Consider the following 55661-nt stretch of genomic DNA (forward strand, 5'->3'; position numbering starts at 1 on the left):
CTGACCGCAGTGCCGAAGCGCCTGGGCGTGATCGGCGCCGGCGTGATCGGCCTGGAAATGGGCTCGGTGTGGAAGCGCCTGGGCGCGGAAGTGACCATTCTGGAAGCCGCGCCGACCTTCCTGGCCGCCGCCGACCAGCAGATCGCCAAGGAAGCGTTCAAGACGCTGACCAAGGATACCGGCCTGGACATCAAGCTGGGCGTCAAGATCGGCGAAGTGAAGGCCGGCAAGAAGAGCGTCTCCGTCAGCTACGAACTGAACGGCGAAGCGGTGAAGGCCGAATTCGACAAGCTGATCGTCTCCATCGGCCGCGTGCCGAACACCCAGGGTCTGGGCGCCGAGACGGTCGGCCTGCAACTGGATGAGCGCGGCTTCGTCGCCGTGGACGACCACTGCCGCACCAATCTGCCCAATGTCTGGGCGATCGGCGACGTGGTGCGCGGCCCGATGCTGGCGCACAAGGCGTCGGAAGAGGGCGTGGCGGTGGCCGAGCGCATCGCCGGCCAGAAGCCGCACGTCGATTTCGGCGTGATCCCGTGGGTGATCTACACTTCTCCGGAGATCGCCTGGGTCGGCAAGACCGAAGAGCAGCTGAAGGCCGAGGGCGTCGAGTACAAGAAGGGCACGTCGGGCTTCGGCGCCAACGGCCGCGCGCTGGGCCTGGGCCAGGCGCAGGGCACGGTGAAGATTTTGGCCGACGCCAAGACCGACCGCATCCTGGGCCTGCACATGATCGGCCCGATGGTGTCCGAGCTGGTCAGCGAAGGCGTGGTGTCGATGGAATTCAAGGCCGCCAGCGAAGACCTGGCGCGCATCGTCCACGCCCACCCGTCGTTGTCGGAAGTGATCCACGAAGCCGCCCTCGCCGCCGACAAGCGCGCGTTGCACGGCTAAGTTGAGCGGGAACGCGGCATGGCCCTGGCAATGTATTTGGTCATTATCGTGATATTGGCGATGGTGGGTTCGCTGGTATGGGTGATTAAAATCGCCTTTGACGAAGCGGGCGTGCTGGATGGCTTGCGCGGGGTTTTGCTGCTCATCGCAGCCCTTAGTTTTCCTTGCTCGGTATTTATCTGCTCAGCAAGGGCTAGGGGGCGATTGCCAGTGCCACTGGGGGTGGCATTTCTCGGAACAGTCTTGTTATGGGGACTGGCAAGATGATAAAACGTGTTCCCGCGAAGAAATGGCTGCCGCTTTGAGCGGCAGAGGCAGATTAGGATGGGGCGAGTACCTGTCTGATTTCCAATAAAGGAAACCATAGATGAACCTGCATGAATACCAAGCGAAAGAGCTGCTGAGCCGTTACGGCCTGCCGGTGCAACAAGGCATTCTGGCCAAGTCGCCGGAAGAAGCGGCTGCCGCTTACGACAAGCTGGGCGGCAAATTCGCCGTCGTCAAGGCCCAGGTGCACGCCGGCGGCCGCGGCAAGGCCGGTGGCGTGAAAGTGGTGAAGAGCCGCGAAGAAGCCGCCGAAGTCGCCAAGACCCTGATCGGCACCAACCTGGTGACCTACCAGACCGACGCCGCCGGCCAGCCGGTGAACAGCGTGCTGGTTTGCGAAGACATGTACCCGGTGCAGCGCGAACTGTACCTGGGAGCGGTGGTGGACCGCGGCAGCCAGCGCGTCGTATTCATGGTTTCCACCGAAGGCGGCGTGGAAATCGAGAAGGTGGCTGAAGAGACCCCGGAAAAGATCATCAAGATCGAAGTGGACCCGCTGGTCGGCATGCAGCCGTTCCAGGCGCGCGACGCCGCTTTCGCGCTGGGCCTGTCCGGCGCGCAGATCGCCGCGTTCAGCAAGCTGATGCTGGGCTCCTACCAGGCCTTCGTCGAGAATGACTTCGCCCTGTTCGAAGTGAACCCGCTGGCGCTGCGCGAAAACGGCGAGCTGGCCTGCGTGGACGGCAAGATCAATCTGGACTCCAACGCCCTGTACCGCCATCCGGAACTGCTGGCCCAGCGCGACAAGAGCCAGGAGAACGAGCGCGAAGTGAAGGCTTCCGAGTTCGACCTGAACTACGTGGCCCTGGAAGGCAATATCGGCTGCATGGTGAACGGCGCCGGCCTGGCGATGGCCACCATGGACATCATCAAGCTGAAGGGCGGCCAGCCGGCCAACTTCCTGGACGTGGGCGGCGGCGCCACCAAAGAGCGCGTGATCGAAGCGTTCAAGCTGATCCTGGCCGACACCTCGGTGCAAGGCGTGCTGATCAACATCTTCGGCGGCATCGTCCGCTGCGACATGATCGCCGAAGCCATCATCGCCGCCGTGAAGGAAGTGAACGTGACCGTGCCGGTCGTGGTTCGTCTGGAAGGCAACAACGCCGAGCTGGGCGCCAAGATCCTGGACGAATCCGGCCTGAAACTGACTTCCGCCCAGGGTCTGAACGACGCTGCCGAGAAGATCGTCGCCGCCGTCAAGGCCGTGGCCTGAGACCCGCACTGAGCTGAGGAATACAAAATGAGCGTATTGGTAAATAAAGACACCAAAGTGCTGGTGCAAGGCTTCACCGGCAAGAACGGCACTTTCCACGCCGAGCAGGCGCTGAAGGTCGGCACCAAGGTCGTAGGCGGCGTCACCCCGGGCAAGGGCGGTTCCGAGCACCTGGGCCTGCCGGTGTTCAACACCATGAAGGACGCCGTGCGTCAGACCCAGGCCGACGCCTCGGTGATCTACGTGCCCGCAGCCTTCGCCAAGGATTCCATCCTGGAAGCCATCGACAGCGGCGTGAAGCTGATCGTCTGCATCACTGAAGGCGTGCCCACCCTGGACATGCTGTACGTGAAGAAGGCTGTCGATGAAGCCGGCATCCGCCTGATCGGCCCGAACTGCCCCGGCATCATCACCCCGGGCGAGTGCAAGATCGGCATCATGCCGTGGCACATCCACAATCCGGGCCGCATCGGCATCGTGTCGCGTTCCGGCACCCTGACCTACGAAGCCGTGGCGCAGACCACCGCGCTGGGCCTGGGCCAGTCCACCTGCATCGGCATCGGCGGCGACCCGATCCCGGGCACCAGCCACATCGACGCCTTGCGCCTGTTCCAGGATGATCCGGACACCGACGCCATCGTGATGATCGGCGAAATCGGCGGCTCCGCCGAAGAGGAAGCGGCCGAGTTCGCCAAGTCCTACGTGACCAAGCCGGTAGTCGGCTACATCGCCGGCGTCACCGCGCCGAAGGGCAAGCGCATGGGCCACGCCGGCGCCATCATCTCCGGCGGCAAGGGCACGGCTGAAGAGAAGTTCAAGGCCTTCGAGAAGGCCGGCATCGCCTACACCCGCAGCCCGGCCGAAATCGGCAAGACCATGTTCGACCTGCTGAAAAGCAAAGGCATGATCTAAGTCCGGATCCCCGGTCTGAACGAAAACACCCCGCGATTGCTCGCGGGGTGTTTTGTTTCATGGCGGCGGTTCGGAGAGGACCGCGTCGGCGTCAGGCGAAGCGCGCGCAGGCGCGTTCGAACGGCGACTGGAAGCGCGGGCTGACGTAGGGCGCCAGCAGGAACATCAGGCTGCGGCAGCCGGACTGGATCAGTTTTTCCAGTTCCGCCGCGTTGGCGTTTTGCTTGATGGTGCTGACCCAGCCGGTCTGCACCATCTGGAAATGCTGCACTAGGTGGGACAGCTGCTGGTCGTCCACCAGGATCATGCCTTGCTCGCGCAGCCGGGTGAACAGCTGGCCCAGCTTGCCGTTGAGCTGGCCGCGCGACAATTGCTGATGTTCCTCTTCCAGCTTGGGGTTGACGCAGAACAGGCTGGGCAGGCTCTTGGGCAGGAAACGGAAGCTCCAGATGTGGCGCAGCGTCTTTTCCATCGCCATCACCATCGCCTCGATCGAGTTGCTGTGGTTCAGCGCCGAGGACAGCTGTTCGGCCATGCCCTTCACGTAACGCTGGTACAGCTCGTTGATGATCTCTTCCTTGTTGCGGAAGTGATAGTAGAGCTTGCCGGTGCTGATGTTCATCCGCTCGGCGATGTGGTTGGTGGTGATCACCCGCTCGCCCTCCTGGTTGAACAGGTGCAGGCTGGCTTCAATGATTTTGTCGAAGGTCGGCGATCGGCTGCCGCTTTTACTCATGGCGTTTCTTCCCGGGGAAACAAGGTCGAAGGGGCGGGCCGTGGCGCGCGCCAGGCCGGCAAGGCTGAAGTATCGCTCAAAATGGGCTTGAATTGTCTGAATTGGCTCAAATTATCGGCAATCTGTGGCGTATGTACAGATTGTAACGGCAACGGGCGGGATAGGAGAGAGGAAGTGGACAGTTCCGCGGAAGGCAGTTTTGAGGTTGTTTGATTAAAAGATAGCAAGATTATTTAAATATAATGTTATTTTTAACAATGCGCCGCAGCTGATATGACGGATAATAAAGCTTTTATCAGCATCGGCTTATCATCTCATGCGCTCCATCCGACACAAGCTCATCTTGTTGACGGCGGTGTCCATCCTGGTCGCCACGATCAGCGTGACAGTCATCGCCTGCCTCAATATCCGCAATCACGCCTACGACGAAGCCAAGCGCGAGGTCACGCAGGTTCTGCAGCTGCAAGGCGGCCTGGTGTCGGAATGGCTGACCGTGCGCAAGAACCTGATCACCGCCAGCCTGTCCCGCGCCGGCGATCCGCAAGCCAGCTATTACTTGCAGCAGATCGCCAAGGGCGGCGGCTTCAACATCATCTATGCCGGCCATGGCGACAGCGGCGAAATGTATTATTCGGTGCCGGGCCGTCCCAAGCCCAGCGCCGACTACCAGCCGGCGCAGCGCCCATGGTATCAGCAAGCCAAGTCGCAAGGCGGCGTGATCGTCACCGACCCGTACAAGGACTCCGAGCCTGAGACCAAGGACAAACTGGTGATCACCATCGCCGACAAGACGCCGGGCCAGGAGATCGTGGTCGGCGGCGACATCCTGATCGACAAGCTGGTGAAGTCGGTGCTGGACATCAAGCTGGCCGGCGACGGCCACGCCTTCCTGATGACCCGCCAGGGCAAGGTGATCGCCTATCCCAAGCCGGGCCAGGAACTGCGCCCGATCAACGAGCTGATCCCGGGTCTGGACGACAGCCGCTTCCAGCAATTGGTAGGCAGCGGCGACGTCGCCCCGCTGGACATCGATGGCCGCACTTTCCTGGTGACGTTGAAACCGGTGGCGAACACGGACTGGGTGATGGGCGTGGCCGCCGATGAAGAGGCGGTGCTGGCGCCGGTGACCCAGCTGATCTGGCTGATCGCCGGCGGCGTGGCGATCGTGCTGCTGGTGCTGGTGGCCTTGAGCTCCGGCTACCTGACCCGCTTGCTGCGCGGCCTGATCCAGGTGCGCGACGCGATGCATGAAATCTCGCAAGGCGAGGGCGATCTGACCCGCCGCATCGAGATCCACGGCGAAGATGAAGTGGCGCAGACCGCCGAGGCGTTCAACCAGTTCGTCGGCCGTCTGAACGGCATGTTCCGCGAGCTCCGCGGCGAGGCTGAAGACCTGGCTCACGGCGTGATCGAAGTGGGCGGCGCGGTGAAGCAAGTGGCCGCCGACTCCCATCGTCTGGCCGATATTTCCAGCTCCAACGCGGCGGCGATCGAGGAAGTGACCGTCAGCATCTCGCACATCGCCGAGGCGACGCGCGAAACCGACGCGCTGGCGCGCAACACCGGCGAGCATTCGCGGGAGAGCGCCGGCGACATGCAGCGCATCAGCGACGAGATGGGCCAGACCAGCCGCTCGGTGGGCGAGTTGTCCGAATTGCTGGCTTCGCTGGAGCAGCGTTCGCAGGAAATCTCCAAGATCACCAACGTGATCAGCGACATCGCCGACCAGACCAATCTGCTGGCCTTGAACGCGGCCATCGAGGCGGCGCGAGCCGGCGAGCAGGGCCGCGGCTTCGCCGTGGTGGCCGACGAAGTGCGCAAGCTGGCCGAGCGCACCGGCAAGGCGACGGTGGAAATCAGCGAGATGGTGGAAAACATCCTGGGCGAAACCGGCAAGGCGGTGGGCAATATGCAGAGCACCGTCAGCGCGGTGGATACCAGCGTGGAGCTGACCAGCCAGGCGCGCGGCCGCCTGATGGCCATCAGCGACGCGATGCAGCAGGTGATAGACAAGATCGGCGACGTGGCGCTATCCACCAGCGAGCAGCATAACGCCACCACGGCGATGGCGCAGAGCACCGAGTCCATCAATAACCAGATCCTGGATTCCGACGCCGCGCTGCAGGGCGCGATGCAGACGCTGGAGTCGCTGAAGCAGCTGGCGCACAATATGCAGAGCGCTTTCGGCCGCTTCAAATTGTAAATAAAGCGTGTTTTTCTATTGCCGCGCCAGCCTACGGGCTGGCGTTTTCGTTGCGTAGACGAGAAAATGTGGCAACATTTTCCATTAGAAAAGGCATGTGATGAAGAAGTTGTGCTTGTCGCTGCTGGCGCTGAGCCTGGCAGGCTGCTCCATGTTCCCCACTCAGCAGGGTTACGCGCAGAAGGTCTATCGCTGGCAGGGCCGCGACGTCAACGAGCTGCTGGCGCAGTGGGGCGCGCCGAACAAGACCATGCAGATGCCGAACGGCAACAGCCTGTACACTTATGTCAAGGAAAGCACCGAGCAGCAGCCGCTGCGCGAGAACACCCGCTTCGAGCCGGGCACCAAGGTGACGATGCAGGACAAGGACGGGCAGTCGCGCGTGATCGAAACGCCGGGCCGCTGGGTCAGCGGCGGCGTCACCGGCGGCGGCACCGTCCATTACGAATGCACCACCAATTTCGTCATCGACAAGAAGACCAAGGAAGTGCTGAGCGTCAGCTTCGACGGCAACAACTGCCTGGCGGTGGAGCAGCAGTAATCAGCGTTTGGGCAGCTGCCACTCGCCCTTGCTGTCGAAAGGCAGATCGGCGACGCCGCTCAGGTCGTGCAGCTTGCCGCGTATCTCGTAGTTCAGCTTGCCGCCCGGCAGCTGCTGCCAGTTGCCCAGTTGCCGTATCCAGGCGGCAAGCGAGGTATGCACCTGCAGCGTGACCGTTCCCTCGCCGCGGGAGGGGATGGCGACCGGCTGATTGCTGCTGCCCGCGCCCAGCTTCTCGCCTCCCAGCAGCAGTTCGAAATCCACGCCGCTGGCGTTCAGCGGGACCGGGTTGGGATTGGCGACGCGCAGCGTCACCGCGAAGTTCTGCTCGAATAGCGTGCTGCTGCCCGGTTCGATATTGCTGAGGCTGACTTCCGGCTTTTTCAGGCCGATCGTGCCGCAGCCGGCGAGGGCCAACAACAGCAGGGCGGTGGCGATCCGTTTCATGATGGGCTTTCCGATGGAGATGGCCGTATTCTACCGGCGCGCCATGTGTCCTTGTGTAAACCTAGTGTGCGGAATTGTTGGCAGGCGAGAGCCCAAAAGCGACAGGCCATCGGATGATGGCCTGTTGCGTTTGGGGACTTGCCGTTGAAAAACGCCTCGTCGGCGTCTTGGCCGCGGCGCGCGGCGGCGCGTTGTCGGTCGCGCTCTTCGCGCCAGTCGTCCACTTCTTCCCATAATGAGTGTTTCTGGGATTGGCGCAGGCCGGATCGGCTGCGTGCGTGGGCGCCTCCCTTTTTCAGGATGGCTGCGCAAGCCAGCGGATTGCGCGGTTTGATGGTGTGCATGATGCTTTCTCGAAAAATGCGCCGGATGGCGCGAGCGGCGATTGTCCATCCCGCCGCGGCTCGCGTCAACCGGGCAAGCAAAAAGCCGCCCGGGGGCGGCTTGGGTCTGCGGGCGACGGCGCTCACACCATCAGGCTGGCGACCTTGGTGGTGATGATGTCGACCGCCGGGTCGTTGGCGCCATGGGGCAGGATCACGTCGGCGAAGCGCTTGGTCGGCTCGATGAACTGGTTGTGCATCGGGCGAACGGTGGTCAGGTACTGCTCGATCACGTTTCCCATGGTGCGGCCGCGCTCGGCGATGTCGCGCTTCAGGCGACGGATGAAGCGCACGTCGGAGTCGGTGTCGACGAAGATCTTCAGCGACATCATTTCGCGCAGCGCCGCGTCGTACAGCGGGAACAGGCCTTCGATCACGATCACCGGCGCCGGCTGCACGGTGACGGTCTGGTCGGAGCGGGTGTGGTTGGCGAAGTCGTACACCGGCATCTCGATGGCGCGGCCGTTGCGCAGGTCGTCGATGTGGGAGATCAACAGCGGCCAGTCGAAGGCCTGCGGGTGGTCGTAGTTGGTGCCCAGCCGCTGCTCGAAGGTCAGGTGGCTCTGGTCGCGATAGTAGTAGTCCTGGATGATCACCGCCGCCATATCGGAACCAATGGTTTCCAGCACCTTGTTGGTTACCGTGGTTTTACCGCTGCCGCTGCCGCCGGCAACGCCAATGATGAACGGGGTGCTCATGTGAAATCCTTGACGTAATGAAAATGTAAAAAACGCGCCATTCTAATGACTTATGGCGCGCAGTTCCACCCGTTTTGCGACATGCTCTGACAGGAACCCAAAGCGAAGCCGCCGGCATGCCGGGCGGCGGCGATTAGGCAGTCCGCATGGCCGGCCTAGAATGGGCGCGGCCGCTCCGCCGCCGCCGCCGCGTACCATTCCCGCATCGCGGGCAAGGCCAGCATGTGGTCGACGTAGGCCTGCGATCGCGGCGGCAATTTGACGTTGTAGGTCAGAAAGCAGGTGCAGATCGGCGCGAGGCAGGCGTCGGCGAGGCTGAAGCGGCCGAACAGGAAGCCGCCGTCGGCGGCGTGGCGTTCGCGCAGCTCCTCCAGGATGGCGACCGCCCGGGCGATGTCCGACTCCAGCGCCGGCGAGCTTTCGTAATCCACCTGGCGCAGCGTGATGTTCATCGGCAGGCTTTCCCGCAGCGCGGCGAAGCCGGAGTGTATCTCCGCCGCGATGGAGCGGGCCACGGCGCGGCGCGCGGGGTCGTCCGGCCACAGCTGGGCGGCGGGGAAGCATTCGGCCAGGTATTCGCAAATGGCCAGCGAGTCCCAGACCCGCAGCCGGTCGTCCACCAGCACCGGCACCTTGCCGGCGGGGTTGGCGGCCAGGATGCGGGCCTTGCTGTCGGAGAGGTAAAGGTCGATCTGCTGCTCGCGGAAGGGTTCGTTCAGCATTTTCAGCGCCAGCCAGGGGCGCAGCGACCAGGGGGAGTAATTCTTGTTGCCGATGATCAGGGTGAACATGGCGGCTCCGTGACGGGGACGCGGCGAAGGCCGCCGCGCGTGCCTCGATGATAAACCGGCCGGCCGTGATTTTCACGCGCCGGCGTGGCCGCATGACAAAGGCCCCGCTTGGGGGCCTTTGTCGGGGACGGCATCATTCCGTTTCGTCTATCCAGGCTTGCTGGATGGCTTCCAGCACGCGCTCGCCGCCGCGGCTGTGGTCGTCGTCGAAGCCGGGCAGATCCACCACCCAGTTGTGCAGGTCGACGAAGCGCACGGTTTTCGGGTCCACGTCCGGGTGGGCGTCGGCCAGTTCGATGGCGATGTCGTTGACGTCGGTCCATTTCATAGATGTCTCCTGGAGAGATTCCGTCTATCGGACGGCGATGCCGCGAAGCCGAGCCGAAGACAGTGCACATGGCACGGCGAGGCGAGAGCGACAAAGGCAGCGCTGCCCGAGAGGCGGAATCAATGATGTTCGCGGGCGTGGTTGATCGTGTACTTCGGAATCTCGATCACCAGATCCTCGTCGGCGACGATGGCCTGGCAGGACAGGCGCGATTGCGCCTCCAGGCCCCAGGCTTTGTCCAGCAGGTCTTCTTCCAGTTCGTCGGCCTCGTTCAGCGAGTTGCCGCCTTCGCGGACGATGCAGTGGCAGGTGGTGCAGGCGCAGGACATCTCACAGGCATGCTCGATTTCGATGTCGTGGGCGAGCAGGGCGTCGCAGATGCTCTGGCCGGTTTCGGCGTTGTCTATCACGGCGCCTTCCGGACACAGGTCCGGATGGGGCAAAACGATGATGCGCGGCATGGCGTATCCTTACAGATCGGTAATCTTGTGGCCCTTCAGCGCGCGCTGGATATTGCGGTCCATGCGGCGAGAGGCGAAGGTTTCAGTGGCGTGGTTCAGCGCGGCGCTGGCCTCGTTGACGCGGCGGGTGGCGTTCTCTGCGATGGCGGCCTCCACCGCGGCGACGGCGGCCTCCACCTCGACGCGCTCGGCATCGTTCAGCAGGTCGCCGTCTTGCGACAGCGCGTTGCGGGTGGCTTCCGCCAGGCTTTCGGCGTCGACGATGGCCTCGCGCAGCTTGCGCGCCTCGATGTCTTCCTGAACGTTGGCCATGGAATCGGTCAGCATGCGGCTGATCTCGTCGTCGGACAGGCCGTAGGACGGCTTGACCTCGATGCTGGCCTCCACGCCGGACGTCTGCTCGCGTGCGGTGACCGACAGCAGGCCGTCGGCGTCCACCTGGAAGGTGATGCGGATGCGCGCGGCGCCGGCCACCATCGGCGGGATGCCGGTCAGCGTGAACTTGGCCAGGCTGCGGCAATCGGACACCAGTTCGCGCTCGCCCTGCAGCACGTGGATGGCCATGGCGGTCTGGCCGTCCTTGAAGGTGGTGAAGTCCTGCGCGCGCGCCACCGGAATGGTGCTGTTGCGCGGGATGATCTTCTCGGTCAGTCCGCCCATGGTCTCGATGCCCAGCGACAGCGGCAGCACGTCCAAGAGCAGCCACTCGTCGGCCTGCTTGTTGCCGGCCAGCACATTGGCCTGGATGGCGGCGCCCAGCGCCACCACCTTGTCCGGGTCCAGATTGGTCAGCGGAGCGCGGCCGAAGAAGTCGGCGACGGCTTTTTGCACGTGCGGCATGCGGGTGGCGCCGCCGACCATCACGACGCCCTGAATGTCATCGGGCGAAATCTTGGCGTCGCGCAGCGCCTTGCGCACCGGCGTCAGCGTCTTGTCCACCAGCGTTTTGGTGATGGCGCGCAACGTGGCCTGGTCCAGCTCCAGATCCAGCGACTGGCCGTCGGACAGGATGGCGGTGACGCGGGTGCTGGCGTGGTCGGTCAGCGCTTCCTTGGCCTCGCGGGCGCGGGTGTGCAACAGGCGCATGTCGTGGGCGGACGGCGCGGTGACGCCGGCCTGCTCCAGCAGCCAGCAGAACACGCGGTGGTCGAAGTCGTCGCCGCCCAGCGCGGAGTCGCCGCTGGTGGCCAGCACCTCGAATACGCCGCGGGTGAGTTTCAGGATGGACACGTCCAGGGTGCCGCCGCCCAGGTCGTACACCACGTAGGTGCCTTCGCTGCTGTTGTCCAGGCCGTAGGCGATGGCGGCGGCTGTCGGCTCGTTCAACAGGCGCAGCACATTGAGGCCGGCCAGCTTGGCCGCATCCTTGGTGGCTTGGCGCTGGGCGTCGTCGAAGTAGGCGGGCACGGTGATCACCGCGCCGGTCAGCTCGCCGCCCAGACTGGCTTCGGCGCGGTCTTTCAGCGCGCGCAGGATGTCGGCGGACACTTCAACCGGGCTCTTGACGCCGGCGCGGGTGACCAACTGCACCATGCCCGGCGCGTCGACGAAGCGGTAGGGCAGGCTGCCGGCGTCCTTGATGTCGCTGACGCCGCGGCCCATGAAGCGCTTCACCGATACGATGGTGTTGTGCGGATCGCGGTTCTGTTCCTTCTGCGCGTCGTAGCCGACTGCCAGCGCGCCCTCGTCGCCGTAGCGCACCACGGACGGCAGCAAGCTGCGGCCATTCTCGTCGGGCAGCACGGCGGCGGAGCCGCTCTTGACGGTGGCCACCAGCGAGTTGGTGGTGCCCAGGTCTATGCCCACGGCCAGGCGGTGTTGGTGGGGAGCGGCGGAGAGGCCGGGTTCGGCGATTTGCAGTAAGGCCATGTCGTGATCTTTATGTCGTTGCTCAGGAGCGGGGCTCGGGCCGGCTTCAGTCCAGCAGGCTGTCGATGGCGTCGCCGATTTCCTGGTCCAGCTTTTCCATGAAGCGCAATTTTCTCACCAGAACGGCGGCGGCGTCCAAGTCGGCGCGCGCGTCCAGCGCGGACTCAAGGTCGGCCTGCATCGCCTTGACTTCGGCGCGCAGGCGTCCGGACAGCGCTTCCAGTTCGGCTATGCTTTGGCGGGCGTCGTCTATGCTCTCGCGCCATTCCATCTGCGCCATCAGGAAATCGCCCGGCATGCGGGTGTTGTTCTCTTCCTGGGTATCCACGCCGGCCAGCGACAGCAGGTAGCGGGCGCGGTTCAGCGGCGATTTCAGCGTCTGGTAGGCTTCGTTGACGCGGGTGGCCAGCATCAGCGCGCTGCGCTTTTCGGCGTCGGGGCTGGCGGCGTAGCGATCGGGGTGGACCTGGGCCGCGGCGGCGCGCCAGGCGGCGTCCAGTCGCGAGGCGTCCTGAGCGAAACGGCGCGGCAGGCCGAACAGGGCGAAGAAGTCCTGGTTGAAGTCGTGATTCATCGTGCTTCCGAGCTAAGGTGCCGTGAAAAACGCGGGGCGGAGCATGAGCGCTTGCGCGTCAACGCTCCGCCCCGGGGCGGTTGCGGTCAGACGTTGAAGCTCTCGCCGCAGCCGCACTCGTTCTTGACGTTGGGGTTGTTGAACTTGAACCCCTCGTTCAGGCCTTCCTTGACGTAGTCGAGCTCGGTGCCGTCCAGGTAGGCCAGGCTTTTGGCGTCGGTGTAGATGGCCACGCCGTAGCTTTCGAAACGGACGTCTTCCGTGTTTTCGACATCGACGAACTCCAGCTTGTAAGCCATGCCGGAGCAGCCGGAGGTCTTCACGCCCAGGCGCACGCCCAGGCCCTTGCCGCGTTTGGCGAGGAAGGCGGACACATGTTGGGCGGCGCGTTCGGAAAGAGTGAGTGCCATCTGTCGCCTCCGCTTACTTGCCGTGTTTCTGCTTGTAGTCTTCCACCGCGGCCTTGATCGCGTCTTCGGCCAGGATGGAGCAATGGATTTTCACCGGCGGCAGCGCCAGCTCTTCGGCGATGGCGGTGTTCTTGATCGACAGCGCCTCGTCGAGCGACTTGCCCTTCACCCACTCGGTGACCAGCGACGAGGAGGCGATGGCGGAGCCGCAGCCGTAGGTCTTGAACTTGGCGTCTTCGATCACGCCGTCAGCGCCCACCTTGATCTGCAGCTTCATCACGTCGCCACAGGCCGGCGCGCCGACCATGCCGGTGCCGATGCTGTCGTCGCCCTTGTCAAAGGAACCGACGTTGCGCGGGTTTTCGTAGTGATCCAATACTTTTTCGCTGTATGCCATGTCTATCTCCTGCGGGCCGCGAAGGTCAGGTCGCCGCGGCCGGTAATCTGTTTGCGGCTTAGTGGGCCGCCCATTGAACGCTGTTCAGGTCCACGCCGTCCTTGTACATCTCCCACAGCGGGGACAGCTCGCGCAGCTTGCCGATCTTGGACTTCAGCAGCTCGATGGCGAAGTCGATCTCTTCCTCGGTGGTAAAGCGGCCCAGGGTGAAGCGGATGGAGCTGTGGGCCATTTCGTCGTTGCGTCCCAGCGCGCGCAGCACGTAGGACGGCTCCAGCGAGGCGGAGGTGCAGGCGGAGCCGCTGGACACGGCCAGATCCTTGATGGCCATGATCAGGCTTTCGCCCTCGACGAAGTTGAAGCTGACGTTGAGGTTGTGCGGCACGCGCTGATCAACGTCGCCGTTGATGTACACCTCTTCCATGTCCTGGATGCCGTTCCACAGGCGGTCGCGCAGCATGCGGATGCGCTCGCACTCGCTGTCCATCTCCTCGCGGGCGATGCGGAAGGCTTCGCCCATGCCGACGATCTGATGGCTGGCCAGGGTGCCGGAGCGGAAGCCGCGCTCGTGGCCGCCGCCGTGCATCTGCGCTTCCAGCCGCACGCGCGGCTTGCGGCGCACGTACAGCGCGCCGATGCCCTTCGGGCCGTAGGCCTTGTGCGCGGACAGGCTCATCAGGTCCACCTTCAGGGTGCTCAGGTCGATCTTGACCTTGCCCGGCGCCTGGGTGGCGTCGACGTGGAAAATGATGCCCTTCTCGCGGCAGATCTCGCCGAGTTGAGGGATGTCCTGGATCACGCCGATTTCATTGTTCACGTACATCACGGAGACCAGGATGGTGTCCGGACGGATGGCGGCCTTGAACGCTTCGATGTCGAGCAGGCCGTTTTCCAGCACGTCCATATAGGTCACTTCGAAGCCCTGGCGCTCCAGTTCGCGACAGGTGTCCAGCACCGCCTTGTGTTCGGTCTTGACGGTGATGATGTGCTTGCCCTTGCTCTTGTAGAACTGGGCGGCGCCCTTGATCGCCAGGTTGTCGGACTCGGTCGCGCCGGAAGTCCAGACGATTTCCTTGGGATCGGCACCGATCAGCTTGGCTACTTCTGCGCGCGCGTTCTCGACGGCCTCTTCCGCTTCCCAGCCGAAGCTGTGGCTGCGCGAGGCGGGGTTGCCGAACTTGCCGGTCAGATAGGGAATCATCTTTTCGGCGACGCGCGGGTCCACCGGGGTGGTGGCCGAGTAATCCAGATAGATCGGTAGCTTGGGCTGGCTCATTTGCATAATCTCCGCAAGATTTTTCATGCGCTCACAGGGCGCTGCCGGCAGCGGCGTGGGCGTTGCTGTCGCGTTTGTCCTGCACTACGCAGGTCTCCTTGGCTTGCTGCTCTTTGGCATGCTGCTCTTGCACCAGGCTGGCGAGGCTGACCTTGGAGAGGTAATCGAAAATGGTGACGTTGAGGTTGGTCCACAAATCGTGGGTCATGCAGCGCTGGCTGCCGCGGCAGTTTTCGCGGCCGCCGCATTGGGTGGCGTCCACCGGTTCGTCCACGGCGACGATGATGTCGGCTACGGAGATGTCGCAGATTTGCTTGGCGAGGGTGTAGCCGCCGCCGGGGCCGCGCACGCTGTCCACCAGCTCGGCTCGCCTGAGTTTGCCGAACAGCTGCTCCAGATAGGACAGCGAGATGCTTTGACGCTCGCTGATGCCGGCCAGAGTGACTGGGCCGCCTTCCTCGCGCATGGCGAGATCGAGCATCGCGGTGACGGCAAAACGTCCTTTGGTGGTGAGGCGCATGGTGTTTTGTTCCGGTTGGGTGGTTCTGCCTCCGATTATACCCAATATCCGACTAATTTAGTCAAGTATTGAGGGGGCAGACCCGCGACCGGCGTCGCAAAGTCGAGCATTTTACTCGGTTTAAACGGCGCAAGGCTATGGATTTCTTACTTTTACCTTGGTGTGATGTGTAAAATCGCTGCAATATTCCGCAAGGTCGCCCGCGAGGGCTTCGAGTGGCGGCTGACGCAACCGGCTGGGCCGAGGAAGGCCGGGTTGGCCGCCATGCTTTCGTTCCCGCACAACAGGGATAAGGACAGAAAAAAATGCATAAGGTTGTTATCAGCGGGACCGGGCTGTTCACCCCTCCCCATGCGGTCAGCAACGCCGAACTGGTGGAGGCGTTCAATGCCTACGTGCGCCGCCATAACGAGTCCCGCGCGGCCGAGATCGCCGCGGGCGAGATGGAGCCGCTGGCCGAATCCAGCGCCGAGTTCATCGAAAAAGCCTCCGGCATCAAGCAGCGCTTCCTGATGGACAAGGCCGGCGTGCTGGACCCGGAGCGGATGAAGCCCTATCTGCCGGAGCGCGGCAACGAGGAACTGTCGCTGCAGGCGGAGATGGCGGTGGCCGCCGCCCGTCAGGCGCTGGAGGCAGCCGGGCGGACTGCCGCGGATATCGACATGGTGATCGTCGCTTGCTCCAATATGCAGCGCCCCTACCCGGCGATGGCGGTGGAGGTGCAGCAGGCGCTGGGCATCGAGGGTTTCGCTTTCGACATGAACGTGGCCTGCTCGTCGGCGACGTTCGGCATCCAGACGGCCGTCAATGCTGTCGCAGTCGGCCAGGCGCGCGCGGTGCTGATGGTGAACCCGGAGATCTGTTCCGCCCACCTGAACTTCCGCGACCGCGACAGCCACTTCATCTTCGGCGACGCCTGCACCGCGGTGGTGTTGGAGCGAGCGGACGGGGCGGTTTCCGAACGCCGCTTCGAGGTGCTCGGCTGCAAGCTGGCTACGGTGTTTTCCAACAACATCCGCAACAATTTCGGCTTCCTGAACCGCTGCGACGACGCTGGCGTCGGCCAGTCGGACAAGCTGTTCGTGCAGCAAGGCCGCAAGGTGTTCAAAGAAGTGTGTCCAATGGTGGGCGAACACATTGTCGCCCATCTGGACGGCGTCGGCATCGGGCCGGACGGGGTGCGCCGCTTCTGGCTGCACCAGGCCAATCTGGCGATGAACCAGTTGATCGCCCGCCGGGTGCTGGGCCGAGACGCGGATACCGTGGAGGCGCCGGTGATTTTGGACCGTTATGCCAACACCAGCTCGGCAGGCTCCATCATCGCCTTCCATCTCCATTCGCATGATTTGCGCACGGGCGATGTGGGCGTCATTTCCTCGTTCGGAGCCGGCTATTCCGTGGGTTCCGTCATATTGCGCCGCGCGTAGTTCACTTTCCGTTTACGAATTGTCATAGGCGAATCGCGCATGAAAAGCGAGAGGGCGCTTGTCAAAAGCGCCCTCTGTGAATAATGTATCCCCCACCAGCCGAGTCCAAACATGCTCAGGCGGAATATCAGAAAAGACTAATCAGTCTGTACAAAGGAAGGGAAACATTATGCAAGCTTTCAAGAAGTTGCTGGTTGCGAGCGCGATCGCTGGGGCTTCCGTGGCGTCTCAGGCCGCTGGAACGTTGGTGTTTTGTTCGGAGGGCAGCCCGGCGGGTTTCGACCCGGGCCAGTACACCTCCGGCACCGACTTCGACGCCTCCGCTGAAACCGTGTTCAACCGCCTGGTCCAATTCCAGCGCGGCGGGACCAAGGTGATCCCGGGCTTGGCCGACAAGTGGGAAGTGTCCCCGGATGGATTGTCCTACACCTTCCATCTGCGCAAGGGCGTGAAGTTCCAGACTACCGACTATTTCAAGCCGACTCGCGATTTCAACGCCGATGACGTGGCCTTCACCTTCGACCGGATGCTCAACAAGAGCAATCCGTTCCGTAAGGCCTATCCGACCGAATTCCCCTACTTCACCGACATGGGCATGGACGAAAACATCGTCAAGGTGGAGAAGGTAGACCCATATACCGTCAAGTTCGCGCTGAAGAAGGTGGATGCCGCCTTCTTGCAGAACCTGGCGATGAGCTTCGCCTCGATCCAGTCCGCCGAATACGCGGACAAGTTGCTGAAGGAAGGCAAGCCGCAGCTGATCAATCAGCAGCCGGTGGGCACCGGCCCCTTCGTGTTCAAGCGCTATCAGAAGGACGCGCAGATCCGCTTCGCCGCCAACAAGGACTACTGGAACAAGGCTGACGGCCCGAAGGTGGACAACCTGGTGTTCGCGATCACCACCGACCCGTCGGTGCGCTACCAGAAGCTGAAGGCCGGCGAGTGCCAGATCACCACCTATCCGCGTCCGACCGACATCGCCGCGATGAAGGCCGACCCGCGGATGAATGTGATGTCCCAGGCCGGCTTCAACCTGGGCTACCTGGCCTACAACGTGAAGCACAAGCCGCTGGACAAGCTGGAAGTGCGCGAGGCGCTGGACATGGCCATCAACAAGAAGGCCATCCTGCAGGCTGTGTACCAGGGCGCTGGCCAGGCCGCGACCAACCCGATGCCGCCGACCCAGTGGTCGTACAACAAGAACCTGAAGGACGCGCCGTACGATGTGGCCAAGGCCAAGGCGTTGCTGGCCAAGGCCGGCTATCCGAACGGCTTCGACATCTCGCTGTGGGCGATGCCGGTGCAGCGTCCGTACAACCCCAACGCCAAGCTGATGGCGGAGATGATCCAGTCCGATTGGGCCAAGATCGGCGTCAAGGCCAAGATCACCTCCTACGAGTGGGGCGAGTACCTGAAGCGAGCCAAGTCCGGCGAGCATGACTCGATGCTGATCGGCTGGACCGGCGACAACGGCGATCCGGACAACTGGCTGGGCGTGCTGTTCGGCTGCGACGCGATGAACGGCAACAACTTCTCCAAGTTCTGCTACAAGCCGTTCGAAGACCTGATCCAGAAGGGCAAGACCACCACCAACGTGGCCGAGCGCACCAAGCTGTACATGAAGGCGCAGGAGATCGTGAAGCAGCAGGTGCCGATGACCACCATCGCCCACTCCACCGTCAATCAGCCTATGCTGAAGTCGGTGCAGGGCTTCAAGGTGAGTCCGTTCGGCCTGAACTCCTTCTACGGCGTCAGCGTCAAGTAAGCCTGATGTACTGCAAGGCGTAATCGTAATCGGCGGCGGGGCTGCGGCTCCGTCCGCCTGGCGTAAGTGCCGCGGCGGACCAGTCTTCCGGTAGAGAAGGCGGGCGCCTTGGCATGGCAGTGTCTGCACAGGAATAGAGAGTGAGAATAGAGGCGGGGCGTCCGCGATGATGGCGGGTTGACCTGCGTCAAGCGGAATAGGGCGGGGCGCTGGTATTGTCTTTCCTGCCGCGGCAGTGGATGCAGCTAATGCTGGTGGGTGGTTTAGTTGCCAGTCCGCTGCCCGGCACCCGATTCTCTCCTTCGCGCCTTTGGCGCGTCTTGCCGTTTTTCCCTTTCCTGTACGGATTCCTTGCACGCGATGTCTAGGTCTGAGGCCGCGCGCCGTCGCGCGCGTCCGGGAGAGGTATCCATGTTTTCATTCATTTTGCGGAGGCTGGGCCTGCTGGTGCCCACCTTCTTCGGCATCACGCTGCTGACTTTCGCGCTGATCCGCCTGATCCCCGGCGACCCGGTGGAAGTGATGGTGGGCGAGCGCACGCTCGATCCCCAAATGCATGCCGAAGCGTTGCACCGGCTGGGGCTGGACAAGCCGCTGTACGCGCAATACTTCGACTATGTCGTCAATTTGCTGCACGGCAACCTCGGCGAGTCTCTGGTGACCAAGACCAGCGTCTGGACCGAGTTCAAAACCCTGTTTCCCGCCACGCTGGAGCTGGCGCTGTCCGCGCTGCTGTTCGCCATGGTATGGGGGCTGTTGGCCGGCGTGCTGGCCGCGATCAAGCGCGGCTCGCTGTTCGATCACGGCGTGATGGGCATTTCGCTGACCGGCTTCTCGATGCCCATCTTCTGGTGGGGCCTGATCCTGATCATGTTCTTCTCGGTCAAGCTGGGCTGGACGCCGGTGTCGGGCCGGATGGACCTGATGTTCGACATTCACCCCAAGACCGGCTTCATGCTGATCGACAGCTGGTTGGCCGAAGCGGCCGATCCCGAGGGCAACGCCGGCGCGTTCAAGAGCGCGTTGAGCCACCTGATCCTGCCGTCCATCGTACTGGGAACCATTCCGCTGGCGGTGATCGCGCGGATGACGCGCTCGTCGATGCTGGAAGTGCTGCGCGAGGACTATGTGCGCACCGCGCGGGCCAAGGGCCTGTCGCCGGCGCGGGTGATCTTCATCCATACCCTGCGCAACGCGCTGATCCCGGTGCTGACCGTGATCGGCCTGCAGGTCGGCACGCTGATGGGCGGCGCGGTATTGACCGAGACCATCTTCTCCTGGCCCGGCATCGGCAAATGGCTGATCGACGCCATCGCCCGCCGCGACTACCCGGTGGTGCAGAACGGCATCCTGATGGTGGCCACGCTGGTGATCGTCACCAACTTCATCGTCGACATCCTGTACGGCATCGCCAATCCGCGCATCCGTCACGCCAAGTAAGCAGGGACGCAATATGAGCCAAAGCAATCAAACCCCGGCCGCGCAGACGGCCGACCTGGCGCTGTCCTATCCGTCTCCGCTGAAGGAGTTCTGGCAGGGCTTTTCCCACAACAAGGGCGCGGTGGCCGGCCTGGCCTTCGTGCTGTTCATCGTCGCCTGTGCGCTGCTGGCGCCCGTCATCGCGCCGTACAGCCCGATCGAGCAATACCGCGACCATATGTTGACGCCTCCCGCCTGGGAGTCAGGCGGCAGCCTGCAGTTTCTGTTCGGCACCGACGAGCTGGGCCGCGACATCCTGTCCCGGTTGATCCACGGCGCGAGGCTGTCGTTGTTCATCGGCCTGATGTCGGTGGTGATGGCGCTGGTGCCGGGCGTGGTCCTGGGGCTCCTGGCCGCATTCTTCCCCAAGGCGCTGGGCGCTTCCATCATGCGGCTGATGGACATCATGATGGCCTTGCCGTCCCTGCTCTTGGCGGTGGCCATCATGGCCATTCTGGGGCCGGGACTGATGAACGCGATGATCGCCATCGCCACCGTGTCCTTGCCGGCCTACGTGCGGCTGACGCGCGCCTCGGCGATGACCGAGCTGAACCGCGACTACGTGGTGGCCTCGCGCGTGGCCGGCGCCGGCTTGTTGCGGCTGATGTTCGTCACCGTGCTGCCCAACTGCATGGCGCCCTTGATCGTGCACGCCACCATGAGTTTTTCCTCCGCCATCCTCGAAATCGCCGCCTTGGGCTTCCTGGGCCTGGGCGTGCAGCCGCCGACCGCCGAATGGGGCACCATGCTGGCCTCGGCCCGCGACTACATCGAGAGCGCCTGGTGGGTGGTGACCCTGCCGGGTCTGACCATTCTGCTGTCGGTGCTGGCGATCAACCTGATGGGCGACGGCCTGCGCGACGCGCTGGACCCCAAGCTGAAGCGCGCCGCCTGAGGATAAGAACATGAGTCTGTTGCAAATCAAGAATCTCTCGGTCGAATTCGGCTCTGAGAAAAACCCGTTCCGCGCGGTGGAGGGACTGGAGCTGTCGGTAGATCAGGGCGAGATCGTCGGCATCGTCGGCGAGTCCGGCTCCGGCAAATCCGTCACCATGATGGCGATGATGGGCCTGCTGGAAGGGCAGGGCCGCATCGTGGCCGACGAGCTGAGCTTCGACGGCAAGGACCTGCTGACCATCTCGGCGCGCGGCCGCCGCAAGATCGTCGGCAAGGACATTTCGATGATCTTCCAGGACCCGATGACGGCGCTGAACCCCAGCTACACCGTCGGCTACCAGATCATGGAAGTGCTGAAGGTGCACCAGGGACTGCGCGGCGCGGCGCTGAAGGCGCGCGCGCTGGAGCTGATGCAGCTGGTGGAGATTCCGGCCGCCGAGTCGCGGCTCTCCGCCTATCCGCACCAGCTGTCCGGCGGCATGAGCCAGCGCGTGGCCATCGCCATGGCCATCGCCTGCAACCCCAAGCTCTTGATCGCCGACGAGCCGACCACCGCGCTGGACGTGACCATCCAGGCGCAGATCATGGAGCTGCTGGTGTCTTTGCAGAAGAGCCAGAACATGGCGCTGATCCTGATCACGCACGATCTGGCCGTGGTCGCCGAGGTGGCGCAGCGGCTGGTGGTGATGTACGCCGGCCAGGCGGCGGAGATGGGCGCGGTGCCGGAGATCTTCCGCCATCCGGCCCACCCGTACACCGAGGCGCTGTTGTCGTCGATCCCAGAGCACAGCAAGGGCGCGCGCCGTTTGTCCACGCTGCCCGGCATCGTGCCCGGCCAGTACGACCGGCCCAACGGCTGTCTGCTGTCGCCGCGCTGCCCGTACGCGCAGGACAACTGCCGCGGCCAGCGGCCTGGATTGACCGCGCACGATCATGGCGCGGTGCGTTGCCACTACCCGTTGCTGGCCAAGGAGAAGCAGCATGGCTAAGGTTTTGCAGGCGGGAGATCTGACCCGTTATTACGATGTGGCCCAGGGCCTGTTCAAGCCCAAGGCGCAGGTGAAGGCGCTGGCCGGCGTGTCGTTCGAGCTGGAGGCCGGCCGCACGCTGGCGGTGGTGGGCGAATCCGGCTGCGGCAAGAGCACGCTGGCGCGCCAGCTGACCCTGATCGAGCAGCCGACGTCCGGTTCGCTGATTCTGGACGGCCAGGACGCGGCCAAGGCCGGCGGCGCCGAGCTGAAGGCGATGCGGCGCAAGGTGCAGATGGTGTTCCAGAATCCCTATGGTTCCTTGAACCCGCGCCAGAAGATAGGCGATCAGCTGTCCGAGCCGCTGCTGATCAACACCGATCTGTCCGCCAAGGCGCGCGAGGAGAAGGTGAGGAGCATGATGTCCCGCGTCGGCCTGCGGCCGGAGCATTACTTCCGCTACCCGCACATGTTCTCCGGCGGCCAGCGCCAGCGCATCGCCATCGCCCGCGCGATGATGCTGAACCCCAAGATCGTGGTGGCGGACGAGCCGACCTCGGCGCTCGACGTGTCCATCCAGGCGCAGGTGCTGAACCTGTTCATGGATCTGCAGGAGGAGTTCAACACAGCCTATGTGTTCATCTCGCACAATCTGGCGGTGGTGGAGCACGTGGCCAACGACCTGATGGTGATGTATCTGGGCCGCGCGGTGGAGGTGGGCGACAAGAACCGGGTGTATGAGCGCCCGCTGCACCCTTATACCCAGGCTTTGCTGTCGGCGACGCCGTCCATCCATCCGGAAGACCGCCGCATCAAGATCAAGATCGAGGGCGAGCTGCCCAGTCCGCTGAATCCGCCGTCCGGCTGCGCTTTCCACAAGCGCTGTCCGCACGCCAATGAGCGCTGCAAGGCGGAAGTGCCGCAGCTGCGCGAGCTGGACAGCCGCATGGTGGCTTGCCATCGGGCGGAGGAGATCAACGGCTGAGACCAAATCGGCATCATGGGCCCGCGGCGCGCGTCGTCGCGGGCTTTTTTTGATTTCATCGCCGGATGGCCTCGTCGTACACTGGCCTACCCATCCCCGACGGAGGCTTGCCATGCATGTGTATCCGTATCTGAACTTCAACCACGGCCGCGCCGAAGAGGCGCTGAACTTCTACCGCGAGGCTTTGGGCGGCGATGTCGCGGTGCTGATGCGCTACGCCGACGCGCCCAAGGATATGCCGTCGATGGGGGGCATCGATCCCGACTGGATCATGCACGCGCGGCTGACGTTCGGCGCCAACGCGCTGATGATCTCCGATACCGACAGGCCTGCCGCGCCAAGCCAGCAGATATCCTTGTCGATCAATCTGGATGGCGATACCGCCGAGGCGGAGAGGATTTTCGCCGCCTTGAGTGTGGGCGGCCAGGTGACGGTGCCGTTGCACAAGACATTCTGGGGCGCGCTTTTTGGCTGTTTTAGTGATAAATTCGGCGTCAGCTGGATGATTAACTGTCAGTTATGACCGTTTTTTGACAGCTTGTGCGGCGTGGCAAAGTTTTGTCGCGCCGCACAAAAAATTCTTTACCACCCCTCTCTACGCAAGATACAGTCGTCATGGAAAACACCATCAAAGCCAAAGGAAAACGTCAATTGAAACGAGCCGTCTATGCCGGCAGCTTTGACCCGGTGACCAACGGCCACTTGTGGATGATACGCGAGGCGGTGGAGCTGTTCGACGAGCTGATCGTCGCCGTTGGCGTCAATCCGGACAAGCACTGCACTTTCAACGTCGAGGAGCGAGTGGCGTTGCTGCGCGAGGTGACTTCGGGATTCAGCAAGCTGCGGGTCGATGTCTTCGAAAATCAGTTTTTGGTGAACTACGCGCAGAGCGTCGGCGCCAACTACATCGTGCGCGGCATCCGCACCGCTAGCGATTACGAATACGAGCGCACGATGCGCTACATCAACTCGGATTTGCACCCCGATATCACCACGCTGTTCTTGCTGCCGCCGCGCGAATACGCGGAAGTGTCGTCGACCATGGTCAAGGGGCTGGTTGGTCCGCGCGGCTGGGAAAGCGTGATCCGCCAGTATCTGCCGGAACCGGTGTACCTGAAGATGCTGTCGATGTACTCCGAGCAATAGCATCTTATAATGCGGGTTTGAACACCGAGTCGCGCCAGCCTAGGGCTGGCGCGTTTGTTTTGCAGCTTTCGAGGATACGCCATGCAGGACGTCAGCGCCTTCACCAACCGTCTGGCCAAGAACTACAAGCATTACGCCAAGTGGGCGCGACGCCAGGGGCTGGATGCCTGGCGGGTCTACGACAAGGACGTGCCGCAGTTTCCTTTCGCCGTCGATGTTTACGGCCAGCGCGTGCATCTGCAGGAGTACGATACCGGCTGGGAGATGGACGATGACGCGTATCGCGCGTGGATAGACGCGGTTGTGGCCGCCATCGCGCAAGTGACCGGCATTCCGGCCGCCGCCGTCACGCTGAAGAACCGCCGCCGGCAGAAAGGCGTCAGCCAGTACGAAAAGGAAGGCGTGGAGGGCGAGGACTTCATCGTCGAGGAGTTCGGTCTGCGCTTCATCGTCAATCTGGAGCAGTACCTGGACACCGGCTTGTTTCTGGATCATCGCAACACTCGCAAGCAGGTGCGCGACGAGGCGGCCGGCAAGCGCTTTCTCAATCTGTTCGCCTATACCGGCAGCTTCACTGTCTATGCGGGGGCCGGCGGCGCGGTGTCGTCGGAAACGGTGGACATGTCCAATACCTATCAGGACTGGTCGCGCCGCAATTTTGAACTCAACGGCCTGGATCTCGCCAGGCACAGGCTGGTGCGCGCAGACGTGTTCCAGTACCTGGAAGAGGCGGTGGAGGCGGGCAAACAGTTCGACTTGATCGTGATGGACCCGCCCACCTTTTCCAATTCCAAGAAGATGCGCGACATCCTGGACGTGCAGCGCGACCACGTCTGGCTGATCGATTACGCGATGGCGTTGCTGGCGCCGGGCGGCTGGCTATACTTTTCCAACAACTTGCGCAGTTTCCAACTGGATGAACGGCTGCATGAGGATTATCGGATACGGGATGTCAGCGCGCAGTCGGTGCCGGATGATTTTCGCAATCGCAAGATCCATCAATGCTGGCGCATCGAGCGGCGCGGATGAGTCGAAGCGGCTGTAAATAGTTTTTACAAGAACTTTGTCGGGATTTCCTCTTTCGAACGGCTGCGCGCGTTCCGTTTGGAGTTTTGGCGTCGAGACCGGCTCCTAGGCGCCGGGCGGGCTCAATCAGGCTTGTCGGTCGGCGTCGCGGCTTGGGCGGAAAGCGCATCTTCGCTCAAAATCAAAAAAGAGGAGAACCGATGATCCAACTCGATTTCTACGGCACCCTGGTGGCGGCCTCGCTGGTCCTGCTGCTGGGGCGCAAGCTGGTGCTCCACGTCGGCGCGTTGCGCGCCTACAATATCCCCGAGCCTGTCGCCGGCGGCTTGGTGATCGCTTTGTCGCTACTGGCCTGGCGCCAATTTTCCGGCATGGAAGTGCGTTTCGACACCTCGTTGCAGGCGCCGCTGATGCTGGCCTTCTTCGCCGCCATCGGCCTTAACGCCAATCTCGCCAGCCTGAGGAAGGGCGGCAGGGCGGTTGGCGTCTTCCTCGCGGTGGTGGTGGGCCTGTTGTTGGTGCAGAACACGCTGGGCGTGGCGCTGGCCAGCCTGCTGGGCCTGGATCCGCTGATGGGCTTGTTGGCCGGCTCCATCACGCTGTCGGGCGGCCATGGCACCGGCGCGGCGTGGGCGGGCACGTTCTCATCCAAATACGGGATTGCTTCCGCCTCCGAGTTGGCCATCGCCTGCGCTACCTTCGGCTTGGTGCTGGGCGGCCTGATCGGCGGTCCGGTCGCTCGCTTCCTGGTGAAGCGGGTGCAAGCGCCTGGCGCGCAGCATAATGCCGACGATCCGCCGTTGGCTTTCGAGTTGCCGGACGCGCAACGCTTGATTACCACTCACTCCTTCATCGAAACCCTGGCGTTGATCGCTGTTTGCCTGATGGCCGGCTCCTTTATCGCCGCCGGCCTGAAAGGCACGGCGCTGGAGCTGCCGACCTTCGTTTGCGTGCTGTTTGTCGGCGTGTTGATCAGCAACAGTTTGTCGGCGCTGGGTTGGTACAAGATCTTCGAGCGCGAAGTGTCGGTATTGGGTAATGTCAGCCTGTCGCTGTTTTTGGCCATCGCGCTGATGTCGCTGCGGCTATGGGATTTGGCGGCGTTGGCGCTGCCGATATTCGTGCTGTTGTTGGCCCAAACCGCAGCCATGGCTTTGTACGCCATCTTCATCACCTTCCGGGTGATGGGGCGTAATTACGACGCCGCGGTGTTGGCTGCCGGCCATTGCGGCTTCGGCTTGGGCGCCACGCCAACCGCCATCGCCAATATGCAGGCGGTGACCGAACGCTTCGGTCCTTCGCATCTGGCTTTTCTGGTGGTGCCGATGGTGGGCGCTTTCTTCATCGATATCGTCAACGCCATCGTGATCAAGCTGTACTTGGCGCTGCCTTTCATCGGCTGACGACAGGCTATCGGCGGGATTGAAAAATACAACTGGGGCCGCTTCTTGTAATGGTCCCGGCGCGCTCATATCTTAATTCGTAACAGCCCGCGATCGGCGGGCGCATCGAATGAAAGAAGACAATCATGGCCTTTATCAATCTGAATGCCGATAACTTCAACGCCAATATGAAAGAGGAAGGCCTCGTCATCCTGGATTTCTGGGCGCCGTGGTGCGGTCCCTGCAAGATGTTCGGCCCAGTGTTCGAGGCGGCTTCGCAAAAGCACGCGGACATCGTGTTCGGCAAAATCGATACCGAGTCCGAGCGTGATTTGGCCGCTCATTTCAACATCCGCTCCATTCCCACGTTGATCGCGGTCAAGGACGGCATCATGGTGTTCAATCAGGCCGGCGCGATGATGGGCGCTCAGTTCGAGCAACTGATCCAGAGCCTGCGCGATCTGGACATGGACAAGGTAAGGGCCGAAATCGCCAGCCAGCAGGAATGACAGGCGACGGGCATCCGTTTTCGCGATGTGAGACGATAGGGCAATGCATGGGCGCATTGCCCTATTCTTATATGAAGCGAGCGCCGAACCATCTGCCGGTTTGGCTAGGAGGATGCGATGAAACGCTGGGGAGTCGTATTGATGTTGTGGGGGCAGGCCGTGCTGGCCGCTTGTCCCGCTTTGCTGAACCATACCGTGCCGGGGCTGATGGGCGGGCAGATCAACCTGTGCCAGTATGCCGACCGGCCGCTGCTGGTGGTGAACACCGCCAGCCATTGCGGCTTCACGCCGCAGTTCACCCAGTTGGAGTCTTTATATAAGCAGTACGGTCCGCGCGGACTGATGGTGGTGGGTTTTCCCAGCAATGACTTCCTGCAGGAGCTGGACAGCAACAGCGAGATCGGCGCCTTCTGCCAGGCCAATTACGGCGTGACCTTCCCGATGGCGGGTAAGGGGCATGTCAGGGGTTCGGATGCCCAGCCGGTGTTCAAGGACTTGATCGCCGCCACCGACGACGCGCCGATGTGGAACTTCCACAAGTATCTGGTCTTGCCCGACGCCGGCAAGGTGATCAGCATCGGCACCCGCACCAAACCGGACGCGCCGGAGGTGGTCAACGCCTTTTTGCCGTATTTGCAGCCGGAAACGCAGGCTGCGGCCAAGCCATAGCAGGGCCGCAGCCTTGTCGAAGCGCCGCTTTCAAGCGGCGTTTTGCGTTTTCATGAATATCCCTTTCGGCCGCTTTTCTTGCAAATCAATGCCTTGCGTGGGCGGGTCGAAGAAAGTTCGTTTTTTCTCGCAAAAGGTGTTGACGGGTTCGGGGCCCGGGCGTATAGTTCGCCTCCTCAGCTGACGCAGCGAACGAAACAGCGGAAACGAAACGGTTCTCCGGTGTGACGAAAGCAGCGAAGGCACTGCTCTTTAACAGAACGAATAACCGATAGGTGTAAGTGCTTGGCGAAAGCCGACACTTGCACTGCAAGAGACAAGAGATACTTGTTTATTTCTTTGAACTTGCGTGCCAGAAAATTTGCTTGAGATTGAACTGAAGAGTTTGATCCTGGCTCAGATTGAACGCTGGCGGCATGCTTTACACATGCAAGTCGAACGGCAGCACGGGAGCTTGCTCCTGGTGGCGAGTGGCGAACGGGTGAGTAATGCATCGGAATGTACCGTGTAATGGGGGATAGCTCGGCGAAAGCCGGATTAATACCGCATACGCCCTGAGGGGGAAAGCGGGGGATCGAAAGACCTCGCGTTATACGAGCAGCCGATGTCTGATTAGCTAGTTGGTGGGGTAAGAGCCCACCAAGGCGACGATCAGTAGCGGGTCTGAGAGGATGATCCGCCACACTGGGACTGAGACACGGCCCAGACTCCTACGGGAGGCAGCAGTGGGGAATTTTGGACAATGGGCGCAAGCCTGATCCAGCCATGCCGCGTGTCTGAAGAAGGCCTTCGGGTTGTAAAGGACTTTTGTCAGGGAGGAAATCCCGCTGGTTAATACCTGGCGGGGATGACAGTACCTGAAGAATAAGCACCGGCTAACTACGTGCCAGCAGCCGCGGTAATACGTAGGGTGCAAGCGTTAATCGGAATTACTGGGCGTAAAGCGTGCGCAGGCGGTTGTGCAAGTCTGATGTGAAAGCCCCGGGCTCAACCTGGGAACGGCATTGGAGACTGCACGACTAGAGTGCGTCAGAGGGGGGTAGAATTCCACGTGTAGCAGTGAAATGCGTAGAGATGTGGAGGAATACCGATGGCGAAGGCAGCCCCCTGGGATGACACTGACGCTCATGCACGAAAGCGTGGGGAGCAAACAGGATTAGATACCCTGGTAGTCCACGCCCTAAACGATGTCAACTAGCTGTTGGGGGTTTGAATCCTTGGTAGCGTAGCTAACGCGTGAAGTTGACCGCCTGGGGAGTACGGCCGCAAGGTTAAAACTCAAAGGAATTGACGGGGACCCGCACAAGCGGTGGATGATGTGGATTAATTCGATGCAACGCGAAAAACCTTACCTGCTCTTGACATGTACGGAACTTGGTAGAGATATCTTGGTGCCCGAAAGGGAGCCGTAACACAGGTGCTGCATGGCTGTCGTCAGCTCGTGTCGTGAGATGTTGGGTTAAGTCCCGCAACGAGCGCAACCCTTGTCATTAGTTGCCATCATTAAGTTGGGCACTCTAATGAGACTGCCGGTGACAAACCGGAGGAAGGTGGGGATGACGTCAAGTCCTCATGGCCCTTATGAGCAGGGCTTCACACGTCATACAATGGTCGGTACAGAGGGTTGCCAAGCCGCGAGGTGGAGCTAATCTCAGAAAACCGATCGTAGTCCGGATCGCACTCTGCAACTCGAGTGCGTGAAGTCGGAATCGCTAGTAATCGCAGATCAGCATGCTGCGGTGAATACGTTCCCGGGTCTTGTACACACCGCCCGTCACACCATGGGAGTGAGTTTCACCAGAAGTGGGTAGGCTAACCGTAAGGAGGCCGCTTACCACGGTGGGATTCATGACTGGGGTGAAGTCGTAACAAGGTAGCCGTAGGGGAACCTGCGGCTGGATCACCTCCTTTCTAGAGAATGGCGATTGCCAAGTACTTACAGCCTATCGGTTATTCAAGTTAAGGGCATTTTCGATGAAAATCGGCGCAGCTCTGCGTTGAAAGCTTCCTCGTGTACTCGATGTACACGTCGTCAGCTTTCGCCTGGATCTGCTGGATTTTGATCGAAAAGGATGTGGTATCAAACGACTACTGGGTTTGTAGCTCAGCTGGTTAGAGCACTGTGTTGATAACGCAGGGGTCGTAGGTTCGAGTCCTACCAGACCCACCAGTATTTTTTGGGTCAGGCAAGGCGCGAAGGAGCGGCATGTGCTTATGCACATGAGCGACTGAGCAACGCAGCATCACCCAAAAAGAGGGGGATTAGCTCAGTTGGGAGAGCACCTGCTTTGCAAGCAGGGGGTCGTCGGTTCGATCCCGTCATCCTCCACCATCGCAAACAAAATCGAATTCGGAAGAGTTGGATTCTGTTTGCGTTGTATAAACGCCCGATCTTTAACAAACTGAAGAAGCCGAATATATAAAGACGGCGAGACAAACGACATGGAGTTAATTCTGCATGTTGAATGAATCGTCATCTTGGGTATTTGATTGTATCTAAGGCTGCGTCGCCATATCAAAAGGGGCGGTGCAGTCGTCGCACAAACACTCTCTGTTGTTGCGGTAATTTAGGTTACTGAAATGATAGGGTCAAGCGACTAAGTGCATCTGGTGGATGCCTTGGCGATCATAGGCGATGAAGGACGTGTAAGCCTGCGAAAAGCGCGGGGGAGCTGGCAATAGAGCTTTGATCCCGCGATGTCCGAATGGGGAAACCCCTCCGCAAGGAGATCCCTGACTGAATCCATAGGTCAGAGGAGGCGAACTCAGCGAACTGAAACATCTAAGTAGCTGAAGGAAAAGAAATCAACCGAGATTCCGTAAGTAGTGGCGAGCGAACGCGGAACAGCCTGACTGTGTTATGAGTTGCGTTAGTGGAAGGTTCATGGAAAGGACCGCCATAGTGGGTGATAGCCCCGTACACGAAAACGCATCGCAAGAACTAGGCAGTCGACAAGTAGGGCGGGACACGAGAAATCCTGTCTGAAGATGGGGGGACCATCCTCCAAGGCTAAATACTCATGATCGACCGATAGTGAACCAGTACCGTGAGGGAAAGGCGAAAAGAACCCCGGGAGGGGAGTGAAATAGAACCTGAAACCGGATGCATACAAACAGTGGGAGCGGACTTGTTCCGTGACTGCGTACCTTTTGTATAATGGGTCAGCGACTTACGTTCAGTAGCAAGCTTAACCGAATAGGGGAGGCGTAGGGAAACCGAGTCCGAATAGGGCGCTTTAGTTGCTGGGCGTAGACCCGAAACCGAGTGATCTATCCATGGCCAGGATGAAGGTGCGGTAACACGCACTGGAGGTCCGAACCCACTAGTGTTGCAAAACTAGGGGATGAGCTGTGGATAGGGGTGAAAGGCTAAACAAACTCGGAGATAGCTGGTTCTCCCCGAAAACTATTTAGGTAGTGCGTCAAGTATCACTTCCGGGGGTAAAGCACTGTTATGGCTAGGGGGTCATTGCGATTTACCAAACCATGGCAAACTCTGAATACCGGAAAGTGCGAGCTTGGCAGACAGACAGTGGGTGCTAACGTCCATTGTCAAGAGGGAAACAACCCAGACCGCCAGCTAAGGTCCCAAATGATCAGTTAAGTGGTAAACGAAGTGGGAAGGCCTAGACAGCCAGGATGTTGGCTTAGAAGCAGCCATCATTTAAAGAAAGCGTAATAGCTCACTGGTCGAGTCGTCCTGCGCGGAAGATGTAACGGGGCTCAAACTGATAACCGAAGCTGCGGATGCACAGTTTACTGTGCGTGGTAGGGGAGCGTTCTGTAGGTCTGTGAAGGTGTCTCGTAAGGGATGCTGGAGATATCAGAAGTGCGAATGCTGACATGAGTAGCGATAAAGCGGGTGAAAAGCCCGCTCGCCGAAAGCCCAAGGTTTCCTACGCAACGTTCATCGGCGTAGGGTGAGTCGGCCCCTAAGGCGAGGCTGAAAAGCGTAGTCGATGGGAAACGGGTTAAAATTCCCGTACTTTTGTGTAGTGCGATGTGGGGACGGAGAAGGTTAGGTCATCAGACTGTTGGAATAGTCTGTTTAAGCCGGTAGGCGTGAAGGGTAGGCAAATCCGCTCTTCTTTAACGCCGAGAAGTGATGACGAGGGTCTACGGACCTGAAGTGACTGATACCACGCTTCCAGGAAAAGCCACTAAGCTTCAGCTACACAAGAACCGTACCGCAAACCGACACAGGTGGGCAGGATGAGAATTCTAAGGCGCTTGAGAGAACTCAGGAGAAGGAACTCGGCAAATTGATACCGTAACTTCGGGAGAAGGTATGCCTGTTGAGGTGTAGTCCCTTGCGGATGAAGCTTTGACAGGTCGCAGAGAATCGGTGGCTGCGACTGTTTAACAAAAACACAGCACTGTGCCAACACGAAAGTGGACGTATACGGTGTGACGCCTGCCCGGTGCCGGAAGGTTAAGTGATGGGGTGCAAGCTCTTGATCGAAGCCCCGGTAAACGGCGGCCGTAACTATAACGGTCCTAAGGTAGCGAAATTCCTTGTCGGGTAAGTTCCGACCCGCACGAATGGCGTAACGATGGCCACACTGTCTCCTCCTGAGACTCAGCGAAGTTGAAGTGTTTGTGAAGATGCAATCTCCCCGCTGCTAGACGGAAAGACCCCGTGAACCTTTACTGTAGCTTTGCATTGGACTTTGAACAGACTTGTGTAGGATAGGTGGGAGGCTTTGAAGCCAGGACGCTAGTTCTGGTGGAGCCGTCCTTGAAATACCACCCTGGTGTGTTTGAGGTTCTAACCTTGGTCCGTGATCCGGATTGGGGACAGTGCATGGTAGGCAGTTTGACTGGGGCGGTCTCCTCCCAAAGTGTAACGGAGGAGTTCGAAGGTTACCTAGGTACGGTCGGAAATCGTGCTGATAGTGCAATGGCAAAAGGTAGCTTAACTGCGAGACCGACAAGTCGAGCAGGTGCGAAAGCAGGACATAGTGATCCGGTGGTTCTGAATGGAAGGGCCATCGCTCAACGGATAAAAGGTACTCCGGGGATAACAGGCTGATACCGCCCAAGAGTTCACATCGACGGCGGTGTTTGGCACCTCGATGTCGGCTCATCACATCCTGGGGCTGTAGCCGGTCCCAAGGGTATGGCTGTTCGCCATTTAAAGTGGTACGTGAGCTGGGTTCAAAACGTCGTGAGACAGTTTGGTCCCTATCTGCAGTGGGCGTTGGAAGTTTGACGGGGGCTGCTCCTAGTACGAGAGGACCGGAGTGGACGAACCTCTGGTGTACCGGTTGTGACGCCAGTCGCATTGCCGGGTAGCTAAGTTCGGAAGAGATAACCGCTGAAAGCATCTAAGCGGGAAACTTGCCTGAAGATGAGACTTCCCTGGAGGCTTGACCTCCCTGAAGAGTCGTTCGAGACCAGGACGTTGATAGGTCGGGTGTGGAAGCGCTGTGAGGCGTGAAGCTAACCGATACTAATTGCTCGTGAGGCTTGATCCTATCATTTGAGTGACTTAGAGAACTAAGTGACGAAGATAGAGTGTGTGCGACACGATCAGATACCGAATATTCAGAATCAGAGAACATCTCTGGTTCAGGCTTCTTTCAGTTTGTGCCAGTTTATGTCTGGTGGCCATAGCGAGATGGTCCCACGCCTTCCCATCCCGAACAGGACCGTGAAACATCTTAGCGCCGATGATAGTGTGGCATTCGCCATGTGAAAGTAGGACACCGCCAGACGCCTCATACACAAGCCCAGCTCTATCGAGCTGGGCTTTGTGCTTTGCGGCCCCGGCTCAATGAGCCGGGGCCGCAAAGCTTCCGGTTTTATGGCTGCGTGGATACTTATTCGGCGGGGAAGGTGATGATGAAGCTGGCGCCTTGCCTCGTTTCGCTTTCCAGTCGGACCTGGCCCTTCAGTATCACGTGGACGATGTTGTGGACCAAGGCGAGGCCGAGTCCCACTCCGCCCTGGCCCATGCGGGTAGTGAAGAAGGGGTCGAATACCTTGCTCTGAAGCTCGCCGTCTATTCCCTTGCCGTCATCGCTGTAGCGCAGCTCGATATTGTGCTGCGCCCGTTGCATGGATAGCCGGATAGCCGGATCATTCCCTGGTTGCGCCCATCGAAGCCATGGGCCAGAGAGTTGGCGACCAGGTGGGAGACCAACTGTTCCAGCGCGCTGGGATAGTTTTCCAGCACCAGTTCCTGTGGTATCTGCAGCTCGATGCGAATGCCGAGGTGGTGCTCCGGCGGCAGCAGCGTTTGCAGCAATTTGGCCATGATCTTGGCGGGGTGAAAGCTGCGCCGCGGCTGGTCTAGTTGGTCTACCGCAATCTGCTTGAAGCGGCTGATCAGATCTCCTGCTTGCGCGCTATTCCTTTGCAGCAATTCGCAGCTTTCCGCCGTTTTTTCCAGAAATTCCTGCAATGTTTTACGCGAAAGCTGCTTGTCGGCATCGGCCTTGACGATGCCGGTGACGTCGGCTTGGATTTGTGACGAGCACAGCAGGATATTGCCGATAGGGGTGTTCAGCTCGTGAGCCATGCCGGCCACCATGCGGGCCAGAGCCGCTTGCTTCTCGGCGCTGCTGATCTGCTGCATCGCCTTTTTCAATTCGGCAGTACGGGTGGCGACCCGCTCTTCCAGGTGGCTGTTCAGCAGCTGTAATTCTTCTTCTGCTTGTTTGCGCTCGCTGATGTCCGAGTAGGTGCCTATCATCCGTAGCGGCTGGCCTTGCGCGTCGCAGCTGACCACCATGCCGCGGCCCAGCAGCCAGACCCAGTCCTCGCCTTTGAGAAAACGGTGCTCGGTGACGAAGGAGCCTTGTGGTTGGCGCAGATGGCTGGCGAGGTCCGCCAGCACGGTGGGGAGATCGTCGGGATGGATGCCGGTTTGCCATAGCTTGAAGCCGGCGATTTCGGCTGCCCGGGAGAGGCCAAGCAGCTGCCGGCAGCGTGGGGAAAAGAAGATGTCGCCGCTGGCGATGTCCCAATCCCAGACGCCGTCGCCGGCGCCCTCTAGCGCGAAGTGCCAGCGCTCCTCGCTTTCCCTGAGCGCTTGCAAAGCCTTCTGTTCGCCTGCGCGCAGCAGATCGAATTCGCGCCGAACCCGCTCGGCTTCTTCGGCGCGCAGCGCGGCGTCCTCCTGCGCGCGGGCCTTGTCGTTGTATATCTGGCGCAAATCGCGCTCCACCATGGAGCGGAACTGCGCCAGCAACTCGCGGTAGGTGGGATTGTAGGGGTTTTCTTCGCGGTCCAGCACGCAGATGGTGCCGAACACGTCCTGATTGGGCCAGATCAGCGGCATGCCCATGTAGGAGATCATGCCCAGCTTGATGTCGGGATTGCTGTCCCAGCCTGGGTCGGCGAGCGCATTGGGCACGATGAGCTCGCCGCGGCGGGCCATGACCGTTTCGCAGTAGAGGCCTGTGCCCAGGTCGGCCATCTCCTCCTCCTCGTAGGGATTGCCGTCGCTGTTGCTGGACAGGAATACCTTGATTTGCGGCGGCTGCGCCCGCATGATCAGCGCCGCCGGAATGCTGACCATGCTAGCCAGCAGGTCCAGCACCTCCTGCCACTTCTCGGCGTAATCGTGGCCAACCGCCAGGTTGCGGGTCTCCACTTTGACGGTTGCTCGCATCGCGCTCTCCATGCCGGCCGAGACTTACCGCCTAATGATAGCCGATGGCGGCAAAAAGCCCCGCGTTAGGCGGGGCTGGAGACCGTGGAGGGCGACGCCGTTAGAGCATCAGATTGAGCATGCGGTCTATTCTCACCCGGCTCAGGCGGGTAAGCAGCTTCTTGATCCGTTCCGGGTAGGCGCGCATGTCTTCCAATTGGCGGTAGTGGCTTAGCTGAGAGGTGTGACGCAGTATGCTTTGCCGTTCGGCCTCGCCTTGGGCGCGCAGCTCGCCGCGCGGGTCCCGCAACAGCAGCGCGTTTTCCAGGTCCAGGCGAAAGGCGCGCGGGTTCAGGTTGTTGCCGGTCAGCAGAATAAGGCGGTCGTCGCTCCAGATGCCTTTCAGATGATAGGTATTGTCGCCGTCCTTCCACAGGTGGATGCGCAGCTGTTCCCGGCTCAAGTATTGGCGCTGGCGTTTGGCGAAGCGCCGCAGATTCACTTCGTACAGATAGGGCAGGGCGCCGATCACGCGGAAGGGTTGTTCGGGCGGGATGTAAAAATCGTTGGCGGTTTTATCGCCGACTACGATGTCTATCTCCACGCCGCGGCGCAGCGCGCGGTTGATTTCCAGCACTACCGCGCGCGGAAAATTGAAATAAGGCGTGCAGATGAACAGGCGGCGCTCGGCGCTGGCGATCACATCCAGGATTGCGCGGTTGAGCCGGTTGCCTTTGCCGATGCCGACCACCGGGCAGACCGCCAATTCGTCCTGAGAAGCGAGGCGGGGCGCGTCGGGACGATATTGGCTGTGGGACAGCTTGTCGCGGAACTGGCGGATTTCCTTGCGTATGCTGCGGGTGGATGGCGTGGGTTTGTCCAGGCGGAATACTGCCGGGTCGTTGAAGAACTGCTCGGCCATGAAGCCGGCCATCGCGTCGGCCAGCTCCGGACTGCGGAGCAGGTGGTAGCGGTCAAAGCGGTATTTGTCGAGCTTGTGCAGGTAGACGTTGTTGAGGCTGGCGCCGCTGTAGAACACGGTGTCGTCGACGACGAAGCCTTTCAGGTGCAGCACGCCGAACAGCTCGCGGGTCTGCACCGGGACGCCGTAGATCGGGATATCCAGTTCGCGGCGGGCGGCTTCGGCGCGGTACCAGCTGGCATTGCATAAGGATTGATCCTCGCCGATGCGGCCGCGCTGGGCGCGATGCCAGTCCACCATGATGCGGATGTCCAGTTGAGGTTGGCGCTGCTTGGCCTGGTACAGGGCATCCAGCACTTCCTGACCCGCTTCCTCGTTCTCCAGATACAGCGCGCAGATGTAGACGCGACGCGTGGCGGCCGTTATCGCCTCCAGCAGCCGCAGGCGGAAATCAGCGGTCTGCAGCAGGGTGGTGAAGTCCTCCGGCTTCAGCGGGAGCCAGGGAAGACGCGACAGCGTGGGGCGGTTGAGCAGGAGTGCCATGAATGCGAGGTGGAATGACGTTCAATCGGCGAATCGTAGCATCGTTTGGCCTGTTTGGGGGAGTGGCCGCCCGGCCATGGTGACCTGAGTCAAGCAGTATTTCCTTGGGACGGGGGGCGGCGCGTGGCAAGGCGGGCCGAAATGTGCAAAAATTCCGGTAACTAACGAATTGCAGGTTTTTTCCATGCTGGACCGGGACGGATACCGCCCAAACGTCGGAATCATCCTCACCAACGCCAAGAACGAGGTGTTCTGGGGCAAGCGCGTGCGCGAGCATTCCTGGCAGTTCCCGCAAGGCGGCATCAAGCCGGGCGAAAGCCCGGAGGCCGCGATGTACCGCGAACTGCTGGAGGAGGTGGGATTGCTGCCTCAGCACGTGAAGATACTGGGACGCACGCGCGACTGGCTGCGTTACGAGGTGCCGACGAATTGGGTACGCCGCGAGTGGCGCGGCAGTTACAAGGGCCAGAAGCAGATCTGGTTCCTGCTCAGGCTGGTGGGGCGGGACAGCGACGTCTGCCTGCGCGCGACAAACCATCCGGAGTTCGATGGCTGGCGCTGGAACGACTACTGGGCGCCGGTGGACGCGGTGATCGAGTTCAAGCACGACGTTTACGAGCGCGCGCTGTCCGAACTGGCGCGCTTTCTGCGCGGGGTGGAGAGCCATCACGCCTATCTGGCGCGCACCTCCAGCCAGAGCGAGCAGTGAGCGGGGGAACGGATATTCGCAGTACAGCGACGGCGGGCGATGCCCGCTGTCTTCATTTGTGCCGTCCATCAAGGACGGCGTCGACGTGAAGCGCCGACAGGGCAAGACCAGAACATGACTCAACAACAATACGATGAATCCTCGGTACGGGTGCTGAAGGGGCTGGAGCCGGTGAAAGAGCGGCCCGGCATGTATACCCGCACCACCGATCCCACCCATATCTGCCAGGAAGTGATAGACAACGCCGCCGACGAGGCGCTGGGCGGCTTCGCGCGCAAGATCGCCGTCACCGTGCACCAGGACGGCTCGCTGACGGTGGAGGACGACGGCCGCGGCATTCCGGTGGGCTTGCATCCGCAAGAAGGCGTGCCGGTGGTGGAACTGGTATTCACCCGGCTGCACGCCGGCGGCAAGTTCAACAAGAAGGATGGCGGCGCCTACGCTTTCTCCGGCGGCCTGCACGGCGTCGGCGTGTCGGTGACCAACGCGCTGTCCACCCGCTTGGAGGTGGAGGTGAGGCGCGAGGGCGGGGTGCACCGCCTGGCGTTCGCCGGCGGCGACGTGATCGAGCCCCTGGCCAGAGTGGGCGACTGCGGTCCGCGCACCAGCGGCACCCGGGTACGGGTATGGCCGGACGGCAAGTATTTCGAGAGCCCGCGCTACTCCATGCCGGAACTGGAGCGTTTGCTGCGCGCCAAGGCGGTGCTGCTGCCAGGCGTGGCGGTGACGCTGACGCTGGAAAAGCCCAGCGGAGACGAAGTGAAGGTGTGGCAGTATCCGGAAGGCCTGAAGAGCTATCTGGCCGAGCTGTGCGGCGACGACGAGCCGGTGGCGCCGCTGTTCGCCGGCGAAGCCTATATCGGCGATGACCACGAGCAGTTCGCCAAGGGCGAGGGCGCGCAGTGGGCGATGGCCTGGTTCGAGGACGGCGCCAGCGGCGAGAGCTACGTCAACCTGATTCCGACGCCGGTAGGCGGCACCCATGAGGCCGGCCTGCGGGCCGGCGTGTTCGACGCGGTGAAGAGCTTCGTCGACCACCACAACCTGCTGCCGCGCGGCGTCAAGCTGATGGCCGAGGACGTGTGGAGCCGCGTGCGCTTCGTCTTGTCCGCCCGCGTGCTGGACCCGCAGTTCCAGGGCCAGACCAAGGACAAGCTGACCAGCCGCGATGCGCTGAAGCTGATTTCCGGCCTGGCGCGGGATCCGGTGGAACTGTGGCTGAACCAGCATGTGGAAGCCGGCAAGAAGATCGCCGAGCTGGCCATTCGCCAGGCGCAGAGCCGCCTCAAGTCCGTCAAGAAGGTGGAAAAGAAGAAGGGCTCCGGCGTGGCCGTGCTGCCTGGCAAGCTCACCGACTGCGAGAGCGAGGATATCGAGCGCAACGAACTGTTCCTGGTGGAAGGCGATTCCGCCGGCGGCTCGGCCAAGCTGGCGCGCGACAAGGAATACCAGGCCATCCTGCCGCTGCGCGGCAAGGTGCTGAACAGCTGGGAGACCGACAAGGACCAGCTGTTCTCCAATGCCGAAATCCACGACATCTCCGTCGCCATCGGCGTGGATCCGCACGGCCCCAACGACGCGCCGGACCTGTCCGGCCAGCGCTACGGCAAGATCGCCATCCTGTCCGACGCCGACGTGGACGGCTCGCACATCCAGGTGCTGCTGCTGACGCTGTTCTTCCGCCATTTCCCGCGGCTGGTGGAAAACGGCAACATCTACATCGCCCAGCCGCCGTTGTTTCGCGTGGACGTGCTGGGCCAGGGCAAGACCCGGCCGCCGCGCAAGCTGTACGCGCTGGACGAGGGCGAGATGACCGCCATCCTGGACCGCCTGCGCAGCGAGGGCGTGCGCGAGAACGCGTGGAGCATTTCCCGCTTCAAGGGCCTGGGCGAGATGAACCCGGAGCAGCTGAAGGACACCACGATGAACCCGGACACGCGCCGCCTGGTGCGGGTGCAGGTGCGCCCCGGCATGCTGCAGGAGACGCTGGACATGTTCGTGATGCTGATGGGCAAGGGCGAGGCGTCCAGCCGCCGCGGCTGGATGGAAGCCAAGGGCAACGAGGTAGAAGCGGATATCTGATCCATCCGCTTTCCGTTTCCGCCACCCCGCCGCCAGTGCTGGCCGCGGGGTTTTTCATGGCTAGTCGTAGAGGGCCAGCAATTCCGCCATCTTGGCGCGGCCTTGCGGCGACAGGCAGGCGGCTTGCAGCCGCGCCAGCGCCGCCGCGTCGCGGGCCAGCGGATGGGCGCGCGAGACGTAGACCGCCATCGGTTCGCGGCTGATCGCCAGTTCCGACCAATTGTCGGACGGTCGCGACACTTCGCGCAGCACGCGGCCGCAGCCGGGGCGCACGCACATCATCGCGTCCAGCCGGCCGATGCGCAGCATGCCCATGCCCTGGCGCATGTCGGCCACCAGAACCCGCTCGGCGCCGCTGCGCGCGATGAAGGCGTCCAGCGTGTGGGTGCCGCGCAGAATGCCGACCGGGCGTTGTTTCAAATCCTCGACTCGCAGCGCATGGGGGGCGCTGCGATGGATCACTGACAGGCGGATGTCGGTGGGACGGCACAGCTCCAGGCCGAAGGCGTCGCGCTCCGGGGACGCGGTAATCAGCGCCAGCGCGTCGCGGCCGCTCTTCAGCTCCTCCACCAGCCGGGGGAGCGGGCGAGTGTCCTGAGTCAGCTGCAGGCCGCTTTGATCCGCCAGCCAGCGCAGGTAGCGCGGCGTCAGCCCGTCGCCGGTGGCGGGATCGCCCCAGGGCTCTATCGCCTGGCTGGACGCGGGGATCGGTTCTGCGCGGGCGGCGGGCAGGCACAGCAACAGCGCCAGCCCGCCCCACAGGATGGATTTCATCGAGGCTTCCCCTGCATGGCGGCTGATGCAGTATAGGCCCGGCGCGGACGGGCGTTGGGGGCGGCATGCGGCTCTCGCGGCGGCCTCTTCAGATGCGGCCAGCCTGAGGATTCACCACACCGTCAGCGTCTGGCCGTTGGCGATGCCTTCCACGCTGCGAACGTAGGCTAGCGCGGCGCGCGCCGCCGGCACCGGCTCGAAGCCCGGGAAGTAGGGCGCGTAGCCGCCCCACGATTCCTGCAGCGCGTTGGGGCTGACCACGTTGATGCGGCGGTCGCGGCCCAGCTCCAGCGCGGCGGCCGCGGCGAAGCCTTCCAGCGCGCGGTTGACCGCGGTGGCGTTGGCGCCGTGGCGGATGGGCTGGGCGCTGATGATGCCGCTGGTCAGCGTGATCGATCCGCCATCGTTCAGATAGTGCTGGCCGGTCAGCGCCAGGTCGATCTGGCCCAGCAGCTTGTCGTTCAGGCCGATGCGGAAGTCGGCGGCGCTCATCTCGGCCAGAGGGCCGAAGTGCAGGCTGCCGGTAGCGCTGACGATGGCGTCCAGCCGTCCCGCCTGTTCAAACATTCGCCGCACGCTGGCGCTGTCGGTGATGTCGACGTGCAGGTCGCCGCTGTTGCGGCCGGCGGCGAGGATTTGATGGCGGGACAGGGCTTGGCGGACGGCTTGGCCCAGCGTGCCGCTGGCGCCGACGAGCAGGATTTTCATGGGAGTTCTCCATTGCGGGTTGCGATGTCTGCAGTGTGCGCGGATTCCCTGGATTGATTAATCCGCTATGATGAACAAGATTGATAACCTGGAGTTTTTAATCGGTGGATCGCCTGCTCAGCATGGAATTATTCGTCGTGGTGGTGGAGAAGGGCAGCTTCACCGCCGCCGCCGACGCTTATCGGTTGTCGCAGCCCATGGTGGGCAAGCACATCGCCGCGCTGGAGGCGCGGCTGGGCGGCAAGCTGCTGGTGCGGACTACCCGCCGCCAGCAACTGACCGAGCTGGGGCGGCACTACTATCAGCGATGTCGGGCGATACTGGCCGAGCTGGCCGCCGCCGAGGATGCCGCCGCCTTGCTGCGCGAGCAGCCGCGCGGCGTGCTGCGGGTCAATGCCTCGGTGACGTTCGGCACGCTGCGGCTGGCGCCCCTGCTGGCGGAGTTCATGGCGCTTTACCCGGAGATAGGCGTCGAGCTGGAGCTGTCGGATCAGTTGGCGGATCTGGTGGCCGACGGCTACGACGCGGTGTTCCGCATCGGCCATCTGGCCGATTCCGGCCTGGTAGCGAGGCGGCTGCGGCCTTACCGGATGATGATCGCCGCGTCGCCGGACTATCTTGCCCGGCGCGGCCGGCCCGAGTCGCCGGCCGACCTGGCCGGCCACGACTGCCTGGGCTTCAGCCGCTGGCGGCGCGATGACGGCTGGGAGGCCTTGGCGCGCCGGCATGGGGTCCAGATCCAGGCCAGCCGTTTTCAATGCAACCAGGGACAGGCGTTGCGCCAGCTGGCGCTGGCCGGAGCGGGCATCGCGCTGCAGGCGGAGGCGCTGCTGGCCGAGGATGTGGCCGCGGGGCGGCTGGCGTCGCTGCTGGAAGGCTACCTGCCGGACCCCAAGCCCATGCACCTGATCTATCCTGCGGACCGCCAGCCGCTGCCCAAGCTGCGGGCATTTTCCGCCTTCATCGTCGAGCGGCTGGGCGCGCTGTGAGCGGAGGTGACCGCCCCTGTCAGAAATTCTCGTTTGTACCGTCCGATGCCAGAGAGTAGTGTCAAGGCATGAATAGCGATCTGATCTTACCCAGCCGGCGCGAGCTGTTCGCCGGCTTCTTCTCCATCGGCGTCAGCGGTTTCGGCGGTGTGCTGCCGCAGGCGCACAGCATGCTGGTGCTGCGCCGGGGCTGGCTTTCGGAGGCCGATTTCGCCGAGCAACTGGGCCTGTGTCAGGTCTTGCCCGGTCCCAATATCGTCAATATGGCGGTGTCGATCGGCGCGCGCTTCCATGGACCGTCCGGCGCGCTGGCGGCTGTGTGCGGCTTGCTGCTGGCGCCGATGGCTATCGTGCTGCTGCTGGCGTCCGTCTATGGCCGCTACCGGCAGTTGCCGCTGGTCGAACACGTGATGCACGGCTTGGCGGCGGCGGCGGCCGGCTTGCTGCTGGCGATGGCGCTGCGCCTGCTGTCCCGGCTGGAGCGGCGCGCCTGGACGGGGTGCGTGGTGGGAGCCACGTTCGCCGCCATCGCGGTGTTTCGGCTGCCGCTGCTGTGGGTGTTGCTGGGGGCGGTCCCGCTGGCCTTGCTCCTGGCCTGGCTCAGCCGAGAAAGGGGGGCGGAATGATCCTGCTGGTGCTGCTGTGGCATTTCAGCCTGATGTCGTTGCTGGCGGTGGGCGGCGCCAACGTGTTGCTGCCGGAGCTGCAGCGGCTGGTGGTGGCCGAGGGCTGGATGAGCGCGGGCCAGTTCGCCGAGCTGTTCGCCATCGCCCAGGCGGCGCCCGGCCCCAATGTGCTGGTGGTCAGCCTGGTGGGCTGGCAGGTGGCCGGGGTGGCGGGCGCGCTGGTCAGCATGCTGGGCATGTGCCTGCCCTCGTCGCTGCTGAGCTTTTACGTGTCGCGCTGGTGGTCGGCCAACCAGGGCGGCGTGCTGGCCAGGCTGCTGTCGCGCGCGTTGCTGCCGCTGACCGTGGGACTGGTGGGCGCCAGCGCCTGCCTGCTGCTGCAGGCGGCCAACCGCGAGCTGGCCGGCTGGGCGCTGAGCATGCTGGTGGCGCTGCTGGCCTGGCGGCGCAACTGGAACCCGGTATGGCTGCTGCTGCTGGGTGGCGCGGCGGGGGGCGTCGCCGGCGGCTTGGGCTGGTTGTGATCGCTTGCCATAATATCGGTACGACAAGGGGCCGATCATGAGGAAAGCGCTGTGGTGGTGCCTGCTATGCGCGCTGTGCGGCGCCGCCCGCGCGCAGCCGGAGGCCATGAGCATCCATTACGCGCTGGTGTCCGGCGACGACGACCCGCACTGGCCGTACATGCAGGCGCTGCTGCAGCTGGCGTGCAGCCAGATGGGCCGGCGCTGCGAGCTGGCCGCCGCCCGCGACATGAACCAGGGCCGCGCGATGGAGCAGATGATCCGGGGCGACGCCGGAGTCGATCTGTTCTGGGGCATGACCAGCCGCGAGCGGGAGCAGCGGCTGCTGGCGGTGCGCATCCCTCTGGACAAGGGGTTGATCGGCTGGCGGGTGCCGCTGATCAGCGCCGACAGGCCGCGGCTGCTCCAGGGCGTGAAAACCCGGCAACAGCTGGCCGCTTTCCGCGCCGGACAGGGCCAGGACTGGCCGGACACCTGGATTTTGCGCCAGGCGGGCTTGCCGGTGGTGACCAGCCCCGATTATCCCAATCTGTTCTCCATGCTGCGCCAGCATCGCTACGACTACTTTCCGCGCAGCGTGATCGAGGTCAGGCAGGAGCTGGCGTCGCCCAACAGCAAGGGGCTGATGCTGGAGCCCAGGCTGTTGCTTCACTATCCCACCGCCTTCTACTTCTTCGTCGCGCCGCGACGGCCCGAGCTGGCCGGCATGTTGCGCCAGGGGCTGGAGAAGAGCGTGGCCGACGGCAGTTTCGACCAGGTCTTCCACGCCTTCAACGACGAACATCTGCGCGGGCTGGGCTTGTCCGGCCGCGTCATCATCGAGCTGCCCAACCCGCTGCTGCCGGAGGCCACGCCGCTGTCGCGGCGCGAGTTGTGGTTCCGACCCTGATCCGCGTCACACCATCTCTTCCGCCCGCACCCAGGCGTCGAACTGCTCGGCGCTGACATGTCCCAGCGCCAGCGCCGCCTCGCGCAGCGTCAGGCCATGATGGTGGGCGTGCTTGGCGATGGCGGCGGCCTTGTCGTAGCCGATGTGCGGATTCAGCGCGGTGACCAGCATCAGCGAGCGTTCCATCAGCTCGGCGATGCGCGCGCGGTTGGCCTCCATGCCGTCCACGCAGTGCTCGCGCAGGCTGTCCATGCCGTCGGCCAGCAGGCGGACGCTTTGCAGGAAGTTATGGATGATCAGGGGCTTGAACACATTGAGCTCGAAATTGCCGGAAGCGGCGCCGACCGCCAGCGCCGCGTCGTTGCCCAGCACCTGGCAGCAGAGCATCGTCATCGCCTCGCACTGGGTGGGATTGACCTTGCCCGGCATGATGGAGCTGCCCGGCTCGTTTTCCGGCAGCGACAGCTCGCCCAAGCCGCTGCGCGGGCCGGACGCCAGCCAGCGGATGTCGTTGGCTATCTTCATCAGCGCGGCGGCCAGCGTTTTCAGCGCGCCGTGGGCGAACAGCAGCGGCTCATGGCCGGCCAGCGCGGCGAATTTGTTGTCGGCGCTGGCGAAGGGCAGGTTGCATTGTTCCGCCAGCCGCGCCGAAGCGGCGGCGCCGAAGCGCGGATCGGTATTGAGGCCGGTGCCTACCGCGGTGCCTCCCACCGCCAGCTGGCACAGCATGGGCAATGCGGCGGCGACGGCCTGCTCGGCCAGCTCCAGCTGCGCCGCCCAGCCGGATATCTCCTGGCCCAGCGTCAGCGGCGTGGCGTCCTGCAGATGGGTGCGGCCTATCTTGACGACGTCGGCGAAGGCCTGGGCCTTGGTTTCCAGCGCGCGCCGCAGCTGTCCCAGCGACGGCAGCAGCCGCTCGGCCAGCTGCGTCGCTGCGGCGACGTGCATCGCGGTGGGGAAGATGTCGTTGGACGACTGACCGCGGTTGACGTCGTCGTTGGGGTGGACCAGCCGCGACTGGCCGCGATCGCCGCCCAGGAGTTCGGATGCGCGGTTGGCCAGCACCTCGTTCATATTCATATTGCTCTGGGTGCCAGAGCCGGTCTGCCAGATCGATAGCGGGAATTCGCCGTCGTGACGGCCGGCCAGCACCTCGTCGGCGGCGCCGATGATGGCGGCGGCCTTGGCGTCGTCGAGCTTGCCCAGCTCGCGGTTGGCCTCGGCGCAGGCGCGCTTGACCCGCGCCAGCGCCAGGACCAGCTCCGGCGGCATGGTTTCGCTGGAAATGCGGAAGTGGGCGAGCGAGCGCTGGGTCTGAGCGCCCCATAGCGCGCGGGCGGGAACGTCTATCGGGCCAAAGCTGTCGGTTTCGCTGCGTACGGCGGTCATGCGGCTTCCTTTCTGTCGATGCGCGGGCGGCGCGGGAGGGGCCCGCGGAAGACGGCGGCGGGCGATATGGGCATGATAATGGAATGGCGGCTGGACGGGGACGCCCGCTCGCGCGGCGGGTATAATGCGCGCTGACTTCCATAGCCGCGTGACGCCATGACCCAGCTGAAAAACGATACCTTCCTGCGGGCCCTGCTGAAGGAGCCGGTCGAATACACCCCGATCTGGATGATGCGCCAGGCCGGACGCTACCTGCCGGAATACCGCGCCACCCGCGCGCGCGCCGGCAGCTTCATGGGCTTGTGCACCAGCCCGGACTACGCCACCGAAGTGACGCTGCAGCCGCTGGACCGTTTCCCGCTGGACGCGGCCATCCTGTTTTCCGACATCCTGACCGTGCCGGACGCGATGGGCCTGGGCCTATTTTTCGCCGAGGGCGAGGGACCGAAGTTCCAGCGCCCGCTGCGCGACGAGGCCGCCATCCGCGCATTGGCGCCGGCCGACATGGGCAAGCTGCAGTACGTGTTCGACGCGGTGGCCAGCATCCGCAAGGCGCTGGATGGCCGCGTGCCGCTGATCGGCTTTTCCGGCAGCCCGTTCACGCTGGCCTGCTACATGGTGGAAGGCGGCGGTTCCGACGACTTCCGCCACGTCAAGGCGATGTTGTACAGCCGCCCGGAACTGCTGCACCACATTCTGGAGGCGAACACCCAGTCGGTGATCGCCTACCTGAACGCCCAGATCGATGCCGGCGCGCAGGCGGTGCAGATTTTCGACACCTGGGGCGGCGCGCTCAGCCATGCCGCCTATCGCGAATTCTCTCTCGCCTACATGCAGCGCATCGTCGCCGGCCTCAAGCGCGAGGCCGACGGCCGCAGGGTGCCGGTGATCGTGTTCACCAAGGGCGGCGGCCAATGGCTGGAAGACATCGCCGCCATCGGCGCCGATTGCGTGGGCCTGGACTGGACTACCGACATCGGCCAGGCGCGCGCGCGCGTCGGCGCCAAGGTGGCGTTGCAGGGTAATTTCGATCCCAACGCCTTGTTCGCCGAACCGGCGGCCATCGAGCGCGAAGTGGCTCGCATCCTGGCCAGCTACGGCCAGGGCAGCGGCCACGTGTTCAATCTGGGCCACGGCATTTCCCAATACGCGGACCCCGCCCACGCTGGCGCGCTGGTGGACGCGGTCCACCGTTTGTCGCGCGAATATCACGGCTCGGTTTGATGCCATTTCTTGGGGCAGTCGCTTGGCCGCGCTGCCCCATGTCGGTGCATTGGAACGCTTGATTGCGGCTGTCGTGATGAAAAGATGCTGATTTTTTAAGGTTTTATTAAATTATCGGCGCAAGGCCCATCACTTGGGCCGAGGGGGTATAAACCCGCTTTCCATCGTTCGCGTTGCGTATTTGCGCCTAGCGACAATACTGATGTTTCTTGTGCGAATCGTGCGGGTTGACAGCTGGCGGGGCTGGTGATCCGCGAGTTATGCACACGGCCTAGACCTTGGGCGAAACCTTGTCAAGCGCGCGAGGCAAAAAAAATCAATATTCGTAAGCCTTTGAAAAATAAAGAAATTTACATCTGATTAATTTTTGTGCAATCTAGTGGAAACACTGATTTCATGGCTTTTTGCCCGCTATCACCCTGGTTGTTCACAAAGTTATCCACAAGATCTGTGCACAGCGGAGGCAAAGCCTTGTCGCAGCAGGATTTGCACCCGGAGAGGAGAAAAGATGAACGGGACGGTACGGGTTCAGGTGGCGGTGGACGTCCCCTTGGGGGGTACGTTCAGCTACCTGACTGAATCGCCCGTCATGCCGGGGGCGCGAGTGAGCGTTTTTTTCGGCAATCGCCGCATGTGTGGCGTCGTGGTCACGCCGATACCCGGGGAGGGTGTGGAGGAGATCGATTCCGCCAAGTTGCGGTGCATAGACAGCGTGTTGGATGGGCTGCCGCCGCTGCCGGAAGAATTCCTGGCGTTGGCGCGCTTTGCGTCCGACTACTACCACCACCCGCTGGGCCAGACGCTGTTCACCGCCTTGCCCACCGGCCTGCGCGAGCCGCGCGACGTGGTCCGTCCCGACCGCCGCCCCTTCGCGCTGACCGCCGCCGGCCTGGGCGAGCCGCCGCCGGCGCGGCAGAAAGCACGTCTCGCGCTGTGGCAAGCACTGCAAGATGGCCCGCTGAGCCTGGCCGAGGCCAAGGCGGCGACGCCGCAGGCCGGCAAGCTGTTGGCCGATTGGCTGGCCGAAGGCAAGGCCGAGCGTACGACGCCGGAGCGCCCGCCGCTGCGGCTGGGGCGCGCGCCGGCGCTGAACGAAGAGCAGGGCGCGGCGCTGGCCGCGCTTTCGGCGAGCGAAGGCTTCCAGCCCTGGCTGCTGCACGGGGTCACCGGCAGCGGCAAGACCGAGGTTTACCTGCGGCTGATCGCCGAGCGGCTGGCCGAAAAGCGGCAGACGCTGGTGCTGGTGCCGGAAATCAATCTGACGCCGCAACTGATCAATCGCTTCGCCGACCGTTTTCCCGACAGCCGCATCGTGGTCCAGCACAGCCACCTGGCCGACGGCGAGCGCATGCATGGCTGGCTGGACGCCTGGCACGGCGACGCCGACGTGGTGATCGGCACCCGCTTGTCGGTGTTCACGCCCTTGCCGCGGCTGGGGCTGATCGTGGTGGACGAGGAGCACGACGGCTCGTTCAAGCAGCAGGATGGCCTGCGCTACCACGCCCGCGATCTGGCGGTGTGGCGCGCGCGCCGCGCCGGCATCGCCATCGTGCTGGGGTCTGCCACGCCCAGCCTGGAGACGGTGGCCAATGTCGAGGCCGGCCGCTACAAGAAGCTGGCGCTGACCCGTCGCGCCCACGGCGCGGCCAGGCTGCCGGACGTGCGGCTGGTGGACACGCGGCGCAAGAAGCTGGCCGAAGGCCTGTCCGAAGCGGTGCTGGACGCGCTGAAGGCCAGGCTCGCGCGCAAGGAGATGAGCCTGGTGTTCATCAACCGCCGCGGCTTCGCGCCGGTGGTCGCCTGCACCGCCTGCGGCTGGACCAGCGGCTGCCCGCATTGCTCGGCCAAACTGGTGGTGCACCTGATGGAGCGCAAGCTGCGCTGCCACCACTGCGGCTGGGAGGAGCCGGTGCCGCGCGCCTGCCCGGACTGCGGCGATCCGGACATCAAACCGCTGGGCGAGGGCACGCAGCGGCTGGAGTCGGCGCTGCAGCGCATGCTGCCGGAAGCCAGGGTGCTGCGGATAGACCGCGACACCACCAGCCGCAAGGACGCCTGGGACGAGGTTTACCGCAAGGTGCACGGCGGAGAGGTGGACATCCTGGTCGGCACCCAGATGCTGGCCAAGGGCCACGATTTCGGCACCTTGTCGCTGGTGGCGGCGCTGGGCGCGGACGGCGGCTTGTACTCGGCCGATTTCCGCGCCTCGGAGCGTCTGTTCGCGCAGCTGATGCAGGTGGCCGGCCGGGCCGGCCGCGCCGACGCGCCGGGCGAGGTGCTGATCCAGACGCAATGGCCGGACCACCCGCTGTACCACGCGCTGGTGGCCCACGATTTCGACGGCTACGCGGCAGCGCTGCTGAACGAGCGCCGCCAGGCCGGCTTCCCGCCGTCCACTTTCCAGGCGCTGTTGCGCGCCGACAGCCCAGAGCTGGCCCGGGCCGCCGCCTTCCTGCGCCAGGCGCGCGAGGCGATGGAGCCGTTGGCCGAGAGGGTGCTGATTTCCGGCCCGGCGCCTGCCTTGATGGCGCGGCTGGCCCAGCGCGAACGCGCGCAGCTGGTGCTGGAGTCGCCGCAGCGCGGCGCGCTGCACCGGCTGCTCCATCAGCTGCCGCCGCTGCTGGACGGCCTGGCGAAGGCCCACGGCCGCGCTTTGCGCTGGTCGCTGGACGTGGACCCGCAGGAATTATGAGAGGAAAGAACATGGCATTCGCGAAATGGCCGCTGCTGCTGGCGCTGGCCTGCGCGCCGGCGCTGGCGCTGGATCTGCATGGCCTGAAGCCGGACGAGATCGCGGTGTGGGCGGCGCCGGTGGAGGGGGACGGCCCGGCGACCGCCCATCGGGCGGACGCCCCGGTGAATCCGGCGTCGACGATGAAGCTGCTGACCGGCTGGGCGGCGCTGAACCGGCTGGGGCCGGACTATCGCTGGAAGACCGCGCTGCTGTCGGCCGCGCCGGTGGAGGGCGACGCGCTGAAGGGCGATCTCTACTGGCTGGGCGGCGGCGATCCGCGCTTCGACAACGGCGACCTGTTGAGCCTGCTGTACAGCCTGCGGCTGCGGGGCATCCGCCAATTGGACGGCCGGCTGCTGCTGGACAAGCGCGCTTTCGTCAATGTGGCCGGCGCCGACGATTTCGACGGCGACGCCGGCCGCGCCTTCGTGGTGGCGCCGGACACCCATCTGGTGAACCTGAAAGTGGCCTGGCTGACCTTCTTCAACGATGGCCAAGGGCCGAGGGTGGCGCTGGACCCGCCGCTGGCCGGCGTTGAATTGCGCGCCGCGCTGCAGCCGGGGCCGGATGAGCCTTGCCCCGATGTGCGCCGCTTCATCTCCATCGAGAACGACGGCCGCCAGGTGCGGGCGACCGGCAGCCTGCCGCCGGCTTGCGATGGCCAGCGAGCCTACGTCAACGTGTTGGGGCACGACGCGTTCGCCGGCCAGGACTTCGCCGCGCTGTGGCGGGCGCTGGGCGGAACCGGGCCGCTGCGGGCGGCGCGCGGCCGCGCGCCGGACGACGCGCGCGAGCTGGCGTCCTGGCAGTCGCAGCCCTTGGCGGTGGCGCTGTCCGACATCAACAAGTACAGCAACAACACCATGGCGCGGACCTTGTTTCTGACCTTGGGGCGGGAGGCGGGCGGCGGCGACACCGCGGCGGCGGCCGAGCGCGCGCTGCGCGAGGAGTTGATCCATCGCGGCATGGACGACGTCGGCGCGCTGGTGTTGGAGAACGGCTCCGGCCTGTCGCGGCGCGAACGGGTAACCGCGCGGATGCTGGGCGAGGTGCTGCTGGACGCCGCGCGCGGCCCGTACGCCGGAGAATTCATTGCCAGCCTGCCGATCGCCGCCACCGACGGCACGCTGAAGAAGCGCTTCGCCGATCTGGGCCCGCGGCTGCGGATGAAGACCGGCACGCTGAACGACGTCAAGGCGCTGGCAGGCTACTGGCAGGCGGCCGACGGCCGCCGCCTGGCCATCGTCGCCATCGTCAACAGCCCGCGGGCGATGGAGTCCGGCAAGGCGCTGGACGCGGTGGTGGCGGACCTGGCGCGCGGCTTCAACACCGAGACGATGCGATCCAGCGCAAGGCGCTGAGCGGCGAACCCCGCTATAATCGGCGGCATTCGATTATTCAGGCGAGAACCATGAAACCGGTAACCATGTATACCACCGCGGTCTGTCCCTATTGCGTGCGCGCCAAACAACTGTTGGCCAGCAAGGGCGTCAGCGGCATCATCGAGATCCGCATCGACCTCGATCCGGACGCGCGCGACAAGATGATGGCGCTGACCGGCCGCCGCACCGTGCCGCAGATCTTCATCGGCGACACTCACGTCGGCGGCTGCGACGACCTGGTGGCGCTGAGCCAGGCGGGCAAGCTGGATCCGCTGCTGGCGGACTGAGCGGCGGGCCGTTCTCGCGGTTGGCCGCCGCGCGGCTTTCGTGCGATGATGCCCGCCGGTGTATCCATAACATTCTGCCGTCATGCGGCGGCTTTATTACGAGAAAGAACATGAGCGAACAAGAGCAACAACCGGCGTTTTCCATCGAAAAAATCTATGTGAAGGACATGTCTCTGGAGGTGCCGAACGCGCCGCAGGTATTCCTGGAGCAGGCCCAGCCGGAAATCGACATGCAACTGGCCAGCGCCGGCCAACAGCTGGACGACGGTTTCTTCGAAGTGACCCTGACCGTCACGGTGACCGCCAAGCTGCCGGAAAAAACCATGTTCCTGTGCGAAGTGGCCCAAGGCGGCATCTTCCAGATTCGCAATATCCCGGCAGAAGACCTGGACCCGATCCTGGGCGTGGCCTGCCCGAACATCCTGTTCCCGTACGCCCGCGAAGCGGTGTCCAGCATCGTGAACCGCGCGGGCTTCCCGCCGGTGTTGCTGGCCCCGATCAATTTCGAAGCGCTGTACATGCAGCAGCGCGCCCAGCAAGCCGAAGCCGGCAACGCCTGAGGAAAGCGATGAAGCGTCTCGTCCTGCCGCTGCTGCTGGCGTCCGCGCTGGCGGCCCCGTCCGCCCAAGCCCTGGAATTCCGGTCGGTCAAGGAAACCGGCGTCGCGCTGTACGAGGCGCCTTCGCTGAGCGCGAAGAAGCTGTTCGCGGTCAGCCGTTATTACCCGGTGGAAGTGCTGCAAAACCAGAAAGAATGGGCGCGCGTGCGCGATGCCACCGGCGGCATCGCCTGGATTCCGGCCGCCGCGCTGTCCAAGCAGCGTTGGCTGCTGGTGGTGACGCCGCAGGCCGGCGTGCGCGGCAAGCCGGCCGAGGACGGCAAGCTGCTGTTCACCGTGCCCAAGGACGGCGTGCTGGAGTTGCAGGAGGCGCCGCAGGCCGGATGGGCCAAGGTGCGCCACCGCGACGGCAGCGTCGGCTATGCTCGTATTACCGACCTCTGGGGCTTGTAAGGATTGGGCATGAAACTGGCCATTCTCGGCGCGGGCGCCTGGGGCACCGCGCTGGCGATCGCGTTCGCCCGCCACCATCAGGTGACGTTGTGGGCGCGCGACGCCGAGCAGATCCGGCTGATGGGCGAGGAGAGGGTGAACCGGCGCTACCTGCCGGAGTGCCCGTTTCCCGACCGGCTGAAGCTGACATCCGATCTCGCCGCCGCTGTCCGCGACGCCGAGCTGGTGCTGATCGTCACGCCGATGGCGGGGCTGCGTCCCACGCTGAAGGCGTTGACCGCGCTGGACGCCTCGACGCCGCCGGTGCTGTGGGCGTGCAAGGGCTTCGAGTCCGGCTCCAGCCTGTTGCCGCACCAGGTGGTGGCGGAGGAGTTGCCGGCCGATCACTTGTGCGGCGTGCTGTCCGGGCCCAGCTTCGCCCGCGAAGTGGCGCAGGGTCTGCCGGCCGCGGCGACCATCGCTTCCGACCACGCGGAATTCGCCGCCAGCGTCGCGCGCGAGCTGCACAGCCCGCTGCTGCGGCTGTACGCCAATGACGATCTGGTGGGCGTGGAAGTGGGTGGCGCGGTGAAGAACGTGATGGCGATCGCCACCGGCGTCGCCGACGGCCTGGGCTGCGGTCTGAACGCGCGCGCGGCGCTGATCACGCGCGGCCTGGCCGAGATCACCCGCCTCGCGATGGCGCTGGGCGCCAGCCCGCAAACCATGATGGGCTTGTCGGGCATGGGGGATCTGATCCTCACCTGCACCGGCGCGCTGTCGCGCAACCGCCAGGTGGGGTTGAAGCTGGCCGAGGGCAAGCCGCTGGCGCAGGCGCTGGACGAGCTGGGCCACGTGGCCGAGGGCGTGGCCACCGCGCGCGAGGTGCTGACCATGGCCGAGCGGCTGCAGGTGGACATGCCGATCACCGCCGCGGTGTGCGGCCTGCTGTACCAGGGGCACGATCCCAGGCAAGTGGTGGACGGCTTGCTTAGCCGCTCGCCCAAGTCTGAATCCGGCGTAGAGCTGGAGTAAGCCGCAGGCAGACTGCATGGCCGCCTCTCCTTCCGGGACGCGGCTTTTTCACATTCCCTTCACCGATCCGTCCCGGGAAGCGAGGGGCCGATTTCCGGCTCCCGTTCCAGGAGAGCGCCATGACGGACAAAATCATCATCATCAAGAGTAACGGCCAGCCGACCACGGCGATGGACCAGCCTCAGGCGGAGAAGTATCTGGGCAATCCCAAGCTGATCACCCGGAACCGTCTGGCGAATCTGAAGCAGGCGCTCAACGACGTCACCTCCGGCAAGGGCAAAGCCACCGGTACTTACCGCTTCAATGGCCATCCGGTGTTGCATGCTTCGTCAGGCAACGGCGAGAAGAGCGTATCGCTGTTTTTCTATGACGAGAACGGCGACCACTACATCATCGCGATGGGCGAGCACGTTTCCAGCACCAGCTACACGCTCAGCGATTACGGCCAGCCGGATGGGCCGTTCAGCGAGGACGCCACCATCGCGCTTTAGGCGGCGTTGTCAGCGCTCGATCGCGCGCAGGAATTCGTTGCGGGCGCTGGCGTCGGTTTCGAATTCGCCGGCGTAGCACTGGGTGATCACCCTTTCGTCGCCGCGCCGGTTCTCCCCCATCAGCAGGCACAGCTGCTCGGCCTCGATCAGGCAGGCGGCGCCGCGGGCCCCGCCATGTTCGACCAGGGTGCGGGAGATCTCGTGGGTGATCCACTCCTGGTAGGTGTAGCGGTGGCTGATGGCGTCCACCATCCGCGCGATGCGGCCGAAGCCGTGCAGCCGGCCGCCGGGCAGGTAGGCGACGTGGGCGACGCCGCGGAAGGGCAGCAGGTGATGCGGGCACATGCCGTGCACCGCCAGGCTGCGGATCACCACCATGTCGCGGCGCTCGTCGGCGAAGCCGCTGCCCAATGCCTCGGCCGGCTCGGTGTCGTAGCCGTCCAGCAGGCGCTTCTGCCACAGCTCGCGCACGCGCTGCGCGGTCTTGCCGGTATGGATGGGATCGATGGCGATGCCGCTGGCGGTCAGCATGTCGGCCACCGCCTGTTCGAAGGCGGCGGCGTCGAAGGGCCGGACGCGGTCGAGCGGGCGCTGGCAAGCGGAGTGGTCGTGATCGTCGGAAAAGGACATGCGCGGCTCCATGGCGGTGGGAGGGAGGGGAGGCTGGAGGAAAGCGGGCCTCCCGCTCGTTCGAATGGTAAACGCATGCGGACGATCCTGACGATCAAATTTCGCTCATTTCCTCGGGTCGGGGCATTCCCGTTCGGCGCGAGGGTAGCGCGGCTGCAGCCGCAAGCCGCCGGCCTCCAGGTCCGGCAGCCGCGGCGCAACGGCGCGCGCGCGCCCCGCCGCCAGCGCGTCCAGCGGCGCCTGGCAGGCCCCGGGAAGGTCGTAGGTGGCCGCCAGCGTCCACTGGCCATGGGCGTCTTGCCGGAACAGCGACCAGCGCGCAGGCAGCTTTTCCGCCAGCAGCACTTCCGCTTTGCCGCCGCCGCTGTAATCGCCGACATAGGCGTCGCACTCGTCGCCGCCGTCCTGCAGGCAGGATGGCAGTTCGGGCGCGCGCTTGGCCGCGAGCTTCCAGTCCTGGGCCAGAAAGCCGGCCGGCAGCGCGGTCTGGCCGCGCGGGCGGACCGCTTGCGCCGGCGTCTTGGGCTTGGCTTCCCGCTTATCTTCGCTGAGCGCGTCCGCCGCCTTGCGGCGGATGGCGACGTTCATGCCTGGCTCATCCCGCAGACGCAGCAGCGCGGCATGGCCATAGCGCAACCCGCGGTAGCGCAGGAAGTCGAAGTCGAAACGATCGGCGTTGGCCTGGCCTGCCTGCAGCCTGGCCAGCTGGCTGGACACCGAGATCTGCGCCGGGTCGGCCAGCGGCGTCAGCAAGGCGAACAGCAGGGCGAGCGACAGCCAGGCGGCGCCGACATTGGCGGCGGCCACGCCGGGGAGTCCGGGACTTCGCCGCAGCGCCGCCCAGCCGTAGCCGGCGGCATAGCAGGCGCCGAGCGCGACGCAGCAGGCGGCGAACACCCGCTCCGGCGACCAGCCGTACTGGCCGACGCGCAGCGCCAGCGCGTAGGCGGCCAGCGCCTGCAGCGGCGCGAGCAGCAGGCAGGCGGCGCGCTGGCTGAGCCGGATGACGCGTCCGCTGGCTTGGCGCCCGTCCTGATAGGCGGTGTTCAGCAGGAAGATCAGCAGCGCGCTCGCGCCCAGCAGCAGCGCGGAGGCGTGACCAGTCTTCCACAGGCTGTCCAGCCCGGTGAAGGGCAGCAGCGCGAGGAAGGCGGCGATCAGCATCGCCAGCAGCGGCAGCAGCCAGGACAGCAGGGTCAGCAGCAGCGAGCGCAGGCCCTGGATGATGCCCGGACGGACATCAGTCAGATGCAGGCCGGCGGACAGCGCGAGCGTGCTGGCCGGTATCGCGAATTCGGATTGCTCGATCAACTGGCGCAGGCCGTTGATGCCCACCAGCGAGAACAGCTCGGCGCCCAGGAACAGGATCAGCCAGAACACGCCGAGAAACAGGCTGGAAAGCGCCAGTTGCAGGCCCAGCTTCCAGGCCGCGTCGAAATAGGCAGGGTAGGCCGCCCGCCAGCGCCGTTCGCCCTCGCCGGCCAGGATCAGCGGCCAGGCGATGAACAGCAGCAGGCCGCCCCCCAGCACCGCGGACGCGCCAGGCATCAGGTCCGGGCGGGCGATGTTTTCCAGCCCAGCCCGCCAACGGTCGTGCGCGCCGACTGCGGCGATGACGGCGGCCAGCGCCGCCAGCCAGGCGGCCAGCCGCGAAGGGCGCATCGCGTCCAATCCGGTCTGGCACAGCAAGGGCAGCGACGCGGCGGCGAGCAGCAGCGGCGAGAACAGCATGGGGTGGAGCGCCAGCCAGCCGATGTGGTTCGAGGCGCGGTACAGCGCGTAAAGCGCGATCCCTTGCAGCAGGCCGATGGCGGCGCGCAGATGGAGTGTGTTCATGAATATGCCGGAAAGGGGAAACGTCCCCCGATCCTAGCATGAATGGGAAAAGCGCTCAGGCGCGCA

Annotated in this window: 54 protein-coding genes, 2 tRNA genes and 3 rRNA genes (2 of these 59 only partly in view); 37 read left to right on the forward strand and 22 right to left on the reverse strand. The window is 63.6% G+C overall.

What is annotated here, in order from left to right; translation table 11 throughout:
- The 4 genes from lpdA to sucD form a co-directional block, all read left to right on the forward strand.
- Positions 1–894, forward strand: the 3' portion of a protein-coding gene (lpdA, locus tag DK842_RS12920; RefSeq protein WP_114061806.1) for a dihydrolipoyl dehydrogenase. The gene continues 540 nt to the left of window position 1, outside the view; the window shows 894 of its 1434 coding nt (coding positions 541–1434); its start codon lies off the left edge, out of view; it ends in the stop codon at positions 892–894.
- Positions 895–912: 18 nt separating this feature from the next.
- Positions 913–1161 (forward strand): hypothetical protein, encoded by a 249-nt coding sequence (locus DK842_RS12925; protein WP_114061807.1) that lies wholly within the window; start codon positions 913–915, stop codon positions 1159–1161.
- Between the two features lie 100 nt (positions 1162–1261).
- The gene (gene sucC, locus DK842_RS12930; RefSeq protein ID WP_021478969.1) at positions 1262–2434 is read left to right on the forward strand and encodes an ADP-forming succinate--CoA ligase subunit beta; all 1173 of its coding nucleotides are present in this window, start codon (positions 1262–1264) and stop codon (positions 2432–2434) included.
- Between the two features lie 27 nt (positions 2435–2461).
- Positions 2462–3346, forward strand: a complete 885-nt coding sequence (gene sucD / locus DK842_RS12935) for a succinate--CoA ligase subunit alpha (RefSeq protein ID WP_021478968.1) — start codon at positions 2462–2464, stop codon at positions 3344–3346.
- 91 nt (positions 3347–3437) lie between these two features.
- On the opposite strand, the gene DK842_RS12940 is transcribed toward sucD, so the two are convergent.
- The gene (locus DK842_RS12940) at positions 3438–4082 is read right to left on the reverse strand and encodes a TetR/AcrR family transcriptional regulator (protein WP_114061808.1); all 645 of its coding nucleotides are present in this window, start codon (positions 4080–4082) and stop codon (positions 3438–3440) included.
- Between the two features lie 316 nt (positions 4083–4398).
- On the opposite strand from DK842_RS12940, the gene DK842_RS12945 reads away from it, so the two are divergent.
- Together DK842_RS12945 and DK842_RS12950 are read left to right on the forward strand one after the other, a co-directional pair.
- Positions 4399–6285 carry a methyl-accepting chemotaxis protein gene (locus tag DK842_RS12945; RefSeq protein WP_114061809.1) on the forward strand — a complete coding sequence of 629 codons (1887 nt, stop codon included), beginning with the start codon at positions 4399–4401 and terminating at the stop codon, positions 6283–6285.
- A gap of 100 nt (positions 6286–6385) precedes the next feature.
- Positions 6386–6826: a hypothetical protein gene (locus DK842_RS12950; RefSeq protein ID WP_114061810.1), complete on the forward strand. Its 441-nt coding sequence runs from the start codon at positions 6386–6388 to the stop codon at positions 6824–6826.
- On the opposite strand, the gene DK842_RS12955 is transcribed toward DK842_RS12950, so the two are convergent.
- The 12 genes from DK842_RS12955 to iscR all read right to left on the reverse strand — a co-directional run bounded on the left by DK842_RS12955 (position 6827) and on the right by iscR (position 14980).
- Positions 6827–7273: an LEA type 2 family protein gene (locus DK842_RS12955; RefSeq protein WP_114061811.1), complete on the reverse strand. Its 447-nt coding sequence runs from the start codon at positions 7271–7273 to the stop codon at positions 6827–6829.
- Positions 7270–7617 (reverse strand): hypothetical protein, encoded by a 348-nt coding sequence (locus tag DK842_RS23035; RefSeq protein WP_145964033.1) that lies wholly within the window; start codon positions 7615–7617, stop codon positions 7270–7272. The genes DK842_RS12955 and DK842_RS23035 overlap by 4 nt, the downstream gene beginning before the upstream one ends.
- A 122-nt stretch (positions 7618–7739) precedes the next feature.
- Positions 7740–8354 carry a uridine kinase gene (gene udk / locus DK842_RS12960; RefSeq protein ID WP_114061812.1) on the reverse strand — a complete coding sequence of 205 codons (615 nt, stop codon included), beginning with the start codon at positions 8352–8354 and terminating at the stop codon, positions 7740–7742.
- A gap of 155 nt (positions 8355–8509) precedes the next feature.
- Entirely contained in the window at positions 8510–9145 is a 636-nt protein-coding gene (locus DK842_RS12965) for a glutathione S-transferase family protein (RefSeq protein WP_114061813.1), read from the reverse strand.
- A 133-nt stretch (positions 9146–9278) separates the two neighbouring features.
- On the reverse strand, positions 9279–9473 hold the full coding sequence (gene iscX / locus DK842_RS12970) for a Fe-S cluster assembly protein IscX (RefSeq protein WP_114061814.1): 195 nt from the start codon (positions 9471–9473) through the stop codon (positions 9279–9281).
- Positions 9474–9592: 119 nt separating this feature from the next.
- Positions 9593–9934 carry an ISC system 2Fe-2S type ferredoxin gene (gene fdx, locus DK842_RS12975; RefSeq protein WP_071109699.1) on the reverse strand — a complete coding sequence of 114 codons (342 nt, stop codon included), beginning with the start codon at positions 9932–9934 and terminating at the stop codon, positions 9593–9595.
- 9 nt (positions 9935–9943) lie between these two features.
- Positions 9944–11803, reverse strand: a complete 1860-nt coding sequence (gene hscA / locus DK842_RS12980) for a Fe-S protein assembly chaperone HscA (protein WP_114061815.1) — start codon at positions 11801–11803, stop codon at positions 9944–9946.
- A 46-nt stretch (positions 11804–11849) separates the two neighbouring features.
- Positions 11850–12377 carry a Fe-S protein assembly co-chaperone HscB gene (gene hscB, locus DK842_RS12985; protein ID WP_114061816.1) on the reverse strand — a complete coding sequence of 176 codons (528 nt, stop codon included), beginning with the start codon at positions 12375–12377 and terminating at the stop codon, positions 11850–11852.
- A gap of 86 nt (positions 12378–12463) precedes the next feature.
- Complete coding sequence (iscA, locus tag DK842_RS12990) at positions 12464–12787, reverse strand: iron-sulfur cluster assembly protein IscA (protein ID WP_114061817.1); 324 nt, start codon at positions 12785–12787, stop codon at positions 12464–12466.
- Positions 12788–12800: 13 nt separating this feature from the next.
- Complete coding sequence (gene iscU / locus DK842_RS12995; protein WP_043628269.1) at positions 12801–13184, reverse strand: Fe-S cluster assembly scaffold IscU; 384 nt, start codon at positions 13182–13184, stop codon at positions 12801–12803.
- Between the two features lie 58 nt (positions 13185–13242).
- Positions 13243–14460, reverse strand: a complete 1218-nt coding sequence (locus DK842_RS13000) for an IscS subfamily cysteine desulfurase (RefSeq protein ID WP_114063733.1) — start codon at positions 14458–14460, stop codon at positions 13243–13245.
- A 31-nt stretch (positions 14461–14491) separates the two neighbouring features.
- Entirely contained in the window at positions 14492–14980 is a 489-nt protein-coding gene (gene iscR / locus DK842_RS13005; protein ID WP_114061818.1) for a Fe-S cluster assembly transcriptional regulator IscR, read from the reverse strand.
- Positions 14981–15285: 305 nt separating this feature from the next.
- On the opposite strand from iscR, the gene DK842_RS13010 reads away from it, so the two are divergent.
- The 17 genes from DK842_RS13010 to rrf all read left to right on the forward strand — a co-directional run bounded on the left by DK842_RS13010 (position 15286) and on the right by rrf (position 32950).
- Positions 15286–16407 (forward strand): beta-ketoacyl-ACP synthase III, encoded by a 1122-nt coding sequence (locus DK842_RS13010; protein WP_114061819.1) that lies wholly within the window; start codon positions 15286–15288, stop codon positions 16405–16407.
- Positions 16408–16576: 169 nt separating this feature from the next.
- Positions 16577–18172, forward strand: coding sequence for an ABC transporter substrate-binding protein (locus DK842_RS13015; RefSeq protein WP_114061820.1), 1596 nt, complete (start codon positions 16577–16579; stop codon positions 18170–18172).
- 411 nt (positions 18173–18583) lie between these two features.
- Positions 18584–19612 carry an ABC transporter permease subunit gene (locus tag DK842_RS13020; protein WP_114061821.1) on the forward strand — a complete coding sequence of 343 codons (1029 nt, stop codon included), beginning with the start codon at positions 18584–18586 and terminating at the stop codon, positions 19610–19612.
- 13 nt (positions 19613–19625) lie between these two features.
- Positions 19626–20546 (forward strand): ABC transporter permease subunit, encoded by a 921-nt coding sequence (locus DK842_RS13025; RefSeq protein WP_114061822.1) that lies wholly within the window; start codon positions 19626–19628, stop codon positions 20544–20546.
- A 10-nt stretch (positions 20547–20556) separates the two neighbouring features.
- A complete protein-coding gene (locus tag DK842_RS13030; protein ID WP_114061823.1) occupies positions 20557–21537 on the forward strand; it encodes an ABC transporter ATP-binding protein in 981 nt (326 codons plus the stop codon).
- Positions 21530–22501: a peptide ABC transporter ATP-binding protein gene (locus DK842_RS13035; protein WP_114061824.1), complete on the forward strand. Its 972-nt coding sequence runs from the start codon at positions 21530–21532 to the stop codon at positions 22499–22501. Before DK842_RS13030 ends, DK842_RS13035 begins: the two co-directional genes overlap by 8 nt.
- Positions 22502–22613: 112 nt before the next feature.
- Entirely contained in the window at positions 22614–23024 is a 411-nt protein-coding gene (locus tag DK842_RS13040; protein ID WP_114061825.1) for a VOC family protein, read from the forward strand.
- A 92-nt stretch (positions 23025–23116) separates the two neighbouring features.
- Entirely contained in the window at positions 23117–23647 is a 531-nt protein-coding gene (gene coaD / locus DK842_RS13045; protein ID WP_114061826.1) for a pantetheine-phosphate adenylyltransferase, read from the forward strand.
- Between the two features lie 81 nt (positions 23648–23728).
- A complete protein-coding gene (locus tag DK842_RS13050; protein WP_114061827.1) occupies positions 23729–24676 on the forward strand; it encodes a class I SAM-dependent methyltransferase in 948 nt (315 codons plus the stop codon).
- A gap of 197 nt (positions 24677–24873) precedes the next feature.
- Positions 24874–26076: a sodium/glutamate symporter gene (gene gltS, locus DK842_RS13055; protein ID WP_114061828.1), complete on the forward strand. Its 1203-nt coding sequence runs from the start codon at positions 24874–24876 to the stop codon at positions 26074–26076.
- A 125-nt stretch (positions 26077–26201) separates the two neighbouring features.
- Entirely contained in the window at positions 26202–26564 is a 363-nt protein-coding gene (trxA, locus tag DK842_RS13060; RefSeq protein ID WP_114061829.1) for a thioredoxin, read from the forward strand.
- Positions 26565–26681: 117 nt separating this feature from the next.
- Positions 26682–27233 (forward strand): glutathione peroxidase, encoded by a 552-nt coding sequence (locus DK842_RS13065; protein ID WP_114061830.1) that lies wholly within the window; start codon positions 26682–26684, stop codon positions 27231–27233.
- 373 nt (positions 27234–27606) lie between these two features.
- Positions 27607–29144: ribosomal RNA gene (locus DK842_RS13070) — 16S ribosomal RNA — on the forward strand.
- A gap of 182 nt (positions 29145–29326) precedes the next feature.
- Positions 29327–29403, forward strand: a tRNA-Ile gene (locus tag DK842_RS13075).
- Between the two features lie 86 nt (positions 29404–29489).
- Positions 29490–29565, forward strand: a tRNA-Ala gene (locus DK842_RS13080).
- Positions 29566–29820: 255 nt separating this feature from the next.
- A 23S ribosomal RNA gene (locus DK842_RS13085) occupies positions 29821–32710 on the forward strand.
- A gap of 125 nt (positions 32711–32835) precedes the next feature.
- Positions 32836–32950 (forward strand): 5S ribosomal RNA (rrf, locus tag DK842_RS13090).
- Together the 16S, 23S and 5S rRNA genes with 2 tRNA genes alongside form the textbook arrangement of a ribosomal RNA operon.
- 105 nt (positions 32951–33055) lie before the next feature.
- Here the strand turns inward: rrf and DK842_RS13095 are convergent.
- The 3 genes from DK842_RS13095 to pssA form a co-directional block, all read right to left on the reverse strand.
- Entirely contained in the window at positions 33056–33295 is a 240-nt protein-coding gene (locus DK842_RS13095; RefSeq protein ID WP_114061831.1) for an ATP-binding protein, read from the reverse strand.
- Entirely contained in the window at positions 33238–34851 is a 1614-nt protein-coding gene (locus DK842_RS13100; RefSeq protein WP_168194882.1) for a PAS domain-containing protein, read from the reverse strand. The genes DK842_RS13095 and DK842_RS13100 overlap by 58 nt, the downstream gene beginning before the upstream one ends.
- 100 nt (positions 34852–34951) lie before the next feature.
- A complete protein-coding gene (pssA, locus tag DK842_RS13105; protein WP_114061833.1) occupies positions 34952–36295 on the reverse strand; it encodes a CDP-diacylglycerol--serine O-phosphatidyltransferase in 1344 nt (447 codons plus the stop codon).
- A 184-nt stretch (positions 36296–36479) separates the two neighbouring features.
- Between pssA and DK842_RS13110 the strand changes: the two genes are divergently transcribed.
- Positions 36480–37004: an RNA pyrophosphohydrolase gene (locus tag DK842_RS13110; protein ID WP_114061834.1), complete on the forward strand. Its 525-nt coding sequence runs from the start codon at positions 36480–36482 to the stop codon at positions 37002–37004.
- Between the two features lie 114 nt (positions 37005–37118).
- Complete coding sequence (gene parE, locus DK842_RS13115; RefSeq protein ID WP_114061835.1) at positions 37119–39086, forward strand: DNA topoisomerase IV subunit B; 1968 nt, start codon at positions 37119–37121, stop codon at positions 39084–39086.
- A 60-nt stretch (positions 39087–39146) separates the two neighbouring features.
- Here parE and DK842_RS13120 read toward each other — a convergent pair whose 3' ends face one another.
- Complete coding sequence (locus DK842_RS13120) at positions 39147–39860, reverse strand: type 2 periplasmic-binding domain-containing protein (RefSeq protein ID WP_114061836.1); 714 nt, start codon at positions 39858–39860, stop codon at positions 39147–39149.
- A 111-nt stretch (positions 39861–39971) separates the two neighbouring features.
- The gene (locus DK842_RS13125) at positions 39972–40568 is read right to left on the reverse strand and encodes a short chain dehydrogenase (RefSeq protein ID WP_114061837.1); all 597 of its coding nucleotides are present in this window, start codon (positions 40566–40568) and stop codon (positions 39972–39974) included.
- 104 nt (positions 40569–40672) lie between these two features.
- Here DK842_RS13125 and DK842_RS13130 point away from each other — a divergent pair, with 104 nt between their 5' ends.
- From DK842_RS13130 to DK842_RS13145, 4 genes are all read left to right on the forward strand, one after another.
- Positions 40673–41557 (forward strand): LysR family transcriptional regulator, encoded by an 885-nt coding sequence (locus tag DK842_RS13130; RefSeq protein WP_114061838.1) that lies wholly within the window; start codon positions 40673–40675, stop codon positions 41555–41557.
- Between the two features lie 68 nt (positions 41558–41625).
- Complete coding sequence (locus DK842_RS13135; RefSeq protein WP_114061839.1) at positions 41626–42183, forward strand: chromate transporter; 558 nt, start codon at positions 41626–41628, stop codon at positions 42181–42183.
- The gene (locus tag DK842_RS13140) at positions 42180–42707 is read left to right on the forward strand and encodes a chromate transporter (protein ID WP_114061840.1); all 528 of its coding nucleotides are present in this window, start codon (positions 42180–42182) and stop codon (positions 42705–42707) included. The genes DK842_RS13135 and DK842_RS13140 overlap by 4 nt, the downstream gene beginning before the upstream one ends.
- A 37-nt stretch (positions 42708–42744) precedes the next feature.
- The gene (locus tag DK842_RS13145; protein ID WP_198414537.1) at positions 42745–43596 is read left to right on the forward strand and encodes a hypothetical protein; all 852 of its coding nucleotides are present in this window, start codon (positions 42745–42747) and stop codon (positions 43594–43596) included.
- A gap of 6 nt (positions 43597–43602) precedes the next feature.
- Here DK842_RS13145 and fumC read toward each other — a convergent pair whose 3' ends face one another.
- Positions 43603–44985 (reverse strand): class II fumarate hydratase, encoded by a 1383-nt coding sequence (gene fumC, locus DK842_RS13150; RefSeq protein ID WP_114061841.1) that lies wholly within the window; start codon positions 44983–44985, stop codon positions 43603–43605.
- A 156-nt stretch (positions 44986–45141) separates the two neighbouring features.
- Here fumC and hemE point away from each other — a divergent pair, with 156 nt between their 5' ends.
- The 8 genes from hemE to DK842_RS13190 all read left to right on the forward strand — a co-directional run bounded on the left by hemE (position 45142) and on the right by DK842_RS13190 (position 53129).
- On the forward strand, positions 45142–46209 hold the full coding sequence (hemE, locus tag DK842_RS13155) for a uroporphyrinogen decarboxylase (protein WP_114061842.1): 1068 nt from the start codon (positions 45142–45144) through the stop codon (positions 46207–46209).
- Between the two features lie 508 nt (positions 46210–46717).
- Positions 46718–48901 (forward strand): primosomal protein N', encoded by a 2184-nt coding sequence (locus DK842_RS13160; protein ID WP_114061843.1) that lies wholly within the window; start codon positions 46718–46720, stop codon positions 48899–48901.
- An 11-nt stretch (positions 48902–48912) separates the two neighbouring features.
- Entirely contained in the window at positions 48913–50304 is a 1392-nt protein-coding gene (gene dacB / locus DK842_RS13165; RefSeq protein ID WP_114061844.1) for a D-alanyl-D-alanine carboxypeptidase/D-alanyl-D-alanine endopeptidase, read from the forward strand.
- A 50-nt stretch (positions 50305–50354) separates the two neighbouring features.
- Entirely contained in the window at positions 50355–50612 is a 258-nt protein-coding gene (grxC, locus tag DK842_RS13170; RefSeq protein ID WP_114061845.1) for a glutaredoxin 3, read from the forward strand.
- 110 nt (positions 50613–50722) lie between these two features.
- Positions 50723–51172, forward strand: a complete 450-nt coding sequence (gene secB / locus DK842_RS13175) for a protein-export chaperone SecB (RefSeq protein WP_114061846.1) — start codon at positions 50723–50725, stop codon at positions 51170–51172.
- 8 nt (positions 51173–51180) lie between these two features.
- Complete coding sequence (locus DK842_RS13180; protein WP_114061847.1) at positions 51181–51624, forward strand: SH3 domain-containing protein; 444 nt, start codon at positions 51181–51183, stop codon at positions 51622–51624.
- Between the two features lie 9 nt (positions 51625–51633).
- On the forward strand, positions 51634–52638 hold the full coding sequence (locus tag DK842_RS13185) for an NAD(P)H-dependent glycerol-3-phosphate dehydrogenase (RefSeq protein WP_114061848.1): 1005 nt from the start codon (positions 51634–51636) through the stop codon (positions 52636–52638).
- Between the two features lie 119 nt (positions 52639–52757).
- Positions 52758–53129 (forward strand): hypothetical protein, encoded by a 372-nt coding sequence (locus DK842_RS13190; RefSeq protein WP_114061849.1) that lies wholly within the window; start codon positions 52758–52760, stop codon positions 53127–53129.
- Positions 53130–53138: 9 nt separating this feature from the next.
- Here the strand turns inward: DK842_RS13190 and folE are convergent, their stop codons facing one another.
- The 3 genes from folE to DK842_RS13205 all read right to left on the reverse strand — a co-directional run.
- Positions 53139–53759 carry a GTP cyclohydrolase I FolE gene (folE, locus tag DK842_RS13195; RefSeq protein ID WP_168191901.1) on the reverse strand — a complete coding sequence of 207 codons (621 nt, stop codon included), beginning with the start codon at positions 53757–53759 and terminating at the stop codon, positions 53139–53141.
- A 105-nt stretch (positions 53760–53864) separates the two neighbouring features.
- Positions 53865–55595 carry a DUF4153 domain-containing protein gene (locus DK842_RS13200; RefSeq protein ID WP_114061851.1) on the reverse strand — a complete coding sequence of 577 codons (1731 nt, stop codon included), beginning with the start codon at positions 55593–55595 and terminating at the stop codon, positions 53865–53867.
- A 55-nt stretch (positions 55596–55650) separates the two neighbouring features.
- On the reverse strand, positions 55651–55661 hold the 3' end of the coding sequence (locus tag DK842_RS13205; protein WP_114061852.1) for an FAD-dependent oxidoreductase. Its footprint extends 1171 nt past the window's final position; 11 of the gene's 1182 nt are visible here — the last part of the coding sequence; its start codon lies beyond the right edge, outside the window — the gene reads right to left on this strand; it ends in the stop codon at positions 55651–55653.

It is taken from the genome of Chromobacterium phragmitis, assembly GCF_003325475.1.
In the GTDB taxonomy this organism is placed as follows: Bacteria; Pseudomonadota; Gammaproteobacteria; order Burkholderiales; family Chromobacteriaceae; genus Chromobacterium; species Chromobacterium phragmitis.

Excerpts from the sequence above, each read along its gene's own strand:
- dacB (WP_114061844.1), top strand. The coding sequence starts at position 48,913 with ATGGCATTCGCGAAATGGCCGCTGCTGCTGGCGCTGGCCTGCGCGCCG.
- DK842_RS13140 (WP_114061840.1), top strand. The coding sequence starts at position 42,180 with ATGATCCTGCTGGTGCTGCTGTGGCATTTCAGCCTGATGTCGTTGCTG.
- DK842_RS13020 (WP_114061821.1), top strand. The coding sequence starts at position 18,584 with ATGTTTTCATTCATTTTGCGGAGGCTGGGCCTGCTGGTGCCCACCTTC.
- DK842_RS13190 (WP_114061849.1), top strand. The coding sequence starts at position 52,758 with ATGACGGACAAAATCATCATCATCAAGAGTAACGGCCAGCCGACCACG.
- DK842_RS13030 (WP_114061823.1), top strand. The coding sequence starts at position 20,557 with ATGAGTCTGTTGCAAATCAAGAATCTCTCGGTCGAATTCGGCTCTGAG.
- DK842_RS13200 (WP_114061851.1), bottom strand. The coding sequence starts at position 55,595 with ATGAACACACTCCATCTGCGCGCCGCCATCGGCCTGCTGCAAGGGATC.
- fdx (WP_071109699.1), bottom strand. The coding sequence starts at position 9,934 with ATGCCGCGCATCATCGTTTTGCCCCATCCGGACCTGTGTCCGGAAGGC.
- DK842_RS13185 (WP_114061848.1), top strand. The coding sequence starts at position 51,634 with ATGAAACTGGCCATTCTCGGCGCGGGCGCCTGGGGCACCGCGCTGGCG.
- sucD (WP_021478968.1), top strand. The coding sequence starts at position 2,462 with ATGAGCGTATTGGTAAATAAAGACACCAAAGTGCTGGTGCAAGGCTTC.
- DK842_RS13050 (WP_114061827.1), top strand. The coding sequence starts at position 23,729 with ATGCAGGACGTCAGCGCCTTCACCAACCGTCTGGCCAAGAACTACAAG.
- DK842_RS23035 (WP_145964033.1), bottom strand. The coding sequence starts at position 7,617 with ATGCACACCATCAAACCGCGCAATCCGCTGGCTTGCGCAGCCATCCTG.
- DK842_RS12965 (WP_114061813.1), bottom strand. The coding sequence starts at position 9,145 with ATGTTCACCCTGATCATCGGCAACAAGAATTACTCCCCCTGGTCGCTG.
- DK842_RS13100 (WP_168194882.1), bottom strand. The coding sequence starts at position 34,851 with ATGCGAGCAACCGTCAAAGTGGAGACCCGCAACCTGGCGGTTGGCCAC.
- coaD (WP_114061826.1), top strand. The coding sequence starts at position 23,117 with ATGGAAAACACCATCAAAGCCAAAGGAAAACGTCAATTGAAACGAGCC.
- DK842_RS12945 (WP_114061809.1), top strand. The coding sequence starts at position 4,399 with ATGCGCTCCATCCGACACAAGCTCATCTTGTTGACGGCGGTGTCCATC.
- DK842_RS13180 (WP_114061847.1), top strand. The coding sequence starts at position 51,181 with ATGAAGCGTCTCGTCCTGCCGCTGCTGCTGGCGTCCGCGCTGGCGGCC.
- iscR (WP_114061818.1), bottom strand. The coding sequence starts at position 14,980 with ATGCGCCTCACCACCAAAGGACGTTTTGCCGTCACCGCGATGCTCGAT.
- DK842_RS13160 (WP_114061843.1), top strand. The coding sequence starts at position 46,718 with ATGAACGGGACGGTACGGGTTCAGGTGGCGGTGGACGTCCCCTTGGGG.
- DK842_RS12950 (WP_114061810.1), top strand. The coding sequence starts at position 6,386 with ATGAAGAAGTTGTGCTTGTCGCTGCTGGCGCTGAGCCTGGCAGGCTGC.
- DK842_RS13025 (WP_114061822.1), top strand. The coding sequence starts at position 19,626 with ATGAGCCAAAGCAATCAAACCCCGGCCGCGCAGACGGCCGACCTGGCG.
- DK842_RS13145 (WP_198414537.1), top strand. The coding sequence starts at position 42,745 with ATGAGGAAAGCGCTGTGGTGGTGCCTGCTATGCGCGCTGTGCGGCGCC.
- folE (WP_168191901.1), bottom strand. The coding sequence starts at position 53,759 with ATGTCCTTTTCCGACGATCACGACCACTCCGCTTGCCAGCGCCCGCTC.
- DK842_RS13010 (WP_114061819.1), top strand. The coding sequence starts at position 15,286 with ATGCATAAGGTTGTTATCAGCGGGACCGGGCTGTTCACCCCTCCCCAT.
- hscB (WP_114061816.1), bottom strand. The coding sequence starts at position 12,377 with ATGAATCACGACTTCAACCAGGACTTCTTCGCCCTGTTCGGCCTGCCG.
- DK842_RS12940 (WP_114061808.1), bottom strand. The coding sequence starts at position 4,082 with ATGAGTAAAAGCGGCAGCCGATCGCCGACCTTCGACAAAATCATTGAA.
- iscA (WP_114061817.1), bottom strand. The coding sequence starts at position 12,787 with ATGGCACTCACTCTTTCCGAACGCGCCGCCCAACATGTGTCCGCCTTC.
- DK842_RS13095 (WP_114061831.1), bottom strand. The coding sequence starts at position 33,295 with ATGCAACGGGCGCAGCACAATATCGAGCTGCGCTACAGCGATGACGGC.
- DK842_RS13065 (WP_114061830.1), top strand. The coding sequence starts at position 26,682 with ATGAAACGCTGGGGAGTCGTATTGATGTTGTGGGGGCAGGCCGTGCTG.
- DK842_RS12955 (WP_114061811.1), bottom strand. The coding sequence starts at position 7,273 with ATGAAACGGATCGCCACCGCCCTGCTGTTGTTGGCCCTCGCCGGCTGC.
- DK842_RS13110 (WP_114061834.1), top strand. The coding sequence starts at position 36,480 with ATGCTGGACCGGGACGGATACCGCCCAAACGTCGGAATCATCCTCACC.
- trxA (WP_114061829.1), top strand. The coding sequence starts at position 26,202 with ATGGCCTTTATCAATCTGAATGCCGATAACTTCAACGCCAATATGAAA.
- hscA (WP_114061815.1), bottom strand. The coding sequence starts at position 11,803 with ATGGCCTTACTGCAAATCGCCGAACCCGGCCTCTCCGCCGCTCCCCAC.
- DK842_RS13125 (WP_114061837.1), bottom strand. The coding sequence starts at position 40,568 with ATGAAAATCCTGCTCGTCGGCGCCAGCGGCACGCTGGGCCAAGCCGTC.
- pssA (WP_114061833.1), bottom strand. The coding sequence starts at position 36,295 with ATGGCACTCCTGCTCAACCGCCCCACGCTGTCGCGTCTTCCCTGGCTC.
- fumC (WP_114061841.1), bottom strand. The coding sequence starts at position 44,985 with ATGACCGCCGTACGCAGCGAAACCGACAGCTTTGGCCCGATAGACGTT.
- DK842_RS13035 (WP_114061824.1), top strand. The coding sequence starts at position 21,530 with ATGGCTAAGGTTTTGCAGGCGGGAGATCTGACCCGTTATTACGATGTG.
- DK842_RS13040 (WP_114061825.1), top strand. The coding sequence starts at position 22,614 with ATGCATGTGTATCCGTATCTGAACTTCAACCACGGCCGCGCCGAAGAG.
- gltS (WP_114061828.1), top strand. The coding sequence starts at position 24,874 with ATGATCCAACTCGATTTCTACGGCACCCTGGTGGCGGCCTCGCTGGTC.
- DK842_RS13135 (WP_114061839.1), top strand. The coding sequence starts at position 41,626 with ATGAATAGCGATCTGATCTTACCCAGCCGGCGCGAGCTGTTCGCCGGC.
- sucC (WP_021478969.1), top strand. The coding sequence starts at position 1,262 with ATGAACCTGCATGAATACCAAGCGAAAGAGCTGCTGAGCCGTTACGGC.
- parE (WP_114061835.1), top strand. The coding sequence starts at position 37,119 with ATGACTCAACAACAATACGATGAATCCTCGGTACGGGTGCTGAAGGGG.
- DK842_RS13000 (WP_114063733.1), bottom strand. The coding sequence starts at position 14,460 with ATGAGCCAGCCCAAGCTACCGATCTATCTGGATTACTCGGCCACCACC.
- hemE (WP_114061842.1), top strand. The coding sequence starts at position 45,142 with ATGACCCAGCTGAAAAACGATACCTTCCTGCGGGCCCTGCTGAAGGAG.
- DK842_RS13120 (WP_114061836.1), bottom strand. The coding sequence starts at position 39,860 with ATGAAATCCATCCTGTGGGGCGGGCTGGCGCTGTTGCTGTGCCTGCCC.
- DK842_RS13015 (WP_114061820.1), top strand. The coding sequence starts at position 16,577 with ATGCAAGCTTTCAAGAAGTTGCTGGTTGCGAGCGCGATCGCTGGGGCT.
- udk (WP_114061812.1), bottom strand. The coding sequence starts at position 8,354 with ATGAGCACCCCGTTCATCATTGGCGTTGCCGGCGGCAGCGGCAGCGGT.
- iscU (WP_043628269.1), bottom strand. The coding sequence starts at position 13,184 with ATGGCATACAGCGAAAAAGTATTGGATCACTACGAAAACCCGCGCAAC.
- secB (WP_114061846.1), top strand. The coding sequence starts at position 50,723 with ATGAGCGAACAAGAGCAACAACCGGCGTTTTCCATCGAAAAAATCTAT.
- DK842_RS12925 (WP_114061807.1), top strand. The coding sequence starts at position 913 with ATGGCCCTGGCAATGTATTTGGTCATTATCGTGATATTGGCGATGGTG.
- iscX (WP_114061814.1), bottom strand. The coding sequence starts at position 9,473 with ATGAAATGGACCGACGTCAACGACATCGCCATCGAACTGGCCGACGCC.
- grxC (WP_114061845.1), top strand. The coding sequence starts at position 50,355 with ATGAAACCGGTAACCATGTATACCACCGCGGTCTGTCCCTATTGCGTG.